This is a genomic window from Pseudoalteromonas sp. DL2-H2.2 (assembly GCF_021532535.1).
GTDB classification, from domain to species: Bacteria; Pseudomonadota; Gammaproteobacteria; order Enterobacterales; family Alteromonadaceae; genus Pseudoalteromonas; species Pseudoalteromonas rubra_A.
The window spans coordinates 1-57,671 of sequence record NZ_JAKGBD010000020.1; the positions used below are offsets into that span (position 1 = coordinate 1).

Annotated in this window: 45 protein-coding genes and 3 tRNA genes (1 of these 48 running past the window's edge); 23 read left to right on the forward strand and 25 right to left on the reverse strand. The window is 52.5% G+C overall.

The features are described from left to right. Positions 1-225: 225 nt before the first annotated feature. From L1285_RS21745 to L1285_RS21755, 3 genes are read right to left on the reverse strand one after another with little or no spacing between them, the layout of a single operon-like run. On the reverse strand, positions 226-792 hold the full coding sequence (locus L1285_RS21745; protein ID WP_235414314.1) for a hypothetical protein: 567 nt from the start codon (positions 790-792) through the stop codon (positions 226-228). 3 nt (positions 793-795) lie between these two features. Further along, the gene (locus L1285_RS21750; RefSeq protein WP_235414315.1) at positions 796-1,956 is read right to left on the reverse strand and encodes a M48 family metallopeptidase; all 1,161 of its coding nucleotides are present in this window, start codon (positions 1,954-1,956) and stop codon (positions 796-798) included. A 3-nt stretch (positions 1,957-1,959) separates the two neighbouring features. Further along, on the reverse strand, positions 1,960-2,667 hold the full coding sequence (locus tag L1285_RS21755; protein WP_235414316.1) for a hypothetical protein: 708 nt from the start codon (positions 2,665-2,667) through the stop codon (positions 1,960-1,962). A 145-nt stretch (positions 2,668-2,812) separates the two neighbouring features. On the opposite strand from L1285_RS21755, the gene L1285_RS21760 reads away from it, so the two are divergent. Continuing rightward, positions 2,813-3,616: a VOC family protein gene (locus L1285_RS21760; protein WP_235414317.1), complete on the forward strand. Its 804-nt coding sequence runs from the start codon at positions 2,813-2,815 to the stop codon at positions 3,614-3,616. Positions 3,617-3,637: 21 nt separating this feature from the next. Here the strand turns inward: L1285_RS21760 and L1285_RS21765 are convergent, their stop codons facing one another. Beyond that, entirely contained in the window at positions 3,638-4,363 is a 726-nt protein-coding gene (locus L1285_RS21765) for a transporter substrate-binding domain-containing protein (protein ID WP_235414318.1), read from the reverse strand. A gap of 126 nt (positions 4,364-4,489) precedes the next feature. Between L1285_RS21765 and L1285_RS21770 the strand changes: the two genes are divergently transcribed. The 3 genes from L1285_RS21770 to L1285_RS21780 all read left to right on the forward strand — a co-directional run bounded on the left by L1285_RS21770 (position 4,490) and on the right by L1285_RS21780 (position 7,940). After that, complete coding sequence (locus L1285_RS21770; protein WP_235414319.1) at positions 4,490-5,155, forward strand: SDR family oxidoreductase; 666 nt, start codon at positions 4,490-4,492, stop codon at positions 5,153-5,155. Between the two features lie 77 nt (positions 5,156-5,232). Next, positions 5,233-5,604 carry a hypothetical protein gene (locus tag L1285_RS21775; protein ID WP_235414320.1) on the forward strand — a complete coding sequence of 124 codons (372 nt, stop codon included), beginning with the start codon at positions 5,233-5,235 and terminating at the stop codon, positions 5,602-5,604. Next, a complete protein-coding gene (locus L1285_RS21780; RefSeq protein ID WP_235414321.1) occupies positions 5,604-7,940 on the forward strand; it encodes a fatty acid cis/trans isomerase in 2,337 nt (778 codons plus the stop codon). Before L1285_RS21775 ends, L1285_RS21780 begins: the two co-directional genes overlap by 1 nt. Positions 7,941-7,973: 33 nt before the next feature. On the opposite strand, the gene L1285_RS21785 is transcribed toward L1285_RS21780, so the two are convergent. Beyond that, complete coding sequence (locus L1285_RS21785) at positions 7,974-8,615, reverse strand: peroxiredoxin-like family protein (protein ID WP_235414322.1); 642 nt, start codon at positions 8,613-8,615, stop codon at positions 7,974-7,976. Between the two features lie 141 nt (positions 8,616-8,756). On the opposite strand from L1285_RS21785, the gene L1285_RS21790 reads away from it, so the two are divergent. Then, complete coding sequence (locus L1285_RS21790; RefSeq protein ID WP_046007285.1) at positions 8,757-9,377, forward strand: dUTP diphosphatase; 621 nt, start codon at positions 8,757-8,759, stop codon at positions 9,375-9,377. Here the strand turns inward: L1285_RS21790 and yrfG are convergent, their stop codons facing one another. Continuing rightward, on the reverse strand, positions 9,378-10,034 hold the full coding sequence (gene yrfG / locus L1285_RS21795) for a GMP/IMP nucleotidase (protein ID WP_235414323.1): 657 nt from the start codon (positions 10,032-10,034) through the stop codon (positions 9,378-9,380). A gap of 60 nt (positions 10,035-10,094) precedes the next feature. Here yrfG and nudE point away from each other — a divergent pair, with 60 nt between their 5' ends. The 5 genes from nudE (at position 10,095) to L1285_RS21820 (ending at position 12,363) form a co-directional block, all read left to right on the forward strand. Further along, entirely contained in the window at positions 10,095-10,658 is a 564-nt protein-coding gene (nudE, locus tag L1285_RS21800) for an ADP compounds hydrolase NudE (protein WP_046007283.1), read from the forward strand. After that, positions 10,658-11,455: a 3'(2'),5'-bisphosphate nucleotidase CysQ gene (gene cysQ, locus L1285_RS21805; RefSeq protein ID WP_235414324.1), complete on the forward strand. Its 798-nt coding sequence runs from the start codon at positions 10,658-10,660 to the stop codon at positions 11,453-11,455. Before nudE ends, cysQ begins: the two co-directional genes overlap by 1 nt. 350 nt (positions 11,456-11,805) lie before the next feature. Next, positions 11,806-11,882: transfer RNA gene (locus L1285_RS21810), tRNA-Met, on the forward strand. Positions 11,883-11,967: 85 nt separating this feature from the next. Then, a tRNA-Met gene (locus L1285_RS21815) sits at positions 11,968-12,044 on the forward strand. 242 nt (positions 12,045-12,286) lie between these two features. Beyond that, a tRNA-Met gene (locus L1285_RS21820) sits at positions 12,287-12,363 on the forward strand. A gap of 500 nt (positions 12,364-12,863) precedes the next feature. Here the strand turns inward: L1285_RS21820 and L1285_RS21825 are convergent. The 7 genes from L1285_RS21825 to L1285_RS21855 form a co-directional block, all read right to left on the reverse strand. Then, positions 12,864-13,097: a hypothetical protein gene (locus L1285_RS21825; protein ID WP_235414325.1), complete on the reverse strand. Its 234-nt coding sequence runs from the start codon at positions 13,095-13,097 to the stop codon at positions 12,864-12,866. Between the two features lie 174 nt (positions 13,098-13,271). Then, positions 13,272-14,456, reverse strand: a complete 1,185-nt coding sequence (locus tag L1285_RS21830) for a dipeptidase (protein ID WP_235414326.1) — start codon at positions 14,454-14,456, stop codon at positions 13,272-13,274. Positions 14,457-14,554: 98 nt separating this feature from the next. Beyond that, entirely contained in the window at positions 14,555-14,800 is a 246-nt protein-coding gene (locus L1285_RS21835) for a YheU family protein (RefSeq protein ID WP_235414327.1), read from the reverse strand. Then, complete coding sequence (locus L1285_RS21840) at positions 14,797-15,798, reverse strand: hydrolase (RefSeq protein ID WP_235414328.1); 1,002 nt, start codon at positions 15,796-15,798, stop codon at positions 14,797-14,799. Before L1285_RS21840 ends, L1285_RS21835 begins: the two co-directional genes overlap by 4 nt. Before the next feature lie 309 nt (positions 15,799-16,107). Continuing rightward, on the reverse strand, positions 16,108-16,248 hold the full coding sequence (locus tag L1285_RS21845) for a DUF3149 domain-containing protein (protein ID WP_010386996.1): 141 nt from the start codon (positions 16,246-16,248) through the stop codon (positions 16,108-16,110). 118 nt (positions 16,249-16,366) lie between these two features. Then, entirely contained in the window at positions 16,367-16,810 is a 444-nt protein-coding gene (locus tag L1285_RS21850) for a TIGR02444 family protein (RefSeq protein WP_235414329.1), read from the reverse strand. Then, the gene (locus L1285_RS21855; RefSeq protein ID WP_046006935.1) at positions 16,804-18,726 is read right to left on the reverse strand and encodes an ATP-binding cassette domain-containing protein; all 1,923 of its coding nucleotides are present in this window, start codon (positions 18,724-18,726) and stop codon (positions 16,804-16,806) included. The genes L1285_RS21850 and L1285_RS21855 overlap by 7 nt, the downstream gene beginning before the upstream one ends. A gap of 172 nt (positions 18,727-18,898) precedes the next feature. On the opposite strand from L1285_RS21855, the gene L1285_RS21860 reads away from it, so the two are divergent. Further along, on the forward strand, positions 18,899-19,099 hold the full coding sequence (locus L1285_RS21860; protein WP_010386993.1) for a YheV family putative zinc ribbon protein: 201 nt from the start codon (positions 18,899-18,901) through the stop codon (positions 19,097-19,099). A 57-nt stretch (positions 19,100-19,156) separates the two neighbouring features. Here the strand turns inward: L1285_RS21860 and L1285_RS21865 are convergent, their stop codons facing one another. Beyond that, the gene (locus L1285_RS21865; protein ID WP_046006934.1) at positions 19,157-19,369 is read right to left on the reverse strand and encodes a SlyX family protein; all 213 of its coding nucleotides are present in this window, start codon (positions 19,367-19,369) and stop codon (positions 19,157-19,159) included. Between the two features lie 2 nt (positions 19,370-19,371). Next, positions 19,372-20,364, reverse strand: coding sequence for a WD40 repeat domain-containing protein (locus tag L1285_RS21870; protein WP_235414330.1), 993 nt, complete (start codon positions 20,362-20,364; stop codon positions 19,372-19,374). Positions 20,365-20,632: 268 nt separating this feature from the next. On the opposite strand from L1285_RS21870, the gene fkpA reads away from it, so the two are divergent. Next, on the forward strand, positions 20,633-21,409 hold the full coding sequence (gene fkpA, locus L1285_RS21875) for an FKBP-type peptidyl-prolyl cis-trans isomerase (RefSeq protein ID WP_235414331.1): 777 nt from the start codon (positions 20,633-20,635) through the stop codon (positions 21,407-21,409). A gap of 111 nt (positions 21,410-21,520) precedes the next feature. Here fkpA and rsd read toward each other — a convergent pair whose 3' ends face one another. Next, a complete protein-coding gene (gene rsd / locus L1285_RS21880; RefSeq protein ID WP_235414332.1) occupies positions 21,521-21,994 on the reverse strand; it encodes a sigma D regulator in 474 nt (157 codons plus the stop codon). 641 nt (positions 21,995-22,635) lie between these two features. Here rsd and hemE point away from each other — a divergent pair. Then, complete coding sequence (gene hemE, locus L1285_RS21885; RefSeq protein WP_046006930.1) at positions 22,636-23,703, forward strand: uroporphyrinogen decarboxylase; 1,068 nt, start codon at positions 22,636-22,638, stop codon at positions 23,701-23,703. A gap of 71 nt (positions 23,704-23,774) precedes the next feature. On the opposite strand, the gene speE is transcribed toward hemE, so the two are convergent. Beyond that, positions 23,775-24,641, reverse strand: a complete 867-nt coding sequence (gene speE / locus L1285_RS21890; protein ID WP_235414333.1) for a polyamine aminopropyltransferase — start codon at positions 24,639-24,641, stop codon at positions 23,775-23,777. A 240-nt stretch (positions 24,642-24,881) separates the two neighbouring features. On the opposite strand from speE, the gene speA reads away from it, so the two are divergent. From speA to L1285_RS21915, 5 genes are all read left to right on the forward strand, one after another. After that, on the forward strand, positions 24,882-26,762 hold the full coding sequence (speA, locus tag L1285_RS21895) for a biosynthetic arginine decarboxylase (protein ID WP_235414334.1): 1,881 nt from the start codon (positions 24,882-24,884) through the stop codon (positions 26,760-26,762). Between the two features lie 154 nt (positions 26,763-26,916). Next, positions 26,917-27,840, forward strand: a complete 924-nt coding sequence (locus L1285_RS21900) for an acyltransferase (protein ID WP_235414335.1) — start codon at positions 26,917-26,919, stop codon at positions 27,838-27,840. A gap of 25 nt (positions 27,841-27,865) precedes the next feature. Further along, complete coding sequence (locus tag L1285_RS21905; RefSeq protein ID WP_235414336.1) at positions 27,866-28,786, forward strand: acetyltransferase; 921 nt, start codon at positions 27,866-27,868, stop codon at positions 28,784-28,786. Continuing rightward, positions 28,783-29,988 carry a mechanosensitive ion channel family protein gene (locus L1285_RS21910; protein ID WP_235414337.1) on the forward strand — a complete coding sequence of 402 codons (1,206 nt, stop codon included), beginning with the start codon at positions 28,783-28,785 and terminating at the stop codon, positions 29,986-29,988. Before L1285_RS21905 ends, L1285_RS21910 begins: the two co-directional genes overlap by 4 nt. A gap of 109 nt (positions 29,989-30,097) precedes the next feature. Beyond that, entirely contained in the window at positions 30,098-30,916 is an 819-nt protein-coding gene (locus L1285_RS21915; protein WP_235414338.1) for a substrate-binding periplasmic protein, read from the forward strand. Here the strand turns inward: L1285_RS21915 and L1285_RS21920 are convergent. Then, positions 30,913-33,501, reverse strand: coding sequence for a serine hydrolase (locus L1285_RS21920; protein ID WP_235414339.1), 2,589 nt, complete (start codon positions 33,499-33,501; stop codon positions 30,913-30,915). The genes L1285_RS21915 and L1285_RS21920 overlap by 4 nt on opposite strands. A 194-nt stretch (positions 33,502-33,695) precedes the next feature. Here L1285_RS21920 and L1285_RS21925 point away from each other — a divergent pair, with 194 nt between their 5' ends. Then, on the forward strand, positions 33,696-34,202 hold the full coding sequence (locus tag L1285_RS21925) for a DUF6653 family protein (protein ID WP_046006923.1): 507 nt from the start codon (positions 33,696-33,698) through the stop codon (positions 34,200-34,202). On the opposite strand, the gene L1285_RS21930 is transcribed toward L1285_RS21925, so the two are convergent. Then, positions 34,187-34,534 (reverse strand): rhodanese-like domain-containing protein, encoded by a 348-nt coding sequence (locus L1285_RS21930; protein WP_046006922.1) that lies wholly within the window; start codon positions 34,532-34,534, stop codon positions 34,187-34,189. The genes L1285_RS21925 and L1285_RS21930 overlap by 16 nt on opposite strands. Before the next feature lie 3 nt (positions 34,535-34,537). Beyond that, positions 34,538-34,726, reverse strand: a complete 189-nt coding sequence (locus L1285_RS21935; protein ID WP_046006921.1) for a YgaP family membrane protein — start codon at positions 34,724-34,726, stop codon at positions 34,538-34,540. 116 nt (positions 34,727-34,842) lie between these two features. On the opposite strand from L1285_RS21935, the gene L1285_RS21940 reads away from it, so the two are divergent. Genes L1285_RS21940 through L1285_RS21950 form a run of 3 tightly spaced genes read left to right on the forward strand, consistent with a single transcriptional unit; the run spans position 34,843 to position 39,567 of the window. Further along, positions 34,843-35,151 carry an ArsR/SmtB family transcription factor gene (locus tag L1285_RS21940; protein WP_046006920.1) on the forward strand — a complete coding sequence of 103 codons (309 nt, stop codon included), beginning with the start codon at positions 34,843-34,845 and terminating at the stop codon, positions 35,149-35,151. Continuing rightward, a complete protein-coding gene (locus L1285_RS21945) occupies positions 35,148-38,474 on the forward strand; it encodes an efflux RND transporter permease subunit (protein WP_235414340.1) in 3,327 nt (1,108 codons plus the stop codon). The genes L1285_RS21940 and L1285_RS21945 overlap by 4 nt, the downstream gene beginning before the upstream one ends. After that, the gene (locus tag L1285_RS21950; protein ID WP_235414341.1) at positions 38,467-39,567 is read left to right on the forward strand and encodes an efflux RND transporter periplasmic adaptor subunit; all 1,101 of its coding nucleotides are present in this window, start codon (positions 38,467-38,469) and stop codon (positions 39,565-39,567) included. Before L1285_RS21945 ends, L1285_RS21950 begins: the two co-directional genes overlap by 8 nt. Here L1285_RS21950 and L1285_RS21955 read toward each other — a convergent pair. Further along, positions 39,530-40,207, reverse strand: coding sequence for a nitroreductase family protein (locus tag L1285_RS21955; RefSeq protein ID WP_235414342.1), 678 nt, complete (start codon positions 40,205-40,207; stop codon positions 39,530-39,532). The two genes, L1285_RS21950 and L1285_RS21955, sit on opposite strands and share 38 nt — an antisense overlap. Positions 40,208-40,459: 252 nt before the next feature. Here L1285_RS21955 and L1285_RS21960 point away from each other — a divergent pair, with 252 nt between their 5' ends. Next, the gene (locus tag L1285_RS21960) at positions 40,460-41,125 is read left to right on the forward strand and encodes a fumarylacetoacetate hydrolase family protein (RefSeq protein WP_235414343.1); all 666 of its coding nucleotides are present in this window, start codon (positions 40,460-40,462) and stop codon (positions 41,123-41,125) included. Here the strand turns inward: L1285_RS21960 and L1285_RS21965 are convergent. The 4 genes in view from L1285_RS21965 to L1285_RS21980 are tightly spaced (at most 11 nt apart) and all read right to left on the reverse strand, a layout consistent with a single transcriptional unit that may run on beyond the window. Next, positions 41,115-42,398, reverse strand: a complete 1,284-nt coding sequence (locus L1285_RS21965; protein ID WP_235414344.1) for an MFS transporter — start codon at positions 42,396-42,398, stop codon at positions 41,115-41,117. The two genes, L1285_RS21960 and L1285_RS21965, sit on opposite strands and share 11 nt — an antisense overlap. After that, complete coding sequence (locus tag L1285_RS21970) at positions 42,395-46,516, reverse strand: non-ribosomal peptide synthetase (RefSeq protein ID WP_235414345.1); 4,122 nt, start codon at positions 46,514-46,516, stop codon at positions 42,395-42,397. The genes L1285_RS21965 and L1285_RS21970 overlap by 4 nt, the downstream gene beginning before the upstream one ends. A gap of 11 nt (positions 46,517-46,527) precedes the next feature. Beyond that, entirely contained in the window at positions 46,528-52,914 is a 6,387-nt protein-coding gene (locus L1285_RS21975; RefSeq protein ID WP_235414346.1) for a non-ribosomal peptide synthetase, read from the reverse strand. A 1-nt stretch (position 52,915) separates the two neighbouring features. Beyond that, positions 52,916-57,671, reverse strand: the 3' portion of a protein-coding gene (locus L1285_RS21980) for a non-ribosomal peptide synthetase (RefSeq protein WP_235414347.1). The gene runs 254 nt beyond the window's last position; 4,756 of the gene's 5,010 nt are visible here — the last part of the coding sequence; its start codon lies beyond the right edge, outside the window; the stop codon is at positions 52,916-52,918.

Below are 57,671 nucleotides of genomic sequence, written 5' to 3' on the forward strand. Positions count from 1 at the left end.
GAGATATTAGTTACTATTTAATGAACTACTACAACTGGCAAAGGCCGCATAGTAACAACGAAATGCTTGCGCCAGCAGTTGCGGAAGAAAAACTTTATTTACTGTCCGGGATTAGTTGACCACAACACATTATCCTTTGCACGATAGTTGCTCTGTGGAAAGGTGGGGATATATAAGTGGGGTATGAGGAGGGCGGGCTACTCTGAGCCCGACCCTAGTTACTTTCTAAATCACAATGCTGTTAAAAATGCTGTTGATCTCTGCTTGGTGCTTTTGTGCATAGTGTAGGCTTGGTGCAACGTACATGATGACATACAGCTTGTCATTTTTTGTGGTTAGTAAGGCATCGACAGATTTCTTCAGACCGTGTTCCAGAAAATACGAAAGTTGTAACCGAAACGCAATGCCGTCGCCCAGTTCAACCGGCGCCATGTTTTCTGTTGTGACGGAGATTTTACCACCATGGCTGTTTTTCAATGAAGTTTTAATAAATTCTTCCAGCTCATTTGGCAGCATCCCTGTCTTAAATGAGGGAAGAGGAAGCTCTTTGTTATGTGACTTAAAGATACTCTCTCCTTCGTTGATATTGCCGATGATGTAAAGTTCATTCAGGCCCAGGCCATCTTTGGTCCATAGCTCCGATTTTTTATGCTGATTGAACCCTGCTTTATTCCAGGTACTGGTGGGTGTCAAGGTAATACCATGTACTGTTGTTTGTTGTGACTTGACGAGTTTGAAAGCTGCACATGCATTAAGCATCAGTAGCATGGAAATAATTAGTAGTTTTTTCATTTTTTATCCCAGAGATTTTAAATAATATTTGATCATGGCTTTGTCTTTTGCTTGGGGAACCCTTTCCAGGTAGTTCATAAAGTGCGCTTTAGCTTGCTTTTTATCTTTCTTCTTTAGATAAAGGTATGCCAAGTGCTTGAACGCTTGAGGTGGTGAGTTCGGGCTTTGAATTGACGCCTGGTAATATTCCAGTGCTTTGTCGGTATCACCATCTTGTGCGCGCTTTCGGTAGAGCTCGCCAAAAAAGAAATCGATCTTTTCTTTTGGGTAGCCCAGGCTACTATGTCGTTGCAGGAGTATTTTGGTTTGTTCGTGCTCTTGCAGATCAACATGGTTTTTCATGAGCTTAAAGTAATTGGTTGATAGCAACTTAAACAACGGCTCAGATTGTGACTCGGGCTTAGGCAGGGCCTTAAGTTTGTCGGCATGAGCAAGCAAATATTCACTTCTTTCCTTTGAGGGCGGGTGGCTTGCCCAGAAAGACCAGCTGGAATCTTTGCTCTGATCTTGTTCTCTTTCTTCAAGAACACGTTGCCAAAGCTCACTCGCCGCTTTGGGGTTGTATCCAGCTTTGTGCATTAGCTCAGCACCCATAATGTCAGCTTCTTTTTCATGAGTGCGGCTGAAGGCGGCACCGCTACCTGACATCGCCAGTGTCGCAACACCGTACACGCCTGTTATTGCTGCAATTCCTGTGTCTAATAATACGGCTGCCCAGGCTGAGTTTTGTGCACTGCGCCATTGCGCTATTTGGTGCGCACGAAGAAAGTGCGCAATTTCATGCCCAAGTACAGCTGCCAATTGAGCTTCATTCTCTACCCTTAATAACAGACCGGTCCAAACATGCATCATACCATTGGGGTACATTGAGGCATTAAAGTGTGGGTTATCAATTATATAGACCCTGATCGAAGCACAGTATTCTCCTGCGATTTTGCAAATCATACTGTTTACATAGTCGTTGAGTGCAGCATCTCTGACTAAATAGGGAGAGCTTTTAATATCTGCTTCAATCTGATTGACTTTGTACCAGAACCCTCCCTCGTCACTAGACCAGTCCGGTTCATACTTGGTGTCTATGGTAGGAGCAAATGTTAGCTCAGAGGCTTTTACACTGTGCATACCTGCAGCCGTCAGCAGTATGATAAAGGCGAGACGTAGCATGATTTAGCCTGCTGTAGGGAAGCTGTCTAGCAAGTTTGTAACTGACTTTTGCGCAGCTTTTGGTGTACGTAGATCACCCGTAGTGCTTACCAGTCGATTGAACCAAACAATATCGCCACTGTTCAGATCCACAAGCGAAGCAAAGCCTACCTGCGTGCCACCTGCGACACCCACACCCGCGAAAGCAGCTAAAAACTGCATTGCCTTTCGTCCAGCACTAGCGTAACTGTCCCGAACAAAAACGAAGAGCGCATAGTCGGCACCGGTTTCTTTTGCCAGTGCTTGTGCATCTTTACCCAGACTCCAGTCAAACTCTTGCTTTTTAGTCGGCAGTGGTTGGTGCCCTAAGTGATGTACAAGCACAGAATAGCCGACCGCCTCATGCAACTTCGCTAACTGATAGCTTGTCGCATTTGGATCAGTATTAGTTGTTTCGTACTTTGAACTGTTAGCATTTTTGCTGGCCATAATGTCGGCAATCGAGTTGGTCATATGCTCTTTTGCATTTTCAGTCCAGTTTGCCTTGGTTTCCAGAAAGCCCAGTGCAGATAGCTCTGATAGCTCAACATCAAGCGGCATCAGTAATATTTTAGAATTTGCATTAGTTTGCGTTTTTAGTTCAGTTGTTCCAGCATATTTCTTAGTGTTTGCACAACCCTGTGCCAACAAGAAAACACTAACAAGTACAATCGTGAGTAGTTTTTTTATCATTTTTGGTACCTTTAATTAAAACTGTCACAAAATATAATATTCATTAATAATTTGCAATAAAATGTAAGATTCTGTTGAGCTGGCTTTTTGGTGTTTATTTGCTAGTTTTAATTGCTGAATAAACAGTTATTTCAAGGGTTATGACATGGCGCGAATAAACACCCCTAAAGCGCTGGCTTTTTGCTGGTCAGAGCTTTGCACCAGTAATTGGCAGGAGGCGAAAGCCTTTTATACACAGCTATTTGACTGGGGCTTTGATGATCAGCCAATCGGTGAAGGCGCGTATTACACTATGCTGCAAAAGCACAGTGATGACATTGCCGCTATGTATCAGATGATGCCGCAACAAAAAGAGGCTGGAGCGCAGAGTCAATGGTTGAACTACATTGCAGTCGAAAATGTGGATGAAATGGCAGAGCGAGCCGTCGCACTCGGCGCAGAGATTATTGCCGGTCCACATGATGTGCCGTCAGCGGGCAGGATGGTGATGTTGCGAGAGCCGGCTGAGGGCGCACATTTTGCACTGTGGCAGGCAAAAGAGCATCCCGGGTGCAAGCGTGAGCTCGAAGCCAATGTGCCCTACTGGTTTGAGTTAGCGACCCGTAATAGTCAAAAAAGCCGGGCGTTTTATAGTGCCTTGCTTGGTTGGCAGGCGCAGGGTAAGCCTATGGAAGGTATGGATTATGTGTTGTTCAGCGCACGTGACACGGTTGTCGCGGGCATGTTACAGATGAGTGAAGAATGGGGAGATGAGATCCCCGCACATTGGATGACCTATTTTGCGGTGCTGGATTGCGATGCCATGGCTGAGAAGGCCCGAGCGCTGGGTGGGCAAGTGTGCGTGCCACCCACGGACATTCCTCAGGTCGGCCGTTTTGCGGTGATCACTGACCCTCAGGGAGCCGTTTTTTCAGTTATTCAGTCTGTTATGCATGACATTGAGCCATAAATCGGCCAGGTGATCTGCGCTTCAGTCCAGCGAGATTAGCTGTCCCTGACACTGTGAAAAGGCATTGTGCAGCCGCTCTGCATATTGCTTTAGCTGCCCGCTTTGGCTTATCGCTTTAATTTGGGCGCTGAGCTTGGGTACCAGGGCCTGATGCTTTTTGTGGACGTAGTGATAAATGGTAAAAGTACGCGCTGACGCCGCTTTACTGTAGAGGGTAGAAAGCCCAGATTCACACAAGGAGCCCAGGGCGTATTTATCGGTGGCCAAGATGCGACTGACGCGTCCGCGGCTCAGGGCCTGATAGGCCGAAATGTCATTCTGAACCCGATTGCAATTGAGCTGGCGCTGCTGGCAAAACCACACCGTGATGAGATTGCCTGCAATGATCGCCAGATCGGTTTCATGGGCCAGATCACAGTACTGTGGATCGGTGCACAGTAACATTAACCTGAGTTCACTGAGTGGCACGGGCACGGCAATTAAGTTGTCATAGCGTGCGCCAATTAAGTCAACGCGCCCGGCTTCCGCATCCAGCTCTGCGTCATTGACCAGTTGCAGACCCCGCTCGCTTGGTAAAAACTCAAATTCTGGCTGGATCCCCAGTGGCGCATAAATGGCGCTGAACATAGCGATGATTTGCTGCTGCCCGAGGCTGTAAGACAAGGCTTCACTGACGTTAATGCGATAGGTGCTGGCATCAACAACCGGCAACCATAGCAGCGCGAGCAGGATCAGGGTTCGTGGCAAGAGTCTATTCCCTTTGTGTGACCTTCTTTAAAGGTAGCAGAACCTGGCGAGGCTGAAAGAAATCACCACAATCTATACAATGGGTGCTCTGCTACGAGCGTAAACAAAGCAATAAAGGAGAAAGGTATGTCAAAGCATGTGGTGATAACAGGGGCCAATCGTGGCATTGGCCTGGAATTATGCCGACACTATTTAGCGGCCGGAGATCGGGTCACAGCAGTGGTACGCAGCGCATCCGATGAGTTACAGTCGCTCGATGTTACTGTGATTGCGGGTATCGATGTCAGCATTGAACAGGATATTCGCGCCTTGCCAGCCGCACTTGGCGAGCAGAGCATTGATATTCTGGTCAATAACGCGGGTATTTTTCACAATGAAACCCTGCAACAGATGGATTTTGCGACGCTGGAGCAGCAACTTATGGTTAATGCTGTTGCGCCGGTTCGGGTGACGCATGCATTGCAGCACAATCTGGCAACAGGTGCTAAAGTGGCGATGATCACCAGCCGAATGGGCTCTATTGCAGACAATGGTTCCGGTGCGTACCTTGGTTATCGTATGTCGAAAGCGGCGTTGAATGCAGCAGGCGTTAGCCTGGCGCATGAGCTCAAACCTCGCGGTGTGGCCGTCGCATTGTTGCATCCCGGATTTGTACAGACTGAAATGGTCAATTATGCCGGTGATATATCGCCCGCAGAAGCGGCACAGCGCTTGGTAAATCGTATCGATGAGTTGACGCTGGAAACCAGTGGCGGGTTCTGGCATTCAAATGGCGATCGCCTGCCCTGGTAAGCATGAAGCGGGGCATCTGTGATGAGCAAAGTTGTGCTAAACTTCCCTCAGGTATTTGCATAAATGAGCTATTTTTCATGGAACTTCAAGAAAACACCCCGCTTAACCTGCCGTTATTTAAACTGGATGACAATCTGGCCGAGCGTGATATTGAGCAACCGGATCTGACCTTAGAAGTCATTCTGGATGCCAACCTGCTGGCCAATCTGTGCCAGAACCCGGCGCCTGAGCAAAGTGTTAGTATTCCACTTGAGGGTTATCAGATCAGTAATATTGAGCAGCAGGTGGCTGAGATCCTGAGCCAGGGACATCAGGCGCAGTTGCTGCTTAACCACGGTCCAGTACTGAGCGCCGTGTTGAGCTGCGAGAGCCAGACCGTCTTTGTTTCGCCACCAATGGAAATGATGCCCACGTTTGATCTGGGGCTTGACGACGAAGAGAACGCATAATGCGCAGGCTCGGCTGGATACTGGTTGGCATTGTCGTTTTCTTGAGTGGCTGTGCGGCACTGGGCGTCAACCATTACGATGATTTGTTTGGGCCGCAGCAGCCACAGCAGCGGATACAAGACCCATCGGCACACCAGAGCGCTACTTATCTAAGCGACATTAAACCTATCCTGGATACCCGATGTGTGGTGTGTCACGGTTGTTACGATGCGCCTTGCCAGCTTAAACTGAGCTCGCCCGAGGGCATTGATCGGGGGGGGAGTAAAACCCGTGTGTATGATGGCACCCGCTTGCTGGCCGAATCGCCAACCCGCTTGTTGTTTGATGCGCAAACCACGGCCGAGTGGCGCGACAAGGGCTTTACCCCCATTCTCAATGAACGTGTGCAAACTGAATATGCCAACCTCAATGGCAGCGTGCTGTATAACAGTCTGCTGCTCAAACAGACGCAGCCGTTTGCCCAGCAAGGGCTGCTGCCGGATCACTACGACTTTTCATTAGACCGGGCACAGACCTGCCCAACCATGGATGAATATCCGGACTATGCCAAGGAGCAGCCCCATGCCGGTATGCCTTATGGCTTGCCCGCGCTGACCAATAGCGAATTTGCCCAGCTGACTGAGTGGATCAAACAAGGCTCGCCCATGAGCCAGATTGCGCCACCGAGTGAGGCAGAGTTACAGAGTGTGGCGAAGTGGGAAAGCTTTTTAAATCAGGACGACAATAAAACGCGGCTTGCTGCACGGTATATTTATGAGCACTGGTATCTGGCGCACATCTATTTTAATCGCCTGGATAAACAGTCATTTTTCACCCTGGTACGCTCCAAAACGCCGCCGGGTGAACCCATTGAGCTGGTAGCAACGGTCAGACCATTTGAAGACCCTAAGGTCGCACGGGTTTATTATCGCCTGATGCAGGTGCGCAGCGCCATTTTATCTAAAACCCATATGCCACTGGCACTGAATGACGACAAACTGACGCGTTTACAGGCGCAGTTTATTCACAGTGAATATGAGGTGGCACAGTTACCGGGTTATACCCCTAAACTGGCTGCTAACCCCTTTAAAGTGTTTGCGGCGATCCCGGTTAAATCGCGCTATCAGTTTATGCTCGATGAGGCTGAGCTGATCGTTAAAGGCTTTATTAAAGGCCCTGTGTGTCGCGGTCAGATAGCGCTGAACGTGATCAATGACCATTTCTGGGTGGCCTTTGTCGACCCCGAGAAAAATGCTTCGCCCGCTGTGGAGCAGTTACTGACCCGGCATGACGACGACCTGCTTCTGCCCGCGGCTGAGCAAAGCAATGTATTGCCACTGTCGAGCTGGGCGAAATATGCCAAGCGTCAGCACGATTATCTGGAAGCGAAAACGGCCTTGTCGGATAAGTTGTTTGCCGATGGCAAGCGCCTGAACCTGGAGCTGATCTGGCAAGGAGACGGGCACAATCAAAATGCAGCGCTGACCATTTTCCGCCATTTTGACAGTGCCACTGTGGTGAAGGGCTTTATAGGGCAAGCACCTAAAACCACCTGGGTACTGGATTACGCCTTGTTTGAACGGATCCATTATCTGCTGGTTGCGGGCTTTGATGTCTATGGCAACATAGGTCATCAATTGGTGACCCGGTTGTATATGGACTTTTTGCGCCTTGAAGGCGAGCAGAACTTCCTCAATTTGCTGCCGCTGAGCCATCGCCAGGCTATCAAGCAGCACTGGTATCGTAAGTCGCACTTGAGCCTCAGTGAGTTTATTAACCGTAAGTCATTATTGGGTGCGCCCTCTGGGATCCACTACCACAGTGACGACCCGCAGGCAGAGCTGTACGACATGCTCAAAACGCATCTCAAACCTGTGCTGAATGAAGCCTACGACTACACCGCTGTACCCACGGCGTTGCAGCCCCTGAATGCCTTGCCGGTTGAGGCAATTAATCAGTTGCCTCAGGTGTCGTTTATTCTGGCTGTCGATGCCAGTGGCGCGCATCAGCCTTACACCCTGATCCACCACAATGCGCACTTTAATATTTCCAGTTTGCTGAACGAGGAAGGTCAGCGGGCCTATCAGGAAGATACCGCGACTTTGGTCCCTGGGTTTATTGGCGATTATCCTGAGGCCATCTGGCATTTGCCAAATCAGGCGCACATCGATGCCTTTGTGCAACAGCTGAGGGAGGTCCGCACTGAGTCGGATTACCGCACGCTGAAAGCGACCTTCGGGATCCGCAGAACCCATCCGCAGTTCTGGCAATACAGTGATTTATTGCATCGTATTGCTCGTGAAACTCGGGGTGTGGAATATGGCCTGTTTGACTATAACCGACTGGAAAACAGGTAACCAATGGCGGGCCCGGCTCGGGCCCGCCGGATATTATTTTAGATTACTGGCGGCACGGACCGCGGCCAGCAGCACGCTTTCTTCCAGACGTACTTTGTAATTGGGGTTAGCATACTGAAACTGCACCAGACCCGCTTTATCAATCACAAAAACCGCGGGCACTGGCAGCGCCACCCGGCTTTTGCCATCCAAATCTACAAACTGCACACCCATCCGGTCGCGATAGGCCTTAGCGGTTTTGTCATCCAGGTAATACGCCAGTCCCAGCGCCTGGGTTAACGCCAGCTGGTCATCGGAAAGCAAGTGATAGTTAGGTGAACTGATATTGCTTTTACTCAGTGCCTGCGGGCTGTCAGGAGAAACAGCCACTATCTGTGCGCCCAGCTCGACTATTTGCTTTTCAATTTTCTGCAGCCCAGCTAATTGGCGTGAGCAATACGGGCACCAGCCCCCGCGATAGACCACCAATACCGTAGTCTTGTCTTGATAAAGCTTTGCTAAATCCACCGCTTTGGCGTTGTTGTCCTGAAGGGTTAAAGTCGGCGCCGTCAGGCCTGGCAGTAAAGGCGCAACCTGCTCCGGATGCTCACTAATGTTAGTGGCTTGCGCAGCAGACGCAGAAAAGGACAGCAACTGGGTAACAGTCAGTGTTAACGCAATAAGTATGGATCGCATGTAAAACCTCAAAAATAGATGTATGAACCCTATTAGAACGGGGCAGCGCAGAAAAGCTTTCATTGTGGCTCATCGTGGTAATTATGCCACTGTGTGGGTATCATAGCGCTTTGACTGAATACACAGAGTGAGAGCGCAAATATGTCTGCGAATAGTGCGAAGCTGGTTGTGATGCTGGAAATGCAAAACGCCATGAATACCAAAGTGCATGAGCAATGGTTCAGCCAGGGGTTTGAATGGTATCGCGCCATCTGGGTTGAGTGTGCAGAAATGCTGGATCATTATGGCTGGAAGTGGTGGAAAAAACAGACTCCGGATACTGAGCAGGTGATCCTGGAGCTGGTTGATATTTTTCACTTTGGTCTGTCTTTGCGCATCGATGGCGAAACAGCCTATGAGGCGCTGGCGGCACAGCTGGAGAACGAGCTGGCACAACCTTTATACGCTGAAGACTTTAAGGCAACACTGGAAGTGCTTGCTGCTTCAGCAGTGGGCGACAAAACCTTCAATGCGGCCGCCTTTGCCGGATGTATGCAGCAAATTGGCATGACCCTGGATGATTTATATCGCGGTTACGTGGGTAAAAATACCCTGAACTTCTTCCGTCAGGACCATGGTTACAAAGATGGCAGCTATATCAAACAGTGGCACGGCAAAGAAGACAACGAGCACCTGGTTGAAGTGGTGAAAAGCCTGGACACTGAACATCCAGACTTTGCTAAGCTTGTTTATCAGGGCTTGCAGGCGCGTTACCCGGGTTGATCAGCTGATCGGTAGTAACGTGCGATAGTCGCATATGGCCGGGTAATCAGTGATCTCTTTATGAGGTTGCTGGCTATCCGGATTCGCGATGGCCAGCAGGTGGCCAATGCCATACTCTTTTGCCGCAGCCAAGACCGCCAGGCTGTCATCGACAAACAAAGTCCGATTTTTATCAAACCCCAGATCCGCCTGAACCTGTTGCCACAGTTGCTGGCTTTCCTTACTGACACCATAGCTATGCGTGGAGATAAGTTTATCCAGATACTGGTCAAACTGGGTGCGCTCAATCTTGAGACTCAAGCTATCTGGGTGCGCATTGGTTAACAGAATAAGCTCTTTGCCCGCATCTTTCAGTGCCTGCAAAAATACTGGCACGTCGTCACGAATAGAGATCAAATGCTGAATTTCGCGTTTAAGCTCCATAATAGGCAGTTGCAGTTGTTGCTGCCAGTAATCCAGACAATACCATTCGATTTGCCCCATAACGGCTTCGTAGCGCGCGAGAATGTCGGCGCGGGCTTGCTCCAGCGTCAGGTCTTGTTTGACGGCATGAGCCTTAGGGATCACGTCCAGCCAAAAGTGATTATCAAAATGCAGGTCGAGTAAGGTGCCATCCATATCCAGCAGCACAGTATCGATCTTTGACCAATTTAACATAGGCATTTACCTGTAAAGGCTTTATGATGAGTTAATGGCCATGATAGCAAAATAATCTCTATGTCACAGAAAAAGCACCCAATTCCCCCTGAGATATTAGCCTCTGAGGTTGTCGCAAAAAGTAAGCTCTTTACGGTAGAATCCCTGTCGCTGTCATTTTCTAATGGCGAGCGCCGCGAATATGAACGAGTTCGTGGCGGCGGCCGTGGGGCTGTGATGATAGTGCCCATATCGGCCGAAAATGAGCTACTCTTAGTAAGAGAATATTGCGCGGGGACGCATGATTATCAGCTTGGTTTTCCAAAAGGGCTGATTGATCCGGGCGAAACCCCGATTGAAGCGGGCAACCGTGAGTTAAAAGAAGAAGTTGGCTTTGGCGCTCGGCAGTTTTGTGATTTAAAAACGTTATCACTGGCACCCAGCTACTTTAACGCCAGAATGCACATACTGGTGGCGCAGGATTTATACCCGGAGCAACTCACGGGTGATGAACCTGAGCCATTGGTAGTGGTTAAATGGCCTTTGGCGCAATGGCAGGCATTACTGAGCCAGAGCGACTTTACCGAAGCCCGCAGTGTCGCCGCGCTGTTATTACTACAACAGTACCTGACAACGGAGGCTTAATGCAGTCATATTTAGAGCCCTGTATCACCCTGGCTGAGCAGGCGGGGCAGGCGATCATGGCCATCTATCAGCAAGACGACATAGGGGCACGGGAAAAGTCCGATCATACGCCGGTGACCGCCGCGGATCTGGCTGCAAATGAAGTGCTGACAGCCGGGCTGCAAGCGCTGGCCCCGGACGTGCCGATTATGTCTGAAGAAACCCCCATTCCGCCGCTGGAAAGCCGACAACACTGGCAGCGTTACTGGCTGCTGGATCCAATGGATGGCACCGGTGAGTTCATTCTGGAAAGCGGCGACTTTGCGGTGAACATTGCCCTGGTCGAAAACAATCAGCCTGTACTTGGGGTGATCCACTGGCCTGCTAAAGGTGTGACCTATTTTGCGACTCACCAGGGCGGGGCATTTAAGCGCACCGAAGGGCATGATGAGCCAATTTCGGTAGCGCCGAAAGGCACACTCACTTTGGCGGTCAGCCGCAGGCAAAAAATTGAGGCGGTGAGCCAGTATCTCAACAGCCAATTTGATACCGTGGCACTGGGCTCGTGTTCGCTCAAGGCCTGTATTGTGGCCGAGGGGAAAGCCGATTGCTTTTTACGTGTTGGGCCAACGGGTGAGTGGGATACCGGAGCCTCTCAGGTGATTGTTGAAGAAGCGGGTGGCTGCATTACCGATGCTGAATTTAACCCGCTGACATACAATCAAAGAGAAAGCACAGAAAACCCTGACTTTATCGTGATGGGCCACCCCGATTGGCAGTTCCAGAAGCTGATCAACCCGCACCAAAGAGAACAATAGTCTGTCGGTTAATTTGGTCGGCAAGACAATAAGTGTCATAAAAGGGCGTTAAAATAGGTGCGTTTGCTTGCTTTTTGAGCGGTTGACGCCCTTTTCTTGATTAAAACCTTGCAATAAAAATCTAATTCTATATTATAGCGACCTCTTAAAGAGTTAGGGCAAATTAAGCCTCATAAAATACTGTTTAAGTGCTTCTCTCAACAGAAGTAAATTGTTGAAAATACAGGCGCGGGATGGAGCAGAATGATAAATCATTCGTCGGGCTCGTTAATTCCAAAATCGCCGAAGGTCGTCGGTTCAAATCTGACTACCAGCTTCTTTCAGTAGAAGTAAAACACTGAAAATACAGGCGCGGGATGGAGCAGCCTGGTAGCTCGTCGGGCTCATAACCCGAAGGTCGTCGGTTCAAATCCGGCTCCCGCAACCACTTTCTGAGTGGTAACGCCGAAGGTCGTCGGTTCAAATCCGGCTATCTGCTTCTTTCAGTAGAAGTAAAACACTGAACATACAGGCGCGGGATGGAGCAGCCTGGTAGCTCGTCGGGCTCATAACCCGAAGGTCGTCGGTTCAAATCCGGCTCCCGCAACCACTTCCTAAGTGGTAACGCCGAAGGTCGTCGGTTCGCTCTTCATAAATCAAGGGCTCCCGCAACCACTTTCCGAGTGGTAACATCTTCTATCAGTAGAAGTAAAACACTGAACATACAGGCGCGGGATGGAGCAGAATGATAAATCATTCGTCGGGCTCGTTAATTCCAAAATCGCCGAAGGTCGTCGGTTCAAATCCGGCTATCTGCTTCTTTCAGTAGAAGTAAAACACTGAACATACAGGCGCGGGATGGAGCAGCCTGGTAGCTCGTCGGGCTCATAACCCGAAGGTCGTCGGTTCAAATCCGGCTCCCGCAACCACTTTCTTATGTGGTAACGACCGAATTCGTCGGTTCACTCTTCATAAACCAAGGTCTCCCAAAAACACTTTCTAAGTGGTAACACCGAAGGTCGTCGGTTCACTCTTCATAAATCAAGGTCTCCCGAAAATACTTCTTTATGTGATAACGATCGAAGGTTGTCGGTACAAAACCTCGATAATACCTAACTTTATACATAAGTCTTCCTGTAACCACCTATCTTATTTCTTTACTGAAATCTATCTGTTTTCGTGTTTCCTCATTACTCCAATCATCAACATGTTTTCTTAGTTTTATTACATTTGCCTCAGCGCTTCTGCGCCTAGTCCCACAGTTACTTTGTACTTTCAATTTAATGTTTTTATTGCTGAGTGTCTTTGATAGTTATCGAATGCGATAGGGGAGAGTAATGATGAACTTGGTTTTTCAACGGCCTTAGCAGGAGGCCTGGTAGGCCTTATGCGTGTGCTTGTACACACGAATAAGGCAATTATCGCTCAATTAGCACAGGCAGCTATGACCAACATTACAACTGGCCTGATCGGTGATATTACAACAGCGTGATAAGTTCTGGCGCGATGCACAGCGCGATGTATCCTGACATGTAGTGCCAGGTCTTGTGGTGCCCGTCATTGTGCCAAAGCCAGCGCCGGCTACCTGAGGGGTTTGCTCAAGTTGAACTTTGTTATCCTGTGTCAGTGATTTCAGCTTTTTCTTATTGATTTTCAGTTTCATGGATATTTCCTTATCTATTTTTTGAAGGCTCTCGCCAATGTGTGAACGTTTTTTGTTCAAATTAAGTCTATTTGATTAATTAAGGATATGGAAGAGCTGTGAGTGTAATTGAGGCAAAGCAACTAAAAGAGTGGGGAAAGAATGAGAAGTGGCGTGACCACTTCTCACAGGGTATTAAAACTGTTTGGCGTATTCTTCAGCCTGGCGCCAGACGCGCAGGGTGTTGCCGCCCAGGATTTTCTTGATCTGCCCTTCGGTGTAGTTGCGATCTAACAGACCCTGTACCAGGTTAGGGTAAGTTGAAACATCTTTTAATCCGATAGGCAGAGAATCACCCACACCGTCATAATCAGAGCCAATGCCCACATGGTCGATACCGATCAGTTTAACCACGTGGTCAATGTGATCCAGTACTTGCTCTAAGGTGGCGTAAGGGAAGGGGTTTTTCGCGCGATACGCCGCTCTGAAATCGGTTTTACTCTTGCCCTGGTTGGTCGCCTGCTCTTCTGCTTCGTTACGTTGATCGTACCAGGTACGAGAACTATTGGTCACAAAGCTGGAGCCAAAGTTGATCTGAATAACACCACCGTTCTTTTTCAGTGCCTTCAGCATTTTGTCATCCATATTGCGCTCAAAGCCCGGCGTGTATTTACGCAATGAAGAGTGCGAGGCTATCACGGGCACTTTAGATAGTTCCATCACCTGATAAAACGCAGCATCTGAAATATGTGAGACGTCGATCAGCATGCCAATCTTATTCATCTCCACGACCAGCTCTTTACCAAACGGGCTCAGGCCTTTCCATTTGCGACGAATGTCATAAGACGAGTCGGAAATATGGTTACTTTGCGAGTGGGCCAGTGTGATATAACGCACACCGCGGTCGAAGAAGTGCTTCAGGTTGGCCATGTCACCTTCAATTGGTGAGCCATTCTCCATGCCCATGGCGACAGAGATCTTCTTTTCGCGGAAATGACGATAGATGTCTTTGGTGTTGTAGGCCATCGCGAACTTATCCGGTGCACGTTGTGCCAGCGCTTCCATCCCGTCAATCAACTGGTTAGCCAGCTGGTAACTCTTACCTTTGCCTTCAAACTCCAGGTTAGCGGGAATATAGATCGACATAAATGGTGCATTCAGGCCGCCTTGCACAGCGCGAGGGTAGTCGAAGTCGCCGCTTTTGGTGGCCTTAGTCACATCTTCCCAGTGCTCCAAAATACGATAGGGCACATCGATGTGGGTATCGATCAGAATGTTTTGCTTAGCGATGTGTCTGGCGCGCTCAGACACCTGAATATCATTGGCATAGGCATTCGACAAGCTTAACGCCAGTGCGCAGAGTGTAGCGGGTAACTTCATGGATTGACCTTGTTATTCTTTGTAGTGTGTGTCGATTGTAGCAAGTTGGTGCTTATCTACAATCCATTATGTCGGGTAGCGCATGGGGCTGACCGCATTTATTCGTAGTTGTATTCCTGTGCCTGCATGGCCTGAAACTGGGCTTTGGAGACAATATTCACCGACTCGTGCAGCTCGGAATACACCAGCAAGGCTTCACCCGACTTGAGCTGAGCGTGCACCTGTTCGACCTTGCGCTCGGTGCTGACTTCGCTGTCGCCGTAGTCGGTGCCTTCTCGCAGCACATAATGTTCAATCAGGTTGCGCAGTGTGGTTGGGTCCAGTTGTTGGTATGGAATGATCATAATTTCTTTGAAACTCGATGGTTGAGTAATGAATGCAAATAAGCTGGCACAATTTGCTCAAGCCAGAAAACCGGCTTAAAAGGATTGCGTCCGGAGATAAAGCCAACATGACCGCCACGCTGAGATACGGCCAGGGTGACCTGATCACTGATCTGATCCGCAGTGGGCACCGCACGGCTCGACAGCATGGGATCGTCGGCTGCGTGGATCAGCAAGGTTGGCGTGGCTATCTGTTTTAGATAGGGCTGAGCGCTGGCCTTGGCGTAGTAGTCTTCAGCGCCTTTAAAACCGTGCAATGGCGCTGTGATCCGCTCATCAAATTGCCACAGATCGCGGATCTGTTGTATCTCGTCGCGACCGATCTGTAAGGCGTGTTCTATTTGATCAAATTTACGGGCGAACGATCGCTTCATGCGATCCAGCAAATACTTTTGATACAGCTTAAAACAGCTTTTACGGATCACCTGGCAGGAAGACGACAAATGGTAGGGCGCTGAGATCACCGCGGCACCATCCAGCAGGCTGTTATTACCTTGCTCTCCCAAATATTTGGCCAGCACATTACCGCCCAGCGAAAATCCCACCGCATATAAGGGGCGGTCGACAAAACGTTGTTTCAGGGTGTCGAGCAAAAATGCCAGGTCACCGGTTTCACCGCTGTGGTAGGCCCGGGGCTGACGATTTACCTGGCGTGAGCAATTACGAAAATGCATCAACACGGCATCCAGCCCGGTGGCGGTCAGGGCACGGAGTATCCCTTTGGCATAGAAACTATTGATATTGCCTTCCAGCCCGTGCAGCACAACAACCAGTGGGGCTTGTTGATCCCCTTGATTGGCCCAGGCTAGTTCTAAAAAGTCATCATCGGGTGTTTCGAGGTGCTCATAGCGCACATCGGCTTTCAGGGTTGGCCTGAACATGCGGGGCAAAATGGTTTGCAGGTGACGGTTGCGCATCCACCAGGCGGGTTGAAAGGATAACTCTGACGGCTTTAACATGTGGTTCGTATTTCCTGTAAATACCTCTGCGACAGTGAGGCTCATGCACGCACTCAGAAGAAAATCGCCTCGTCTGACGTCAATGAATAGACTGGTATGATGAGCCTGAAATGAGATCAGTGTATCAAACTGCGGGAAATAACCCAAAGAATGTTCGAAGCTGGTATTCAGTGAAATTGGTATAATAAAAAGCACCCGACCAGCTGAGCTGATAAGGTGCTTTGTGCGTCGTGCTTAATTCTAGAACGGGAACTAATTGCTTAACGTTTCAACAACATGTTTCGAATAACATAAAAGAGTGTCGACGATTTACTCAGGTACTTCTGCTTCTTGTACTTTCTTGATGAAGTAGTAGACGTAGAAACAACACAGTACGATTACCACGCCCAAGATGCCGAAAGAGAGAAATAACACTGGGTCAGTAAAAAAGTCTCTGAAGAATACGTTCATGTCTGTGCCTCCTGATTTGTCGATGAGGTAATCTTAGTCGAGCATGCACAGACCAGATATGATCAAGATCAAGTTTCACCAGTGCCTCGTCGGGACTTGGTAAATTGCTTGATCCCGATCATGTTTTTGCGGGGATACGGCCCTGTTGAGCGGGTGTCAGGTAGTGAGTTAGATTGTCCGCAGACGGGTTTGGTTGCAGGGGGCGCTGATTGAGATAGTCGATAAGCAGCGACTGTTGTAGCTTCTCCTGGGCCAGCTCCGCTTTAAGCATAAGCTGGCGCAGCTCGGCATATTGCGCATAGTGCTGGTGTTGCTGTTTGAGTGTGGCGCGCACCTGGCGCTGGGGATGCAGCACTGTGTGGTCAAAGGTTTTGCACACAGTGTGCAGTCCTGCAAATTGTTTAGCTGTGAGCGAGATGTTGTGTACGTCGAGATACATTAGCAGCAAGATCAGATTTACGTTTTTATCCTCGCTTTCTTGCAAGCTCAGCAGCGCATCTTGCATACCTGCACGGGCATACTGCGTGCAGGCATAGCGCCAGAAATCTGCTGCGTCTAGCATATCTCGCCACTTTGCTCGAAACGCGCCTGTTTCTCTTCCAGCTCTTCAAGCGCCAGAAGCAGGGCTTCCTCAGTGTCATTCAGCTCAGGCGTCAGCTTAGCCTGCTGAGCCAGCAGCTCACTGAGTTTGCCTTTATTTTGCTCTGAATACAGGTCGTTGTCGGCCAGTGCCGTTTCCACCTCAGCCAGTGCTGCACTGAGTTTATCCAGTTCTTTTTCGAGCTTATCTATGGACTTTTTCAGTGGTTGAACGGCCTTGCGGAACTCGGCTTCCAGGCGTTTCTGTTCTTTACGGTTCACACTTGAGTGGGCTTTGTCTTCACTGCTGTCTTTGCGCACCGCTTCTTTATTGGCGTTGAGCAGCCACTGATAGTAGGCATCCAGATCATAACCAAACGCACTCACCTCGCCCTGATCGACCAGGTAATATTCGTCTGCGGTGTGTTTAAGCATATGACGGTCGTGGGATACGGTGACCATCGCGCCCTCAAAGCCTTGCAGTGCCATGACCAGCGCATGGCGCATTTCCAGATCCAGGTGGTTGGTTGGTTCATCCAGCAGTAACAGATTTGGTTTTTGATACACCAGCATGGCCAGCACCAGGCGGGCCTTTTCACCACCGGAAAACGGTTTTACCGGCTCCAGCGCTTTGTCGCCGTTAAAGGCAAAGCCACCCAGAAAATCGCGCAGTGATTGCTCACTGGCCTGCGGGTCGAGACGTTGCAGGTGCGTCACAGCACTGGCGCTGAGATCCAGCGATTCCAACTGGTGCTGGGCGAAATAGCCAATCTTCAGCCCCTGATGCTGAAAGACTTCTCCTGCCTGTGGCGATAGCTCACCAGCGAGCAGTTTGATAAGCGTTGACTTACCGGCGCCGTTACGGCCCAGCAGGGCGATACGACTGCCCGGTACCAGGTTGAGTTTGATCTTGTGTAATATGGTTACGTCACCATATCCGGCCTGAGCCTGGTCCAGTGTCATCAGCGGGTTGGGCATGTTGTCCGGATTGCTGAACTCAAAACTGAACGGCGAATCGGCATGGGCAGGTGCCAGCTTTTCCATTCGTTCCAGTGCCTTAACTCGGCTTTGTGCTTGTTTGGCTTTACTAGCTTTGGCTTTAAAGCGGGTAATAAACTGCTCCAGGTGGGCAATGGTGGCTTGTTGCTTGTCGTATAGCGCCTGTTGCTGCGCCATACGCTCGGCCTTTTGGCGTTCAAACTGTGAGTAGTGGCCTTTATACACGTTGAGCTGTTGCTGGTCGACGTGCCAGATCTGATCGACCACCGCATCAAGGAACTCGCGGTCGTGCGAGATCAACACTAACGTGCCCTGATAGGCTTTTAAGAAACGCTCCAGCCAGTACACGGCATCGAGATCCAGGTGGTTGGTTGGCTCATCCAGCAGCAGCAGATCGGCGTCGCGGATCAATGCCTGCGCCAGGTTCAGACGCATTCGCCAGCCACCGGAAAACGCACTCACGGCATCGCTGAGCTGTGCATTGCTAAACCCTAAACCATGCAATAGCTCTCCTGCTTTGGCTTCAATACCATAGCCGCCAACCACTTCTATTTGCTGATGCAGACGGGCTTGTTCGGCGCCATCGCCGGAAGCTTCGGCACTGTGCAGCGCACTACGCAGGGCATAATATTCCGGATGACCCTGCAGCACGTATTCCAGTGCACTAACGGCCAGCGCCGGGGTTTCCTGCTTCACAGATGCGATGGACCAGTCTTTTGGAATTTGCAGCTCGCCGGCATCCAGGTGTAGCTCTGATTTAAGCAAAGCAAACAAAGAGGATTTACCACAGCCATTGGCCCCGACCAGGCCCACTTTATGTTGTGGAAACAAGGTCGCACTGGCATTTTTAAGCAGTGTTTTACCACCGCGCATAAGTTCAATATTCGAAAGCTGGATCATACCGTTACATCACTGTTTGATTATGCGCGCATCATAACACGGATCCCCGCAGACACTCCAAGCGTATCAACAGTGAGTAATATAGGATAAAATGGCCCCACAGGGCGTGCGGCCCGTGATATGAATCGTCATTTGAACCGTCAAAGGTTCAGCTAACCTGAGGTAACTAAAGGTGAGAAAGAAAAAGCGCTTTATTGCAGGAGCATCCTGCCCTGAGTGTCATGAAGCAGACGTGATGATGCTGTACAAAGAGCATGACGTGGAAAAGGTCGAGTGCGTGAAGTGCGGCCATATTATGACCCAGCCAAAAGAAGCCGTTCAGGCGTCAACGCGTCAGTTTGAACAGGTTATTGGGGTATTCAGACCTGAATAACAGGTGTGGCTTCACAGTTCAATAGTCAGAGCGGGTTTAACCCGCCCGGCTGTGCCATTAATAGTGTGGCGGTGGCGGCTCCTGATGCTGCGGCATCATGCCCGGATCTCTGCCTTCTTTGATCTTTTCTGCCAGTAATTCAATTTGGCGCTGCATTTTGGCAAGGCGTACCTGATGCGCACTCAGCTCATTATTTAAAGTCTCTATGGTTTCGTCCTGAAACGCCACTTTGGCTTCCAGCTCGTTAACGCGATCTTCGAGTTCAGTCATGGTTACTCTCTTGCAAATTGTTCTAACAGGCCGCTGGAACTTTCTGTCAGCAGGGTGTTGTCGTTTCCTGTAAAGGCCACGGCGAACACCACTGCGGACTTAGGTCGGCTGCCCTCACGCGGCTTTACGCGCCAGGTTGCGAGCTTCTCACCACTGTTAACCTGCCACAGGGTGAGTTGCCGGTTTGGCGAGCCCGTCGCAATTAACCGCCCATCCTGATTGAAGCGCACGGCACTGAATATCTTCTGGCGCGCAATATACTGCAATTGTGACTTGATTTCACCTGAAGTGAGCTGCCAGATGCTGGCCTTTTTCATGCTGTCTGCGGTAAATGCGTAGCGCCCCTCGGGATCTAAGGCCACTTTCGTGACCCGGCTGGGGTGGTTAAAGCGGTGGATCACCTGGCCGGTGCGGGTATCCCAGAAATATGCGCTGTAATCATTGGCCCCGGTTAACGCAAAGTGGCCGTTGGGTGACAGCGCAATACTGTTAATTTTTTCCTGATGACCAAGGAACTCTATGCGCCTGCCGCTATCTAAGTCGAGATGCACAACCACATTGTCGCTGCGTCCATACAGCACATAGCGGCCTTCGTTGCTGATTGCAATGTCGCGAATGGTGCCTTGTTCTATCTGATAGTAGCCAATATTCTGGCCATCGGATAAACGCCATATGGCAAAGCGGTCGTTGGCAGCGGTCACGGCGCTGGAATTGTCATGGGCAATGGCCAGTGAATGTACCAGCTCGTCGGCTTGCTGTGACTGGGACCACTGATATTTCAAGCCATGGGTGGTGTTATCCCATAAAACCACCCCATGTTCGATGGATGACACTAAACTGTAACGCCCATCGTGTGAAATAGCTGCGGCAAAGGCGCCGCGCGCGGCATGCTCTACGGTCAACAGCGCATCCGAGCTGTCTGTGGGGCAGCCTGCAAGCAGTGAGGTGATGAGAATAAAGGCAATTTGTGCGTTGCGCCGTAAAATTTTGGGCATAAATTCGGTATTTCCTCTTAACTCCATGATTTGCAGCGAGTAGACTAATGGGTAATTTGCAGAGGCCACAAAACTGATATTAGCCTATCGGTATATGAATGTCGCCGATCCCGAAATGAATTTTGCGTCAAAAAGAGAAATTTGGCTTTATGCGCTACGGATGTTAATGTGGCATCCACCCTTTTTAAGATTAATATAATTTTAACAAAGACACCCAACCAGGATAGTGATTGTCGCACTCTGAGCCTGGGTATGTCGGAGAGAAAACATGAAACAAACAATTAAGTTATCCTTAGTGGCTGCCGCGGTTCTGGCATTGACCGCTTGTAATCAAAAAGCAGAAGAAAAAACAGCGAAAGTTGAAGAAGTGAAGCTGGAAACTGAAGTGCAGCAGCAAGCTTATGGTATCGGTGCATCGGTTGGTAACTTCCTGCAAAAAGATATGGCAGATAAAAAAGAGCTGGGCATTGAGCTGGATCAGGCACTGATCATGCGTGGCTTCAAAGATGCACTAGACGGCAACGCTAAACTGGACGAAGCGAAAATTCGTGAAGTTCTGACGGCACTGGATTCATCTGTACGTGAAAAGCAAACTGCAAAAGCCAAAGCAGATGCGGAAAAGAACAAGGTTGAAGGCGCAGAGTACCTGGCTGAAAACGCGAAGAAAGACGGTGTTAACGTGACTGAGTCTGGTCTGCAGTACGAAGTACTGAGCGAAGGCGAAGGTAAAAAGCCAGTTGCGACTGACATCGTAAAAGTACACTACAAAGGTACATTGCTGGACGGCTCTGAGTTTGACAGCTCTTATGCACGTAACCAGCCTGCTACTTTCCCTCTGAACCAGGTTATCGCTGGCTGGACTGAAGGTCTGCAGCTGATGGCGGTTGGTTCTAAGTACAAATTCACTATCCCTTCAGAGCTTGGCTACGGTGAGCGTAACCTGGGTAAGATCCCGGCTAACTCTACGCTGGTATTTGAAGTAGAACTACTTGAAATCCAGGAAGAGAAAGAGCACGGTCACGACCACGCGCACGACTCAGAGTAATTTAGTCTTAGCCTCATCCGTCGATGGGGCTTTACTAAAGACTCAATAAAAAAGGACCAACGCGGTCCTTTTTTATTGTCTGCTTTTTTACTTTATAAAATCACTCTTTGATCAGTCTTCGCTGTGATTTGCATACAAGTTATCAATCAGCTCGTCTTCGAGTGCAAAGCGCAGCTCCAGGGCTTCACCCAGCTCAGAAAGATCTTTATCAAAGTCAGCCATCGGGTTGTCTGACTGCGCCTCTGCATACTTGTCGTTGAAGTCCAGTGCCAGGTCGGTGGTATCCGTGATCCTGGGATACAGCGATTGCGCCAGCTTGAGGCTTTGTGGGCCCTTTTCTTTACAGGCGGCAACCAGGTTGTCATAAATTTCAAAATGCCCGGCGGACAGGTAATCCATCAGGATCTGACAAAATGTCTGGATCTGTAGCTGATCAGGCAGGGCGTGGTCATCCTGTTCAAACGGAGACAGGCCTGCAACCTTACAATACAGCAGCAAAAGCTCCTGTCGTTCAGCTAACCAGTTGTCGATAACGCTATGGCTACCTCCCCACCTTTGTTGGGCTTGTTCTAAGCGTGACAGCATAGTTATCTCCTTAGCGGGTCATAATCTGCCCGTGGCTTGCCAAAAACATCGGCACAGTGTGACCCAAAACGGGGTCAAAACTTGACAGTGACCACCAAAAAGCGGTGATGCCGATTATGTTTATCTGTCCTCTATAAAAAGGAAATCTGATGCAAAGGTCAACCTCTTTTTTTGTCAAGTGAGTAAATAACGGGCTATGTTTCTGAAGCGGGGGCGGGAATAACTCTTGTTTACGAGCTGCTCAAGGTAACCTGGCCGCTGTGGGGATGAGGTGTTTAAAATTAGTTAAACAAAAAAGCCGCTTCAGGGGGTATTCCTGAGCGGCCATCAATGCAGTTTAGCAATAGAGCTTTATTATTATTGGTTTTAAAGGTGTTTTTATTCTTCTTAGCGCAGCAAATTTATAGCAAGCTTTTACCCTTGTTGCAAACAGTTTAATCAGGTGTTTTTAATCTGGTTTGTAATTAGTTGAACTAAAAGGGGTTTAATTTAACGCGAACTGAATGGAAAACAGTCAGGGTGACATAAAGTGCTTAATCCAGATCATGGTGACGGGAATTTGCATGCTGTTTCAATAGTGGCGTATTGAAGTTAATGATACAATCTGAGCAATTTTTACAGCATTGGAATGAAATTACGCTATGAGCGAGTTGAAAAATGATCGTTACCTGCGCGCGTTGATGAAACAACCCGTAGATGTTACGCCCGTTTGGATGATGCGTCAGGCTGGCCGCTATCTTCCTGAGTACCGAGCGACCCGAGCGCAAGCCGGCGACTTTATGAGTCTGTGTAAAAACGCAGAACTGGCCTGTGAAGTGACCCTTCAGCCGTTGCGTCGTTACCCGCTTGATGCGGCGATCTTATTCAGCGACATCCTGACTATCCCGGATGCGATGGGACTGGGCCTGTATTTTGAAACCGGTGAAGGTCCTAAGTTTGAGCGTCCGATCAGCTCGCTGAGCGATGTACAAAAGCTGCCTAAGTTGGATCCAACCGATGAGCTGGGCTATGTGATGAATGCGGTCAGCACCATTCGCCGCGAGCTTAAAGGCGAAGTGCCGCTGATCGGCTTCTCTGGCTCTCCCTGGACGCTGGCGACTTACATGATTGAAGGCGGCAGCAGCAAGACCTTTGGTAAAATCAAGAAAATGGCCTTTGCTGAGCCGAAGACACTGCACCTGTTGCTTGATAAAGTCGCAGACTCCGTCATTGATTATCTGAATGCGCAGGTTAAAGCTGGTGCGCAGTCGCTGATGATCTTTGACTCATGGGGTGGGGTGCTGAGCCCGCGTGACTACAAAGAGTTCTCTTTGCAGTACATGCATAAGATAGTTGATGGTCTGATCCGTGAAAACGATGGTCGTAAAGTGCCAGTTACCCTGTTCACCAAAAATGGCGGCCAGTGGATTGAAGCAATTGCGGCAACGGGTTGTGATGCGGTTGGCCTGGACTGGACAATCGACATTGCCGATGCCAGACGTCGCGTGGGTGACAAAGTAGCCCTGCAGGGCAATATGGACCCATCTATGCTGCATGGCACGCCTGAGCGTATCCGTGAAGAGGTACAACATATCCTGTCTGGTTACGGTCAGGGTTCGGGTCATGTGTTTAACCTGGGCCATGGTATTACCCCGGATGTTGACCCGGAAAATGCCGGTGTGTTTATCAATGCCGTGCATGAATTCAGCCGTCAGTATCATCAGGAATAACTGACAGATATAAAAAACCCGGCTGATGCCGGGTTTTTTATGCTTGGAAAAACGCTGCCGGTTTGCGGCAATTAATCCTTGCTTTCAAAGGCTCGGCGCATAAACCCTGGGGTTGCTAGCGCACCTTTGTGTATTCCGCTATTGTAATACTCAGTGTCAAAGCCAGCCTGCTCGGCGTCTTGCTCACGAAAGCCATTAAACGGCTCGCCTTTACGCGCCAGCGTCGCTGACCATAAACCGCTTGGGTAGATGGGCTGCGGGAATGGCAGGGTTTGCAGATCAACAAAACCTACATCCAGCATGGCCTGGCGCATTTCTTTCAGCAGGGTCATGTGCATCAGCGGCGATTCACTTTGTTGCACCAGAATACCGCCCGGGCGCAGCGCCTTCAGACAGCTGGTGTAAAACGCGTGGTTGAACAGGCCTTCACCCGGTCCAACCGGATCGGTGCCATCGACGATAACCACATCGACTGACTCCGGTGCGGTGTCGTGCATATATTTGATGCCATCATCAAACATCACAGTGGCGCGCGGGTCGTCGTTAGAGGCGCACAGCTCCGGGAAATATTTTAATGCCATTTGCGTGACGACTTCGTCAATGTCGATTTGGGTCACGGTTTCTACACCAGGGTGCTTGAGCACTTCACGGAGTGTGCCGCAGTCTCCACCACCAATGATCACCACATTTTTAGGTGCCGGATGAGAAAACAAAGCCGGATGGCTCATCATTTCATGATAGAAAAAGTTTTCCCGGGTGCTGACCATAGTACAGCCGTCAATGATCATCAGATTGCCAAAGTCTGTGGTTTCATACATTTCAACATTCTGAAATGGCGACTGGATCTCGTCCAGTTTACGGTTAACGCGCAGTGAGAACGCGCTGCCATCACGGTCGCTGATCTCAGTAAACCAGCGGTTAGCTTCTAAATTTGACATTGTTGCCTTCATGCAGATGTAATTTTCAGAGATTTTGCCAGCGCTTTCGCCCCAGCTCAATCTATTTTAGCGTATAAACGCCGAGTCGGTTAGGGACAAAGTAAGCTTGCCGGCTCACAAAGTGGTGCAGCGTGTATCAAATGGTGGGCATGTTTTGCGCTTAGGGTGGCAAAAGATTGTCACATCTGGGCCATAAGTATTAAAATGTGCAGTCTGTAAAGCAAGTTAATAGAGATTGCCATGACCTGGGGTTTGCAAACCGCACGTGCCACTTATAACGTGACGCACTGGAGTGAAGGATATTTTGACATCAACGATCAGGGGGAGCTGGTTGCCTATCCCGATGGTGATCGCGCAAAACCGGCGATTTCGCTGGTTGAGTTAACCGAGCGCTTCAAAGAGCAGGGCCTCACCTTGCCGGTGCTGGTGCGTTTTACTGACATTCTTAACAGCCGTGTTGAGACCATGACACAGGCCTTTTCACAGGCAACCGCTGCCAAATCTTATCAGGGGCAATACACCTGTGTTTACCCTATCAAAGTAAACCAGCAGCGCTCCGTGGTGAGCAAGTTACTGGCGCACCCGAGCGGCCTGGTTGGTCTTGAAGCGGGCTCTAAGCCGGAGTTGATGGCGATTCTGGGGATTGCCAAAGATCCCATCACCATTGTCTGTAACGGCTATAAAGACAGCGAGTTTTTGCGTCTGGCGATGATAGGTCAGGCGATGGGCCACAAGGTGCAAATCGTGATTGAAAAACTCTCTGAGCTGGATACTTTGCTTAAAGAGATCGCGACTTTAGGCATTGAGCCGGCCATAGGTATTCGCATTCGTCTTAATTCCATTGGTAAAGGCAAGTGGCAAAACACAGGCGGAGAAAAAGGCAAATTTGGCCTCACGGCCAGCCAGGTGCTCAGTGCGGTTGATAAGCTCAAAGCGCAAGGCAAACTGCACTTAATGCAGCTGGTGCACTTTCATATTGGCTCGCAAATCGCCAATATCCGCGACATTCAGCGTGCACTGCGCGAGTGTGCCCGCCACTATGCCGAGTTGTCTCAGCTGGGCGTGCCATTAAAAACGGTCGATGTGGGTGGTGGCCTGGGCGTGGACTATGAAGGATCCGGCTCTCGCAGCGCCTGTTCAATGAACTACACGGTGGCGGAATATGCCCGTAACGTGGTCGGTGCCTTTGCCGAGGTGGCGGAGCAGCACGGGTTGCGTCATCCGGATATTATCACTGAATCTGGCCGGGCATTGACGGCACACCACGCGGTGCTGATCACCGACGTGATAGACGTTGAAAAAGCGCCGTATCAGACAGTTCCGAGTATGCCGGCCCAATCTGCCCATCATATCCAGCAGGAGCTGTGGTCATCATTGCAAAGGTTGACTCCCAGACTGGCCATAGAAACCTACCACGATGCCATGCACCTGTTCGGTGATGGTCATGACCAGTATGTGCACGGCCTGATAGGCATGCAGCAATGGGCGCAAATTGAGCAACTGTACTTTACTATCTTGCAAAGGGTCAGAGAGTGTCTGAATATTCATTCGCGCTCTCACCGTGAGGTGCTCGATGAGCTTAATGAAAAGCTCGCGGATAAGTTGTTCGTGAACTTCTCTTTGTTCCAGTCTTTACCTGATGTTTGGGGGATCCAGCAGCTGTTTCCGGTGATGCCCATTGCGGCGTTGGATCAGCCGCTCACTCAGCGCGCGGTGATCCAGGATATTACCTGTGACTCGGATGGTCAGATCCGGGAATACGTAGAAGGTGCGGGGATCGAATCGAGCCTGCCCATTCCGCCTTATCAGCCCGGTGAGCAATATCATATTGCGATGTTTATGGTCGGGGCATACCAGGAAATTCTCGGCGATTTACATAATCTGTTCGGAGATACCGACTCAGTGCATGTGGAGCTTACCGAGACAGGGTACGAGCTGAGCAATGCCATCAAAGGTGACAGTGTGGAAGATGTGCTGAGATTTGTACACTATGATAAAGCCGCGCTGGCAGAGAACTTTACCACGCAAATCTCTGCGCTGGCGGTTGATGAGGCGACCAAAGCCGACTATTTGGCACAATTACATGCCGGGCTCAGCGGCTATACCTATTTTGAAGACTAATTGCCTGGTCATGCACCAGCCAGTGCCGGCTGCCTAAGGAGTCTTGGCAGCCAAGGGCCCGGTATGGTGTAATAGGGCCAGTTCGTTATTCTTATCCTGTGGTCTGTTTGCTCAGTCAGGCAGGCCATTGTCAGTCGTAGTAAAGGAACATTGCATGTCGTTAATCCGTCAGGTTCTGGGGTTACTGTTATACGCTATTAATACACTGTTCTGGTTTCTTCCCATTTTTTTATTGGGTGTGATCAAACTCTTACCAATCCCACCTTTGCAAAAGGTGGCCAGTCGCATCGCCAAAGGATGTGCCAGTTTATGGGTGGCAGGCAACAATCTTAATCAATCGATTGTGTCGCCATTTCGGCTTACGGTCTCCATGCCAGAGACGATGAAAGCCCAGGACTGGTATCTGGTTATTGCCAATCATCAGAGCTGGGTAGACATATTGATCTTGCAGCGGGTGTTGCACCGTAAAATCCCCTTTCTGAACTTTTTTCTGAAAAAAGAGCTGCTGTACGTGCCGGTACTAGGCCTTGCCTGGTGGGCGCTGGATTTTCCGTTTATGAAACGAACCAGCAAAAGCCAGCTCAAGAAAAACCCTAAGCTGCGTGGCAAAGACGTTGAAACCACACGTAAGGCGTGTGAAAAGTTCAAAACCATGCCGGTGAGTATCGTGAACTTTGTAGAAGGGACACGCTTTACCACGCAAAAGCATCAGCGTCAGAGCAGCCCGTTTAAGCATTTGCTCAAACCAAAAGCCGGCGGCATCGCGTTTGTGATGCAAGCTATGGGTGAGCAGATCAACCAGGTGGTCAATGTCACCATTCATTATCCGGGTGGTATTCCCAGCTTTATGGACTTTGTGGCCGGGCGCGTTGATGAAATAACTGTTCAGGTTGAACTGATGCCAGTCAGTGCTGAGCTAATTGGCGATTACAGCAATGATAGCGAATTCAGAGTACGCTTCCAAAGCGAGCTGAACCGGCTGTGGACGCAAAAGGATCAGCAGTTAGCGGACCTGGTGGCTAACCATAGCAGTCCCGAGGCGCCTGCTGAGCAGCAGCAAAAGTCGCAGCAGTCCTGAGCATCATTCAGCTAAAGGAGGTGGTATGTTGAGAAGGTTTTTACCAGCCTGGTTAGTCGGTATGCTGGCCACTGTGATACTACTGGCCAATACCCTGTTATGGGGCGTCGTGGTGTTTGCACTGGGCCTGGTTAAGTGCATTTTACCCCTGCGTGGTGTGTCTGAACTATTGCACTGGGCGTATAAAGGCTGGTGCCGGGGCAATCGCCTGGCGCTGTGGCTTGGTTGTGCTGAAATATCGCTGGATTTACCTGAGCAAATGAGTGAGCAGGCCTGGTATATGCTGGTGGCCAATCATATCAGCTGGTTAGATATTGTGGTGCTAAGCGCACTCGAGCGCTTACCGGCTCCTAAGTTTTTTCTTAAAGACGAACTCAAGTATGTGCCACTGATCGGCACTGGTGCCTGGGCACTGGGCATGCCCTTTATGAAGCGGGCAAGTAAGGCTAAGATCGCCAAAAACCCTAAGCTCAAGGGCATGGACGTAGAACGCACCCGACACAGTTGTCGTCACTTTCGACAGCACCCGACCACCGTGATTAATTTCGTTGAAGGTACCCGATTTACCGCACAAAAACATCAGCGTCAGGGGGGGGAGTTTCAATATCTGCTGAAGCCTAAAGCGGGCGGAGTCGCCTTTGCGTTAGAGGTTTTGGCCCAGCAACTGGACGGCATGCTCGATGCTACCGTGATTTATCAGAGCCCGGATCAACACATCTGCCGCAGTTTTATGTGTGGCAAGTTGCAGCGCATTGACGTGCGGATCCGCCTGCTGTCGATGGACATAGTGCCGCTTGGCAACTACCAGACAGACAAGCAATACCGGGTGGCCTTTCAGGGGTATCTGAATCAGTTATGGCTCGACAAAGATGCCCAGCTCGCGGCTTATTGGGAGCAACAACATGCGACCGAGACATTGTGCGTTGATGAGGTAAAACAAGCATGAAGGTAACCCATCTCAGCGAAGTGCTGGCCCCCTGGGTGGGCGCAACGCCCTATTCAGGCTTACTGATCGTAGGCACTAACGTACTTGCGCTGGTGATCTTACTGCTGGTCTTTTGGCTGATCCGCCAGTGGTTATTACCCCGTATTCAGCATTTTTTAAGCGAGAACTCTACATCCAAAATTGGCTTTCTGGCCCCCTATCTGAGCAAGTTCAGCGGGCGCTTCTCCCTGGTGATGTGTACGCTGCTGTTCATTGCGTTTAAAGAGGCTCTGTTTATTGCCCCAGTGTGGTTATTCAAGGTTTTTGGGGTGGTCTCTCAGGTGTTGCTGGTGATCAGCATTGGCTTCTTATTAAGCAGCCTGGTCAATATAGTGAATGCAATTTATAACCAGCAGCCATTTGCCAAGAGTGTGCCCATTCAGAGTTTAGTGCAGGTCAGCAAATTGCTGATTTTTATTGTCTGTGCCATTTTGGTGATCAGCCTGGCCTTAGATAAATCGCCAACCTACATCTTATCCGGATTTGGTGCCATCGCCGCCGTGACCTTGTTGGTGTTTAAGGACACCATTTTGGGCCTGGTGGCTAGCATTCAGATAGCTGCAAACCGACTGCTGGCAACCGGAGACTGGATCCAGGTGGATGCATTTGGTGCCGACGGAGAGGTCATCGAAGTGGGGCTCAATACCGTGCGGGTGCGGAACTGGGACAATACAGTCACGACCATTCCGACCTACAAAATCATTTCCGACTCGTTTAAAAACTGGCGCGCCATGCAAGAGTCCAATGGCCGACGTATTAAGCGTGCTATCTATATCGACTTTGATTCAATTCAGCTGTTGAGTGAGGCGCAACTGACAACGCTAAGCCAAACACTGCCCGAGGTTGCACAGATAATCCAAGACACACCAGAGCAGCAGTGGAATAATGTGTCTTTGTTTCGTCGTTATGCCGAAGCCTATCTGAAAGCCCATCCGCAGGTGAATCCGGAATGTTTGTGCATGGTGCGGGAGCTGGCGCCGACGCAGTATGGATTGCCGTTAGAATTGTACTGTTTTAGCCGCGATAAGCGCTGGGTGCCCTATGAGCATTTGCAGGCCGACTTACTGGATCACGTGCTGACGGTGATGCCGTCTTTTGCGCTGCGCCCCTACCAGGTGATCTCAAGTCATCAAAGTGAAATAAATCACAAAAAACCAGAGTAAGCGCTGGATCCTTGTGTTATCTTATCGATTCAGATTTTATCTTTTTATGACATATTTGTGACATGGAGACGAATGAGGTTGCTGAATTGCCCAAGAGGTAGGTAGTGCAATGAAGTATTTTTTAGCAATCATGCTCGTATTGAGCTTGTGTTCAACCAAGCAGGCTGTGGCGGATCACCAGCAAATTTTGGTCGCCATCGACCACGCCCCTCCCTATAGCGCCCTGGATGAAAAGGGCAATGCCAAAGGCCTGATCCTCGATATTCTCAACTACATTAAACACCACAGTGACGAAGACATCGCTGTCAAAGCCGTGCCCTGTCCATTTTCTCGTTGTATTCGCATGCTGGCGCAGGGTGAGGTGGATGTGATGGGGGGACTGGTCAGAACGGCGGACCGTGAGCGTCAGATGGCGTTTGTAACACCTCCCTATATGGCCTTGTCTTCCTCTTATGTTTTTTATGGCCATCAGCATAGCGGCGTAACTGTAAAGCGCTACGAGGACCTGATTGGAAAACGGATCGCCATCATGCGTGGCGCTGCATTTTTCCCTCGCTTCGATGAGGACACACGGCTGGACAAGGTTGAGGTACCCTCAGAGCGGGTGGCCGTCGACCTGGTTTTGAAAGGGCGAGTCGATCTGGTGATTGCGGTGGAGGACACCGCCGATCTGGCTATGAATGTGCTGGCTCAGCCTGCGCATCAGCTGAGGAAGATGGACTATCGGCATACTCAGGTGATTTACGGCCATATGGCGATGAGCCGTACGTTTGCACAAAGCCATGTGGGGCAGGCATTCAGCGAGCACATGCGACGGATGGCAAAAAACAAAGTACTTGATAAGCTGGTGGCACCCTATCAACTCCCGGCTATCCCGCCCCAACTGCTGTCAGAAGAGGCGCTCAGCACACAAACCCGCACCTTTTAAGGCTGGCTGGTTTTTGCCTGAGTGAAGCCGTAGCTGAAGGTCAGCACCAGCTGCGCTATCTCGTCATAAGCCTGAGCGCTGCTGTCATTGCCCGAATCCCCATTGGTCAGCAAAACAAAACCGCGTTGCTGACGTAAGTCACCATAAATCTGGGTGAGCACGCCCGGATCATCGCCGCTGTGATAGATTTTATCGCCATCAACACCCCAGAAAAAGCCTCGCTCTACCGAGATACTCGGGATAGTTGTTTGCGGGCTCAGCATTGCTGCCACCACACTGGCTTTGAGCCCTTGCGCACCGTTAAGCTTGCCCTGCTGCATGGTGGCTATCAGAAAATGCCCCAGGTCATGGGCGGTAGAAACGGCACTGCCTTCGCTGTAGGTGATGTTGCCGTAGTCAGGTAAAGGGATCAGAGTGTGCGTTTGTGGGTGGTGAATATAGCGCTGCACTACCGGTCTCTCTGGCTGGGTAATGGCCCATTCACTGCGGTGCATTGCCAGTGGTGTAAAAACACTGTCCTGGGTTAATTGCGTGAGCGACTGCCCGCTTGCCTGCTCGGTGACATACCCTGCCAGTGCGGCGCCGATATTGGTATACACCGCGGCTTCATTATTAACCAGGCCAAAACGACTGACAAAGTGACTGGGCTGATAGCTCGCGCCGGACTGTGACAGATAAGCCGCAAAAAAATGGCCTAACTCTGTGTTTTCTGGCTCGCCACAGGCTGTGCTCTGAGTGAGTCGGTTATACAAACTGCTGCCGTCGGCATGCACAAAGTAATTACAGCGGTACACCTGCTCTGTGTCCATGATACCGCTGGTGTGGGTGATCAACTGACGCAAGGTAATGGCCTGAGATAAGGGAGCCGGAAAGTCGATGGCGAAATTCAGATAATCCATGACCGGCGCATCGAGATCAACGAGTTGCCGTTCAACCGCATCGGCAAGCGTAGCGCCCAACAGGGTTTTGCTCACAGACCCCAGATAGAAGCGGCTGTGTGCATCGACTGCCGTGCCCAATTCATCCGAGCGGCCAAAGCCTTGTTGATAGACCGACTGGCCATCGTGAATAATATTGACGGCCACGGCCGGAATATTGCCCTGCTGCTGCAGCGTGTTCAGCTGGCGCTCAAACTCCTTCACTGTCAGCTGTGGTGTGGGGTCTTTACCGAGTAACGCCAGGGCGTGATCGTAACTTTCAAAGCGGCCACTTTCGAGTGCATGCATGGTAAATGCAGGCACGGCAATATCTGGCTGAATGCCACTGTGTTCATACAAAGTGCCGTGTGCATCCCGGTAGACTTCATTGGAGAGTGAAATTTCCCAGCCATTGGGTAGGGTGAAAAAACGCATGTCCGATAAGGCACCCGCGGTTTCCTCGCCGAGTAAAGTGACCTGCGGCAGGTGCATCATGGCCAGGGTAAAGACCTCACCTGCGCTGATGGTTAGCTGGCTGGTCAGCAAATACACGGGTTGGGTGTATGCCTCGGGGTGAGCCTGAAGAGACTGGCTGAGCAACCCCCCCTGGCCCGCCCGATTCAATGCTTGTTTGTTGAATGCCAGGCGCTTAGAGGTATTGAATCGGGAGGCGATGGCCAGAGCAATGGCATCATCGCCGCCAATGTTGTTGCGAATATCGAGGATTAAACCATCGGTACCGGCCAGTTCCGCGATGATGCTGTCTATCAGCGCTGTGGCTGCACTGAGGTGTTCGGTCTCGTCTGCATCCGAATCACTGCTGTACTGGGAGAAGTTATTGATCACCAGCACGCCAATGTTGTCCTCAGTCTTGCCCCACAGCAAGGTTTTCTCCTGCTGCTGAACTGGAAAGCTGCCGATGCTGTCACGGCTCAGGTATTGCTGACTCACATTCAACGAGTCCAGCACCAGCTCAGAGAACACCTGTTCGTCGCTCAGCTGCATGTCGTAGCGCAGGTAATAGCTGGCGGTGCCCCGAGCCGCGCGCAAAATGGGGGCATCTTTCATCACAAAATACGGACGCCCCGGCGTTCTGGTGACTGACACATGGCCATCGGCAAGCGGCGTAATCATCTCGGTCAGTATCTCAAACAGCGCGTCATCGGACATCTCATCGTGGATCTTTGCACGGTAATGGGCGTATTGTGCCTGCCAATCCATGTCGCGCAGGGCAAAGAAAGCATAGTAATCGTTAAAGGCGTGCCAGAAGTATTCGAAAACCTGAGTTGGGCTGGCTGTGGCATCGACGGATAACGGCGAGCGGCAAACATCCGGAAGCGTCGTCTTACGCTCATAAATGTGTGGGTAGACTTCACCGGCATAGGTCAGTTGCAGTTGCGCTTTGCTGCGTTGCTGCGCCTGGGTTATCTGCGGCTCAGTACTGCCCTGTGGCAGCCCAATTTGTGCAACTTTAATACAAGCGTGTGTATTAAATTCATAGCGTTGCACACGCTGTGGTGTGATATCAAGCACTTCACCATAAGCGGTTTTTTGCCACACGCCGGGATGCTTTTGTACTGCGGAGCGATGATCTGTGGTGTCGCCGCAGCCACCGAGCAGTGCACTGATAATGAGTCCCGAGACGAGAAGAGAAAAGCCTTTAACCATAGTGATATCCCTTACTGAGTGAGCCAAATGTTTTACTGGTGTGTGCTCAGTTTAAGGTTCGGGGACTACCTGCGCTGTTAGCGAGTTGCGCCAAAGGGTCAGAAAATGTACCCGGCCGTTGACATTTTTAAACAGAGGGTAACGCGAACTCTGGCTACACTGCCTGATAAGTAAACTGATCCCGTGAGGTCGATATGATGCAACGAACTGCTGCCAAGTATTTCGCCATGAGCGAAGAAGTATGGGCGCGCCATGCCAACCCCTGGAGTGTCTGGAGTCGCTATTCCTGTTTGCCTTTGCTGATTGCCTGCCTGTGGTGGCGTGACTGGCTGGGGATGGCTTTTTGGCCTGTGCTGGTGGTGTTGTTGCTCTGGGTTTGGCTCAATCCCAGATGCTTTAGTAAGCCCAGAGACACCCATAACTGGGCGTCACAAGCGGTGCTGGGCGAGCAGATCCTGATCTATCAGTTGGAGCGGGTGCCACTGGTGCATTATCGGGTGATTAAAGTAATCACCACGGTACTGAGCGTGAGCACGCTGGTATGCGCTGCAGGCTTGTGGTTTCAAGAAGCCATCAGCACCAGTGTTGGCGCATTGGGTGTGATCCTGAGTAAAACCTGGTTTTTGGATCGCATGGTCTGGCTCTATCAGAGTGTGACTCCATCAAACACCGAGATGGCAGCGCGTCAGGCAAAAACCTGACACACTTCCTCCGCTTTACAGGTGATCACGCTAACATTCTGGTAGCCAATGCGAGTCAGCTGTTCAGCGGCAAATACCGCCCGGCCACCGGCGGCACAGTGCAAATAAAGCGGTCGGCTTGGGTCTTTTTCCAGGTTGGGTAATTGAAATTCCAACACGCCGCGTGGAATATTCATCGCACCCGGGGCCGCTTTTTCCTGATGTTCCTGAGGTTCACGCACGTCAATCAGCAGGCCCTGGTTGGTGGCGATTTCTGCTTTGGCTTGCTGCGCGCTGATACAACGCTGGTTAGGTCGGACGGTTTTTAAAATGTCCTGCGGGGATGTCAGCATAAATTAATTCTCCATTCCAAGTTTTTTGAGCAAGGTCATCATAGGACACCAGCCGGTGAAGGCGGATTGCATCAGGTTTAATGCGATAAATACACTGAACCACACCCAGCGCGGATCCATAAACCAGGTGAGTAAAAATGACAGTATCAGCATACTGCCGGCTACCAGCCGGATAGCGGCTTCAAGTCTCATAACAATTACCTCCTGCATTCAAGTATATTGCAAGATTAAATATTAGCAAGATCTAATATTAGTAATTTCTAATATTCTATTCTATACTCCCTGCGTAACCAATGTTGGGGGGAAGTATGGATTTACACGCAATGGCCGACAGCGCCGCACAAGCAGAGGCATTACTGAAGATGTTGGCAAACCGCAATCGGTTGATGATTTTATGTAGTCTACAAAGCACGGAGCTCAGTGTCGGTGAGCTAAATGCTCAGGTGCCGCTGGCTCAGTCTGCGTTATCTCAGCATCTGGCTGCTATGAGAAAAGCCGGGCTGGTTGCGTCGCGACGTGAAGGTGCAACGGTGTACTACCGCATTGCCGATGACAAAGTGCTGGTGATCCTGCAACAGCTCTATCAGCTGTTCTGTGCCGACCAGGAGGGATCATGAGCGGGTCCGGGGAGTTCACTGAGCGAGTCATTGGCCAAAGCCTGACGGGCCGTTTACCGGCGCTGTTGTTCTTCTTTTCCATGGTCCTGGGTGTGCTGGCCTTGCAGTTCACACCAAGAGAGGAAGAGCCGCAGATTGTGGTGCCTATGCTCGATATTCATGTCACCGTGCCCAACATTGCTGCGCCGGAAGTGGTGCGTCTGGTGACCACGCCGCTTGAAAAGCTGCTGTTGCAAATTCCGGGGGTAGAGCATGTGTATTCAACCACCCACAGTGGCCGCGCGGTGGTCACCTTGCGGTTTCAGGTTGGTGAGAGCCGCGAGCAGGCTATCCTGAATACCTATACCAAACTCTATGCCAATGAGCATCAGATGGCCGCGGTGGTTAGTGACTGGCAGATCCGGCCGGTGGAAGTCGACGATGTGCCCATTGTGATGCTGGGCTTGTATAGCGAAAATCCAGCCTTATACGATGATTATGATTTAACCCGCTTTGCCCAGGAAATTTCAACGCAACTACAGCGCCTGCCCGACACCAGTGAAGTCAATGTGGTTGCCGGGAGACAGCGCCAGCTGAACGTATGGCTGGATGCAACCGCGCTGGCGGCGCATCAGAGCACGCCGCTGGATGTATTACAGGCCATTCAAAACAGCAATCAGTTGCTCCAGGTAGGTAAGCGCAGTGCGGGCAGCAAACAGATTGTGCTGGAGTCGGGCGATGTGCTGCGCACCAGTGCGGCGTTACGCGACTTAGTGATCACTGTGGTGAACGGGCGCGCTGTTAAGCTCAGGGATGTTGCGCGCATTGCCGAGGGGCCGGGCGAGCCTGAGCATTATCAATGGCTGGCACTCAGCGACCAGCAACAAGGCCTGCCGCTGGTCACCATCAGTGTGGCTAAGCAAAAAGGCAGTAATGCCGTCGCGGTGGCCGAACAAGTGCATCAGCTGATGAGCCGTCTGCAAATGCAGTTATTACCGCCGGAAGTGGCTGTACGGGTATTGCGGGATTACGGTCAGACCGCTGATGAAAAGGTTAACGACCTGATGGCCAGTCTGGCGTTTGCGGTGCTGACCGTGGTGATCTTTGTGGGGGTTTTCCTTGGCTGGCGACCGGCCATCGTGGTCGGCTTGGCCATTCCAGTGTGCTATGGGATCACGCTGGCACTGGACTGGGCGTTTGGTTATACCATTAACCGGGTCACCCTGTTTGCCCTGATCCTGTCGCTGGGATTGCTGGTGGATGACCCCATTACCGGGATAGATAACATCAGCCGTATGCTGGTGCCCGGCAAGCCCCGTCGCCAGCAGATTGTCGCCGCTATGCTGGAGATCCGCACCGCTTTGTTGATGTCAACGCTGACGATTATGATGGCGTTTTTGCCGCTGGCCTATATCACCGGCATGATGGGGCCGTATATGGCCCCTATGGCGTTTAATGTGCCTGTCAGTGTGATGATCTCAACCGTCGTGGCCTTTTTTATCACCCCCTGGCTGGCCAGTCGTTTACTGCGGACTCAACCGTCGGCGGCATCAACGCAGGATAGCGCCTGGTATGGGGCTCTGCTCACCCCGTTGTTGCGCTCGCCATGGCGTGCCAAAGGGCTGTTATGGGCAGTGCTGGTGTTGTTTGTGCTCAGCGCCAGCTTACCTGTGCTGCGGGCGGTGCCGCTCAAGTTGTTGCCCTACGACAATAAAAACGAAGTTCAGATACTGATCGACTTACCCGAGGGAAGCACGCTGGAAGCCACTGCGCGTCTGACCCGTAACGTGCAGCAACGGGTCTGGCAATTCAGCGAGGTCAGCGCCATTGCTGCCTATGTGGGTCAACCTTCGAGTATGGATTTTAACGGTATGGTGCGCGGTTATTATCGTCGCCACAGTGATAATCTGGCCGAGCTGCGGGTGTTATTGCTGGATAAACGCGAGCGGGCACACCAGTCTCATGCTGTGGTGCTGCGACTGCGCCAGGCTCTGTCTGAGTTCAATCGAGACGGCGTGGTGATTAAAGTGGCTGAGGTCCCGCCGGGGCCGCCGGTGTTAAGTACGCTGACGGCGGAAGTTTATGCGGAGCCCTTTATTTCTGCCGACACCCACCATGATGCGGCGCTCAGGCTGGCGGCACGCTTGCGTCAGGAGGCTCATGTGGTTGAAGTCGACACGTCTTTGTCGGCGCCGGTTACCTTGCAGCGTTTTGTCACCGATAAACACAAAGCGGCGTTGTCCGGGGTAAGCAGTGTGGAAATTAACCAAACCCTGGCCATGGCCAGCGGAGGCATGCAGGCCGGACTGCTGTATCAGCCAAGAGAAGCGCAGCCCGTGCCTATCACCTTACAACTCGCTTATGCGGATCGCCAGCGATGGGCGGATCTGCTCGCCACCCAGATCCGTGGCAGCAGTGATGTTACGCAGCAGCAGGACAATTTTGGCCTCAGCCGGGCAGCCCGTCCTATGGTGGCCCTGTCTGAGTTAGGAGAAGTACATACGCTGACGGTTGAGCCGGCGATTTATCGTAAAGATCTGGCACCTCTGGTGTATGTCTATGCTGAATTAAATGGCCGCACCCCGGCCGAGGTGATTGCCGATGTGGTGGCCGATGAGCAACCAGTTGGCGCAGTTATAACGGATCAAACACAGGCAAGTCCCTGGCAGCAGCGTACTTTTCTCAGTAGCGGTGGCGGTGTGCCCTGGCAGCTCCCCGAGGGAACCGAGTATCGCTTCAGCGGCGAAGGGGAGTGGCGGATCACCGTCAGGGTGTTTCGGGATATGGGGATTGCGTTTGCCTTTGCGCTGGCGGCGATTTTCGTGATCCTGCGTTGGCAGACCGCATCCAGTGCCTTGGCGCTGATCATCATGTCTGCTATTCCCCTGACTATGATAGGCATTATGCCGGGCTTCTGGGCATTGAATCAGTTTGGTGAGCGCACCATTGCAGGCGCGCCAGAGCCGGTGTTGTTTACCGCTACGGCTATGATAGGCATGATCGCACTGGCCGGGATTGTGGTCAGAAACTCACTCATTCTGGTGGAATTTATTACTCAGGCCAGACAGGCCGGTATGCCACTGCAGGCAGCCCTGATCCGTGCCGGGAGCGTGCGTATGCGGCCGGTGCTGCTGACCGCTGGCACCACTTTACTGGGCAATCTGGTGATCATTCTCGACCCCGTATTCAGTGGTCTGGCGCTGGCAATCATGTTTGGCATTATCGCTTCAACCCTGTTTTCTTTACTGGTTGTGCCTGTGGTCTATTACTTGGTGTTCAAAACGCCCGACGACACGGCTATAGCCGACCCCAATTCTGTTGCTCCGGAGACTCGTTATGTTTGATATTCGATTTTTGCGCCCCATGCTGGCGATTGCCTTGTTACTGGTGGCGGTGGGCTGGATGGCCGGGATGTTTAACAGCAAAGTGTCGCCCGGGGATAAGCCGCACAGCACTATACCAAAGCTGAACTTGCACCAAGTTGAGCAGCGGCTGGTCAAAGACGTAGAACAGATCCCGGGCAGTGTGATTGCCAAACACAACACGGTAGTCGCCAGCCGGGTGCTGGCACAGCTGAAAACCCTGACGGTGCGCTCTGGCGATCCGATCCAGGCAGGTCAGCTAATTGCCACGCTGGATGATGCCGACTTGCGCGCACAGCTGGAGGCGGTGAAAGCCGAGCAGCAGGCTAATCTGGCACAGCTGACTCAGGCAAAAAAACAGCTCGCGCGTGCACAGGCGCTACAGCAAAAAGGCCTGGTTGCCCATAATCAGGTGGATGAATGGCAGACTCAGGTGAATGAACTGACCGCCAGAGAAGCGGCCCTGGCACAACAATATGCCGGCGCTGAAGTGGCTTTAAGTTATACCCAGGTGCGGGCACCCATCTCCGGCACTTTGGTCGCGCGCTTGCAAGAGCCGGGTGCCATGCTCAATCCCGGCACGCCGCTGGTCTCTATTTATAACCCGGCGCAGTTGCAGGTTGAGGTCTCAGTGCGTGAGCGTTTGCTCAGCGAGCTGACAATCGGGGCGCGTCATCAGGTAAGTATACCGGCGGCTGAGGCGACGCAATATGCCACCATCAGTGAACTGGTTCCGGTGGCCGATCGCGGCGCACGCAGCTTTACGGTGAAACTGGATATGCAGTGGGCGCAGGGCGTGATCCCGGGCATGTACGCCATCTTAAAGTTGCCTGGCAGCGAGCGCCCGGCGGTGCTGATCCCCGCGGCTTTAGTGCAATATTATGGTCAGCTTAGTAAAGTGGCGGTGCTGGATAACGGCCAGGTGCAAAGCCGCTTTATTCGCCTTGGCAGGGAATATGGCGATCAGGTTGAGGTGATAAGTGGCCTGCAAGTCGGTGAACTGCTGGTTGCAGGCTCACCGACAAGCGTGACTGCTGCTACAGAAAAGTCGCGATCTCCTCAAGTGGCTTTTTAACCAGCGCGTGTTCTGGCACGGTGGCATCCTCGGCCGGATAACCGGCGATCAACAGCATATAAGGGCGTTCGTTTTCCTTATCGCGCTGGCAGATCTCCATCAGGAAACTCATGGGTTTCGGCGTGTGGGTCAACGTGGCCAGCCCGGCATGGTGTAAAGCCTGGATCAGAAAGCCGGTAGCAATACCAACGGATTCATGGACATAGTAGTTGGTATGCTTGTCCTCGCTGTGAATACCGCCTTTTTTCTGGCTAAAGATGGCAATCAGCCAGGGGGCATGCTCGAGATAAGGTTTGTCGGCGTCTGTGCCAAGCGGTTTTAAGGCATCGAGCCACTCTTCACCGGCACGACCTTCATAAAAGGCCTGTTCCTGTTGCTCTGCGGCAGCGCGGATCTGTTGTTTCACGTCCTGGCTGTGGATGGCCACAAAATGCCAGGGCTGATGATTGGCCCCACTGGGGGCAGAGCCTGCCGTTTTAATACAGGCTTCAATGATTTCTACGGGTACTGGCCGATCACTGAAGCTGCGGATGGTGTGGCGGCGCTTTGCTTCATCCAAAAATTCAGTGGCCCGGCTTAGCATTTCTTCCTGTGGGTACTCAACGAAATCGTTGAGTGGCACGTTCGCATGTTGTTTCATGATTTACCTTTGTCTTTCTTGTTTATATTTTGTTATATCCTGACTGCAGAACCCTTGCAACTGGCGCGCATATCGGCCGCATTGACAATGTAAAGCAAACGCAGAAGCTGCGGCAATTTAACTTTACCTTTGTCCGCTAGAGCAAAAAGACGACTGTTATTCATATTGGTTATATCCAACATCAGGGCACCGGGCTCTGAGTTAATACGCTGATCCGTTATACTGCTCACCCATTTCTGAACGGAGATCTTTATGTATCAGCATCTATGGGAATCGGGCGACGCCGTTGCTCTGGGGGTCGGTAAGGCCGTGTGTGTGGGTCGCAACTATGTGGCACATGCCAAAGAGCTAAACAATCCGATACCGGACAGCCCGCTGCTTTTTATTAAACCAGCTTCGGCATTTTGCGATTTTCAGTCGCCACTGGCGCTTAATACCGCACTGGGCGAGCACCATTATGAAGCTGAACTGGTGCTGCTGGTGGGGGAAACCATAGACAGCAATACCCGCGCGCCGCTGCAACACATTTGCGGTATTGCAACCGGGCTGGATCTGACACTCAGGGACTTACAAACTAAACTGAAGCAACAGGGTCATCCCTGGGAATGTGCGAAGGCGTTTGATCAAAGCTGTGCACTGACTCCTTTCACACCCGTTCAGGGTCTCGATGAAAGCACCGAGTTGCACTATCGATTCTGGCAAAATGACGTCCTTAAACAGCACGGCGACAGCAGCCTGATGATTTTTTCGCTGGCCACTTTGCTGAGCGAGATCAGCCGTTATTTCACCCTGCATCCGGGCGACATCGTTATGACGGGGACCCCGCAGGGCGTTGGTGCACTCAATGAGGGCGACACCCTGACGCTACAGCTCCAGGATGCCCCCCGTTATACTACAAGCGTGACCGTCAGACGCTGACGTCTGTCGGCGCCGCCTCGGCCGTGGTTTCTTTGTCTTCTGGCTGCTCTGGCTGGTTGAGCGATGGGCTGAACAACAGCACTATGCCCAGCAGCGACAGGGCACCAAGCAGCAACCAGCTGACCGGCAGAGACACCAGATTGAGTAAAGCGCCTGTCAGCGCGGCACCCAGCATCCCTCCCATCCGGGTAGTCAAGGATCCAAGGGATTCTATGGTGGCCCGCACACTGTTGTCGCATAGCTGATGCTGCAACTGTAACTGTGCAGGCTGGGTCAGGCCAAAGCACAGGAAGAACAGCAGTAACGCTGCCACAAACCAGCTCAGGCCCGGTGCCAGCGCCATCGCCACTAAGGCAACCAGCTTAAGCAGGTGGGCAACGGCCATGGCTTGTCCAAGCTTTTGATTGAGCAGTGTACACAGCTTCGCGCTGAGGACCGCCGCCACCCCGTTGAGGGCAAAGGTCGCCGCCATCACCGCCGGGAATAACCAGGCCACCGCATCCATGTCCACCTGCTCCAGCTGGTGCACAAAGATAGGCCAGAACTTTTCGATACTGGCGCTGACTGGAATGACTATCACCAATGCAATCAGCAGCTTCGCCAGCGCGGGCTGACGCACTGTTTTGATGGTGGTGCCAACATGATGATTCAGTGCCTGTTTAAAGCTGTGCTCAGAAGGGGTCTTCACTTCTTTTACCCAATGAAATGTCAGCGGCAGCAGCAAAACAAACCCGATACTGGAAACGATAAAGATCAGCTGATACATCTGTAAGGTCGAAAGCCCCAACTGATTGCCAAAGGCCAGAAACAAAGCAGAGAGCACCGCAGAAGATGCGCCAATACCATAGGCCAGTCCGTAGGCCGATGCAAACCCCTGATTCAGGGTTTGCTCACCCTCGGCTTCTTTAAAGCGCTCCACAAACCAGGCGTTGAGCGTGCCACTCAGGGTGGCCTGATTCAGTCCCCAGCAGCTGACCGCGATCAGCAAAGTGATAAAATCGGTGGCTACCAGCAGCAGCAAGTTGGTCAGCAGGGCAAAGATCAGCGAGCAGCAAAACAACCGGCGACGACCGAAATGGTCGGCAAGGGCCCCGCTTGGCACTTCACTGACAATGATCACGGCGCTCATGATCACCATGGCAATGGCAATCTGGCTGACCACAAATCCCTGGGCAAGCAGATAAGGGGTCAGAATAGGCAGCAGCAGCATAGCCGCAAACATGGTCAGGCCAAGGTGTATGCCGTAGCGCTTACACAGTTGTTGTTTGTTCATGCGCGTCGCTCCTGAACAAGGTGGGGATGGGCCGAGGCCAAAACCTGATTGATGCGCGTGGCAATGCAATGCAGGTCCTGTTCATCGGTCATAATTTCATCATGGGCGCTGTGCAGCCGGATATACTCGGCCTGTGGCAGCAATGACGCAAAGCCGTTATCGGGCAGTGCAAAGGTGGCCTTATACACAGTAGGTACATCAAACACCGGCTCGAACAGCCCCAGCACCTGGGTGGGCATGGCGTCATCATTCACCCTGTCGGCTGTAAAAAAGCTCACCGAATAAGGGTAAGGATCGGCGGTGTGGAAGTGACGCACAAAGTCGACAAAGGCGCGTCCCACCGGCCAGGTTTCCAGACCTGGATCGCTGTTCTGAACACATTGCTCTGCCTCGGCCAGCTGGGTTGCGCTCAGTTGCGGAATGATGGGGTCAATCAGGAAGCTATGCGCCACTTCATGGCCCAGAGATTCCAGGTGCCTGGCCACTTCCAGACTCAGAGCTGCGCCTTCACAGAAGCCACCCAGATAGTAAGGCCCTTCGCTTTGGTGCGCGATGATCCGCTCGGCATAATACCGTATCAGGCTCAGCTGGTTGAGGTGACGACCGGTGAAGATTTTCACATTCTCCAGCGCGTGCACTGCGAAGTGCTCATTTAATCTGGCAATCAATGGATTAAAGCTGTCGGCACTGGCGGCGGCCGGGAACAGGTGGAGCACCGCGGCATCGGATACCGTGGCCGGACGGATCAAGCCGGGCTCAAAGTGTGACAGCTGTAGTACAGCCTGCAGTGCTTCATCATCATTCATACCGTTAAACAGATCGCGGTTTTGTTGATCCAGCAGCAGGGCCTGGGCACGTATGGTGTTGTGCTCTATCACCAGTTTGGGGGTCAGCTGCCAGCCTTCTTTACTGGCCGCGCTGCAAAAGTGCAGCAGCCGGATGGAGTCGGCACCATAGTGCATCACTGGCTGAGTCACACACATGCTGTCTAAGCCCAGCAGGGATTGCCAAAGGAGCAGCAGTTTCTTCTCTGTCGCCGTACCGGGCGCAATCACTGTGTCTGCAACTTGCTGTGGCGCCGGCAGGCGACGCTTATCCAGCTTGCCATTGGCGGTCAGTGGCAGTTGTTCAATGGCACTGAGGGTATGCGGCTGCATATAGCCCGGCAGACGCTGGTTTAGTGTGTCCCGGATCACAGCAAGCTGCGCCGCGGTATCCTGCTGCTGGGCAAGCACCACATAGGCATCGAGCTGACTGTGGCCCTGATGCTGGCGCACCACCACGGCGCAGTTACTGATCTGAGGCAGCACATTGAGTTGCTGCTCGATTTCGCCCAGCTCCACGCGGTGGCCACGGATCTTGACCTGCTCATCATTGCGGCCCAGGTAGGCCAGCGTGCCGTCTGCTTGCCAGTACACCAGATCGCCACTGAGATAGTAACGCTGGGCCTTATCAAACAGGCTCAGGGTAACAAACTTTTCTTCACTCAGTGCCTCGCGGTTGAGATAGCCCTGGGCCAGACCGGCTCCGGTGATGTATAGCTCGCCGGGGCAGCCAGGCGGCAGCAGTTGGCCCTGTTGGCCCAGCACCACCGTAGCGCGCCCGGCGATGGGTGCCCCAATTGGGATCTGAGCATGTGCTTCGCTGAGCTCATAACAGGTCGTAAAGGTGGTGCACTCGGTTGGGCCATAGCCGTTGATAAAATGTGCCGGTGCATAAGCCGAGCTGAGCAGCTGATTGACCAGCTCACAGGTCAGGGCTTCACCGCCCACCAGGAGATGTTCCAGCGAGGCAAACAGCGTGGGGTCTTGCTGATACAGCGTGTCGAATAATGCCCGGGTCAGCCACAGCGTGGTGATGCCTTGCTCATTCAGCAGCGCTTTAAACTCGGCTACCTGGCTTAGCAGGTCGTTATAACCACAGTAGAGGCTTGCACCATTAAGCAGCGGCATCCATACCTCAAAGGTGGTGGCATCAAACGCCGGGTTTGCCAGTTGCATAAAGCGCGACTGAGGCGAGACGCTAATATAAGTGTTATCTAGGGTTAAAGAAGTACAGCCATAGTGACTGACCATCACGCCTTTGGGCTGCCCCGTGGTGCCCGAGGTATAAATGATATTCGCCAGGCTGTGAGGCGTGATTTCACTGTGCACCGGTTGCGTGCTGAGTGAGGTATTGCCAATGATGTCGTCGACATTCAGTAACGGCAGCTGGGCTGCGTCGGCCAACAGCTCTGCCTCTTCAACCTGGGTGCCCTGGGTGAGCAGCAGTTCGGCCTGGCTGTCTTCCAGCTGATAGGCGCGCCGTGGCAACGGGTCCTTACAGGGCAAGGTGGTGTAAGCAGCCCCGGCCTTGAGCGTGGCCAGCATGGCGATGACCAAAGCGGCATCGCCCGGCATATGCAGGGCGACGACCCGAGCCTGGGGTGCAAAGGCCTGGATCTGCGCAGCCAGACGATTGGCTTCCTGATCCAGCTGCTGATAGGTCCACTGTCGTTCAGCCGTGACCAGCGCAGGGCGCTGCGCAAAGCGCGATGCCATGTCAGCAAAGCGCTCGGTGATGGTGTACGGTGCCGGAAAAGCCTGTGACAGGCCGCTCAGCTGCTGTTGCTCCGCGAGGTCGGCCTCACTGAGAAGCGGCAGGTTAAACAGTGGCGTCTGCTGGCTTGTCTGGCTGTCTGCGTAAGCCACTAATATCCGGGTATATAAGGTGGCGATACGCTGGGCATGTGCCTCACTGTACAGCGCGCTGGCGTAGTTGAGGTTCACTTGCGCCTGTCCGGGAGCCAATTCCAGGTGCATGGTCAGGTCAAACTTAGCGGTCACATCGGCATCCGTTGTTGTGTGGTGTTGTTGCCACAGCGTTTGCGCACTGCCTTGTTGAAACTGACTGGAGGTGAACATGGTCTGGAATATCGGGTGGCGGCTGGTGTCCATGGTCACCGCCAGCGCCGATTTGATTTCTTCAAAAGGCAAGTCCTGATGGGCTTTGGCTTCATTGACCTGACCCTGCACCAGCGCCAGCCAGTCGCTCACACACAGGTTCAGCTCAGCCTGTAATCGGATCGGCAGTGAATTGACAAAATAGCCAAGGATCTGCTGACAGGCCTGGTTGGGACGGTTATCGCTGGGTAGACCGATGATCAGGTCCTGCTGGCCACTGTATAAACACAAAGTGTGAAACCAGGCCGCCAGACCGAGCGTGTTGGTGCTGATCTTGTGGCGTTTTGCCAGTGCCTGGAGTTGCCCGTCACTGCCCTCAGGCAGAGTCAGTGTGATATTTTTCCCACTGTGGTCAAAGACTTTGGGTCTTGCGTTGGCACAGGGCAGATGCAGGGCGCTGTGGCTGTCCAGTTGTGTTTGCCAATAGTCTTTTAGCGTGGCAATGCGCTGCGCACTGAGGCGCTGTGCCTGCCAGTGTGCGTAGTCATTAAACTGCAAGGTGTCTGCCAGCGGCGTTTGCTGGTAACTGGCTTGCAGCTGCGCTAAAAAGACCCCCAGCGACCAGCCGTCAAAGGCAATGTGATGCCACACCAGATAAAGGTACTGGTGCGACTGCGTGCTTATCCAGGTGGCACGAAACGGGCGCGCTTCATGCAGTGCAAAAGGCTGGGTAAACAGCTGCTGGCATGTTGGCGCCAGTTCTGCCTCATCGCAATGCAGGTGCGTCAGCGTAAAGGGCGTTGTGCAACGCTGCTGTTGCATCTGACCTTGTGCGTTGCTGGTAAAGCAGGTGTCCAGCGCACTGTGCCGCTGACACAAGCGCTGCAACGCCTGCTCCATTTTAGCCATGTCGCACTCAGCACTGAGCTTGAGCAGACAGGGAATGTGATAAGTATGGGTCTGCCTGCTGACCTGCTGAGAAAACAGCATTTGTGTCTGGCCCAGTGTCAGCGGTGCGGCATCACTTTCGCTGGCAAAAATCTGAGTTTGTTCAAAGCACAGGCGGCTGTTGATGTGATGGCGCTGCAAATAATCCAGCAGCTGGGTTTTATGTGCCCGGATCGTTGCCACTATGTCTGACTGGCTAACATCGCTCTGGCTGGCAAGCTTCAGCTTGCCCTGATCATGCCAGACACTGATCTGCTGGGCTTTTAGGGTATACATTAACTGGTGCATGGAGAACCTCATTATAATTCCATTTCAAATTCGGCGTCGGGGATGGCTTGTTCCGCCAGCAGCCGATCAACGGCGGCGGCAAACTCGGCCAGCACCGGATGAGTCAGTAAGGTGGCCAGTTCAATATTGACCACAAAGGCTTTTTCACACTCGGCGATTAGCCGCGCAGCCTGTACGGAAGAACCGCCCAGCTCGAAAAAGTCATGATTGATATTCAGCTCAGACACGCCCAGCAGGCGCTGGCAAAGTTCGAGCACGGTTTGTTCGGTTTGCGTTTGCGGGGCGCGCTGCTCAACTTTAAGCTGATCCAGCTCGGGCTGCGGCAACTGCTTAAGATCCAGCTTGCCGTTTAAGGTCAGCGGGAAATGAGACACAAACAACAAATGTTTTGGTCGCATATAAGGTGGCAGCTGGGCGTTCAGCCAGTTGAGCAGGGCACGAGAATGCGAGTCTGCCACAGGGGCGGTGGCGCTTTGGTTTAACACACAGTAGGCGATAAGCTGCTGCGCATGCCCCTGAACCTGACAGACCACGGTCTGGCCGACGTCCGGATGGGTCAATAATTTTGCCTCGATCTCACCCGGCTCAATGCGGTAGCCATTGATCTCCAGCTGCTGATCGGTTCGAGCCACAAACTGCAGGGTGTCCGCATCAACCCGGCGCACTAAATCGCCGGTGCGGTAGACCTGCTCATGCAATTGTTGCGCACCATGGTGCATTGTCAGGGTGATAAAATGGGCCGCCGTTTTGTCGGCATTTTGCCAGTATCCCAGCCCGGTACTGCAGCCTGCGCTGTGTAGTTCACCACAGCCGCCCGGTGGCACAGGTCGCTGATATTTATCCAGCACATACAGACGGGTATTGCGAATGGCGCGCCCTATGGTGACTGCCTGCTGGGGCGTAACCTCAGCCTGAGTCACACACACGCTGGTTTCACTCAGTCCATATTCGTTGTAAAAGGTGTTTGCCAGGCGCTGATGTACCGGATTGAGCGGCGCGCCACCGACAAACAACACATCCAGCTGGCACTCTGCCAGCAGGTCCGCAAACTGATTGACCAGCACGGTAGGCACAAAGGCCACATCTACGTGCTGGCGACGCAAGAACTCACACAGCCTGGGTACATCGCGACGTATGGGCTCAGGAATGATCTCCAGTCGCGCACCCGCAGCCAGTGCCGGGAAAATCTCGATGATGGAGGCATCGAAGACATATTCGGCATACTGGCTGGCAACCACCTGACGTGACTGACCAATTAAGCGGTGGCTGTGCATCATGTGTGCTGAGAGGTTGATAAGGCCGCGGTGGCTGAGCATGGCCCCTTTGGGGGTGCCTGTAGTGCCGGAGGTATAGATCAGATAGGCGAGGCGGTCTGGGCTGTGGTTAAAGTTAATATCATTAAGTTCGGTCTGTGTCTCTGGCCAGTCTCGCCAGTGATACAGCAAGGTGGGCACCGTTGACCAGCTTAACGCATCATCACTGAGCAGTAGTGCACACTGCGCCTGTTGCAACAGGGTTTCACGGCGTGCCTGCGGGTGGTTGGGCGACAGCGCAACGAAGGCGGCACCGGCTTTGAGCGTGGCCAGCATGGCAACGATCATGTCACAGCCTTTGTGAAAGTGCAGTGCGACGCGGGCGGGTTCAGCTCCCGGCGCGCCAAGATGCTGATGCAGTGTGGCAGCCAGTTGTGATGATAAGCTATCCAGCTCGCCATAGCTGATTTGCTGATCTTCAAACGACAAGGCAATGTTGTGCGGCGCACGCTCGCAGGCTTGTGCAAAACAGGCTAACCAGTTTGTGTGTGGATCATTACTTTGCTGTGCCTGGTGTGTCACCAGGGTTTGAAATTGCGCGTGGCTGAGCAGCGGGCAGTCGCGTACCGGCTGCTCCGGGGCCGCCATCAGGTTGTTTAGTAGCACCTGATAAAATGCCAGAAACTGCTCACAGCGTGTTGCATCATAACGGGTTGTGGCATAGGTAAACTGGCCTTGCAGCTGGCTGCCGTCGTCCTTAAACACCATATTCCACTCAAATTTGGCCGGCGTATAGGCGTAATCTTGCGGGTTCTCCGGGATCACCTCAAAACCGTTAAATGCCTGAGTCAGCGGGTTAAACTGATCCAGTGTGAAAAACAGCTGAAACAGCGGCGACAGGCCACTTTGCCGCTCAACGTTGAGCGCATCTGCCAGCACATCCACAGAGGTGCCCTGATGGCTTTTTGCATCGTGAACCTGAGTCTGCACCTGTTTCATTAATGCCGTAAAACTGAGTGTGCTGTCCAGGCGCAGCGGCAGTGCCAGGGTATTGACAAAATATCCCATCAGTTCGTGACTGTCCGGATGGGCGCGGTTGTCGCTCGGTGTGCCAATGACAATGTCATCCCGATCGGCCCAGAAACAGGCGGCGAGCACAAAGCTGCTGAGCAGGGTTGCATAAAGGCTGACTCCCTGTTGCTGTGCCAGCGCACGCAACGAGCGGGTCAGTGCGTCGGGCAGGGTAAAGCTCAGTGCCTTGCCCTGGGGATCATAACTGGCGCTGCGGCTAAAGTCGCTCTCCCATGGGGTCAAGTCAATACCGGCAAACGCCTGTTGCCAGTAATCCAGCTCTGCCTGCTCGTCCAGGGTGCTGCGCCAGTGGGCATAGTCCCGGTAAGTCAGTGCGGGCGGGGTAAGTACCTGACCGGCCATTTGTTGATCCAATTCACGAATAAAGCGCTCGACCGACCAGCCGTCAAAGGCCACATGGTGAAACACCAGTAACAATCTGTAGCTGGGCAGCGGGCCTACACGCAATTGCGCCACTCGCACCGGCGCTGACGTGTCTAATGTAAATGGCGCATTGACAAATTCCTGCAAGGCACTGTCATTATGGCTCTGTAACGCCAACACCTGACAGGGTACCGGGTAGCGCGTCTGACTGATAAACCAGTGTCCCTGCTCATCCTGATCGTAGCCCTGTTGTAATATCTGGTGACGGCTGATCACTTGCTGCACCCCTTCCATCAGCGCCTGCTGCTGTGCCAGCGACTCGCAGCTCAGCATCAGAGGAATATGATAGGCTCCCGCAGTGGTGGCAAGGCGTTCACTCAGTAACATAGCTTGCTGCTGCGGAGTGACTGCCACAGGTTGAGTAGGATCGGCGAGCACGGGAATGGGCTCGATGCGGTGCTGGGTATCCAGATTAGCCAGAATAGCAGCCGGTGTCTTGTGGCTCAGCAACGCTTTGAGCGTGACAGGCAGCGCCAGAGTACGCTGCATTTTAGCCACCAGGGTCATGGCGCTTAGCGAGTTTCCGCCCAGCGCAAAAAAGCTGTCCTGCATACCCACCTGCTCAACCCCGAGGTGTTCGGCCCACAGGGCGCAGAGATCTTTTTCCAGTGCGCTTTGCGGGGCGACATAGGTAGTGCTGACGCTGATATCCAGCGGCGCGAGTGCACGGGCGTCAACCTTACCCGAAGGCAGTAAGGGCAAAGTCGCGCTGCATTGCAGTGCTGCCGGATGCATGTAATCCGGCAGTCGTTCGTTCAGCCAGGGCAGTAACTCATCGAGCGTTAGCATGCTGGTGGTGCCGAGGTAAGCAACCAGCGCAGGCCCTTGTGCCAGGGTTTGCACTTTCACACAGGCCTGCTCAATATCCGGGTGCTTAAGCAGCACCACTTCGATTTCATTGAGCTCAATACGATAGCCACGAAGTTTAACCTGCGCATCATTGCGGCCCATAAATTCCAGGTTACCGCAGGGCAGTCGACGGGCCATATCGCCGGTGCGATAGGCGCGCCCGCGCGCTGTGGTAATAAAACGAGCTTCAGTTTGCTCTGGCAGATTGAGATAGCCACGGGCAACACTGTGGCCTGAGATCAGGATCTCACCGGGGCAACCGACCGGCAGAGAAGCGAGTGCGTCGTCGACGATGTCGATGGTGACATGGCGCAAAGGTTGACCAATGGCCTTGAGGTTTTGCTGCTGAGCAAACTGCCTGTGCACTGTGGCCGTGACCGTAGCTTCGGTAGGGCCATATTCACTGAACAGGCGCTGTTGCCAGGTATCGACCAGGCTTTGGCTACAGGATTCACCACCGAACACCACCCGCCGGATGGCGCTGGCTTTGCCGCAGTGTCCAATCGCTTGTAAATGCGATGGTGAGGCCACCAGGTGGGTGACGGCCCTGTCGAGAATTTCCTCTCGCATGGCCAGCGGGTCGTTGCAAGTTCGCTCGCAGGGAATGACCAGGCAGGCACCATTGAGTAAAGTCATAAACAGCGGCTCGACTGAGGCATCAAAAAAGTAGGGCGTTAACCAGTAGGTCCGCTCATCGCTGGCAAATTGATAGACCTCGCTGGTGCTGCGTACCAGCGCATCAACATGACCATGCTCGACCATCACGCCCTTAGGCTGGCCGGTACTGCCCGAGGTATAAATAACGTAGGCAAGTTGCCCGGCATCGCCCTGCGTTAATTCATATTCCGCAGGATCTGACAGCAAGGCCTCGGTTGTCAGTACCGGGGTGGCATCACACTGGGCCAGTTGTTGCGCCTGTGCCGTCAGCTGAGATTGGGTCAGTAGCAGTGCCGCCCCCGAATCATTAAGAATAAACTGGTTACGGCTGCTGGCCTGAGTTGGGCTCAGAGGCACATAAGCCGCGCCTGCGGCTAAGGTGGCCAGAATCGCGGTGACCATCTGTGGTCCACGAACAAACATCAAAGCGACCTTAGGGTCGTCATGCTGTGCTATCTGTGCGCGTATATGGCTTGCAAGCGTTTTCACTTCCCGGGCCAGGGTGCGATAACTTACCTCCTGCTCCTGGTAGATCAGGGCACTGGCCTGAGGGGTTTGCTTGGCCTGGGCAACAAAGCGTGCATAGAGGTTGTCATAGGCAGGTTTGTCTTGTGTCTGCGGTTCGCTCAGACATTGACCCGGCGGCACATACGTGTGCGATTGCAGCGGCTGGTGGGGCGCGGCAACACTGCACTCAAGCAGGTGGATAAAGGTCTGACGAAATGCCTCAATATAAGCCTGGCTGAAGCGGTTTGGGTTGTAATCAATCTGACCTGAGATAGTCGCTTCACTGTCATCCAGTGCCAGCAACAGGTCTACTTTAATGGGCTGATACAGCTCATCATCACTGAGCAATGGGCTGACTGAAAAGGGCAGTGACAACGCCGGGTCCAGCTGGCTGGCCAGTTTTTGCACACTGAACATGATCTGCAGTGCGCTTTGCTCACGGTCGCCCTGTGTAAAGTATTGAACCACCTCATCAAATGGCAGATCCTGATGGCGTTTGGCCTGATGCAGGGTGTCTTTCACCTGAGTGACCAGTTGCGCAAAGCTGGCTTGTTTATCAAGCTCTGCCCGCAGTGCCAGGGTATTGACAAAAAAGCCCATAATGTCCTGGGTTTGCGGGTGATCCCGGTTGTCTGATGGCACTCCCAGCAGGATATCGTTCTGATTGGTAAAGAGCATCAGCGTATAATAGTAGGCACTGAGCAGGACACTGAATGGCGTGGCACTGAGGGAGCTTGCCAGCTGACGAAGCTGGGTGCTGAGTGTGTCGGGCAGAGTAAAATACAGATTACTGCCACGGGTGAGCGGCTCATTTAAAGGCGCGTCCAGCGTTTTGGGTAGCCGGGTTGGCAGCGCATCTTTTAATTGTGTCTGCCAGTAATCATGCGCCTGTTGCTGATCCAGTGTCAGGTGCCAGCTTGCGTAGTCAAAGTAGGACAAAGGCGATGGCTGTTGCTGCGCCCATGAAGGGTCGGCCATTAGCTGACTGAGCTCTTTGAAAAACAACTGCATAGACCAGCCATCAAAGGCAATGTGATGCCATAAAAACAGCGTGTAAGTGCTCGAGGCACAGTGATAATGCACCACTCGCAGCGGCGCATCCTGGCTTAAATCAAACGGTGTCAGCACTTGCGTTTGAACCTGTGCTTTCAGTTGCTCAAGGTCGCCGCACCGTGTTTGTACTGAAATCAGTGCGCTACTGCGGGGCTGACAAAAGAGCTGATCGTCGTGCTCCACAATCTGGCTGTTTAAGATCGGGTGGCGCACCGTCAGTGCCTGAATGGCCTTGTCCAGTTTGGCAACTATGTCCGCTTGCTGGTGCTCGACCAGCATCGGAATATGATAGGCACAGCGCTGTGGCTGTAAGCGGTCGACAAACAACAGTCGTGCCTGAGCATTAGACAATAAAGAAAGCTGCAACACAGACCAGTTTAAAAAGGCCTGCTCTGAGTGTATCTGATGCTCTTTAAGCAAAGCCAGCAAGGCAGGCTTGTTGGCTTTTAGCTCGGCAATCAATTCGGCTGCGACGGTTTCCTCATATCCCAGTGCCAGCGAATTGTTGTCACCCAGCCAGACCCGCAGGCCCTGTGTGTGTAGTTTTTGAACAAAAGATAACATATTAAAGCTCCATGACCTGCTTCGCGCTGGTCTGTGTTGCATGCTGTGAACGAACTATGGTGTTTACCTGAGTGCTGCTCAGGTGCTCTGCCAGAGTGGCAATATTGGGGTAACTCAGCAGGGCCGATAACGGGATGGCCAGCTGCAAGGACTCCTGTGCTTCGCGTACCAGCTTAACGGCCAGAATGGAGTTGCCGCCAAGCTGGAAAAAGTCATCCGCAATGCCAACCTGGCTGACGCCGAGCACCTGCTGCCAGAGCGTGCAGAGTTGCTGTTGTAATGGGGTTTCGGGTGCCATATAGCCGCCCTGAGGTGTCAGGCTGGGGGCTGGCAGCGCTTTTTTATCCAGCTTGCCATTGACCGTCAGTGGCAGAGCATCCAGTGCAATCAACTGATCCGGGATCATATAGCTGGGCAGGCGTGTGCCCAGTCGCTGACGTAGCGCTTCGCACTCATGCGCATTGCCGGTGGTGACGATATATCCCACCAGGGCCGTTTGCCCCTGATTGTCATAGGTCAGTACGCAGGCCTTAGAGATTTCGCTGAAGGTCAGCAGCTGTGCTTCTATCTCGCCCAGCTCTATGCGGTGGCCGCGGATCTTCACCTGATCGTCCAGTCTGCCCAGATATTCCAGATGCCCGGTTGGCAGTAGCCGTGCCTTGTCACCGGTGCGATACACTCGACACTGACGCCCGCCGGTGGTGAGTGTAAAGAAGCGCTCGGCACTCAGTGCCTCGCGATTGAGATAGCCGCTTGCCAGGCCCGCTCCGGTAATATACAGCTCGCCCGGGCAGCCCAGCGGCACAGGTCGATGCTGTTCATCCAGCACCAGCGCCTGCATGTCAGACAATGGCTTGCCGATGTCGGCTATATGACGTGGCATGGCTGCGCTCAGGGTCAGGGCGGTAACATGCACTGTGGTCTCGGTGATGCCATACATATTGACCAGCGTGATACGGTCACCATAGTGTTGCCACCAGGGTGCCAGCTTACTGTAATTGAGCTGCTCGCCACCAAAGATCACATAGCGCAGGGTGCTGAGTGGCACCTGAGCTGTGCTGGCGATATCGGCAAAGGTATAGAATGCGCTGGGCGTCTGGTTCAGTACGGTGACGCCATATTGCTGACATTGCCCGACAAACTGCATGCTGTCACGGATCTCCAGATAGTCGGGAATAAACAGCTTGCCGCCATAGGCCAGCGCGCCCCAGATCTCCCAGACACTGAAATCAAAGATATAGTCATGGTACAGCACCCAGGTGTCTTGCTCTGAAAAACTAAAATGCTGTTCGGCAGCACTGAGCAGGCGCGCGACATTGCCATGGGTTTGCACAACACCTTTAGGCTTGCCCGTGGTGCCAGAGGTATAAATAACATAGGCCGGATCGGCGCCTTTGATGTTGCATGCGGGCGGCGTGTCCGGATAGTCATGCAGTGTTGCCTCGTCGTCGAGCAGCAGATAAGTTAGCTGCGGGGCGCCCAGTTCGTCGCTCAGTTCACCATAACTTATCACCACCTGCACTTCGGCATCATCGAGAATAAACCCATTGCGGCTGGCCGGTGCCCGGGTCGATAAAGGCACATAGGCAGCACCGGCCTTTAAGACCCCGAGAACGGCGACCAGCGTATCCGGGCCCGGTGGTAAATATAAGCCGACAAACTGGCCACTCATATTCTGTTCAACCAGCCACTGGGCCAGTTGGTTGGCGCGGCGCGCCAGTTGATCGTAACTCATGGTGCCCGTTGTGGTGAGCAGGGCGGTATTGTCGGGGTGGCGCTGCGCCTGTTGAGCAAATAAGTCTGTCAAACTCTGATCTGAATATAGTGGCGTGGTGAGTGGCTCAGGCAGCGTCGCCGCAGGTGCCAGCGCACTTAGCGGTTGCGTCAGCTCGGATTGCGAGGTGCAGCTCACCAGTTGCGCCAGCAGGTGGGCAAAGTTACTGGCCATGGACTCAACAAACCACAGATCATAGCGGCTGCGGTCATACTCCCACTGCATGATAACCGGACGCGCCGGATCCTGACTGTGGATATCCTGCAGGGCAATGTTTAACTCGAACTTGGTATCCTGAGCCGGTGCACCGTGCTCCAGCGCAATATGCGTAAAAGTATCCAGGTGCTGCGTCGGTAGCGGCGTATCCTGAAAGGTAAAGCACACCTGAAATAGCGGGTTCACACCGGGGATGCGCGGCACATTCAGGGCCTCAACCAGCGCCGGGAAAGGCAGTGCCTGGTTCGCCTGTGCTTCGCTGCATACTTCAAAGCTCTGCTGGATCAGCTCATCAAGGGTCGTCTGAGGCGCGCTTTGCAGGCGGTGCACCACAGTGTTGACCAGCATACCCAGTGTGGTTTCCAGTTGCGGGTGCGCCCGGTTAGCCAGTGCCGAGCCAATACAGATATCCTCATCGCCGCTGAAGCGCGACAGCACCAGGTACAATGTGGCCAAAGTGGCAGAAAACGGCGTGACCTGGTTGCGCTGACAAAACAGTTGTAGCTGTTGCCACAGTGCTCTGGGCAGCTCAATTTGATGAGTACCTGCACTGACAGGCACATCCTGCGCCAGCTGAGAAACGGGTAAGTTAATGCGTGGCGGCGCTGACTCTAACTGGGTTTGCCAGTACATGCGCTGCTGCTGTGCCTGCTCGCCACTGAGCCACTGCGCCTGGTGACAGGCGTAATCGGCATACTGGATCTGGTTTGGCTGGGCGGCAGGGGCTTCGCCATTTTCCAGCTGGGCATACAGGGCCAGTAACTGGCTTGCAAACTGATTGGCCGACCAGCCATCGTGGATCAGATGGTGCTCGACTTGAAGCAGCACATGTTTTTGATCACTTAGCTTCACCAGCGCCCAGCGTGCCAGTGGCAGGCTGTCGAGCTTAAACGGGGCATTCAGCTGATTTAGCTGCTGCGTTAGCTGCGATTCGGCTTCGGCTTCGCTCAGTTCACTGTAATCCAGCAGCGGAAGTTCTGGCACATAGTCCGGGTGGATATGCTGAAGCGGTTCGTGCAAATCAAACGAGGTACGATAAATTTCATGACGCTGAACCAGCGTGTTGAGCGCCGCATGCAATCTGGATGGCTCCAGCGCACCGTTTAGCGTCAGTCGGCTGACCGAGTGATAGGCAAGGTTGTCCGGTGCCTGGCGCGCTAAAAACCATAACCCGCTTTGTTGCGCCGACAGAGGCGCCGTGTGCTGGTGGTGCGCCGGGCGATGTGCAATGGCTGCAGGCGGGCGGACGTTGTGCGTCAACAGGGCCTGCCAAATCTGCGCCGGGGTGCGCAGTCGGTAAATCAGCTGAGTGTCCAGGTGCAGCTTAAGTTGCTGCTGAACCTCATTGGCGATACGGATAGCAGAAATCGAGTCGCCACCTTGCTCAAAGTAGTCGCTGTGCCAGTGCAGCTCAGCCGGGCAATAACCTTGCATCAGGCTTAAAAATACCTGCTGAGTATGAGATAACTGGGCATCCACGTGAGTGTGTTCGACCTCAACAGGCAGGGCTGCCAGTGCACGCTTATCGGTTTTGCCATTTTCCGTCATCGGTAACTTGTCGAGCAGTACTATCAGATCGGGCTGCATATAATCTGGCAGGGTACGGCTCAGGTGAGTGGCGATAGGCTGAGTCTGCTCAGCGTCGCTGTCCTGTGCCACGACATAAGCGGCGAGTAAGCGACGATTCCCCTGTTGTTTGATCACGCAGCTGACCAGCCTGACGCTATCCAAAGTCGCAATGGTTTGTTCGATTTCCTCAAGCTCAATGCGAAAGCCACGTAACTTAACCTGGCCATCATCACGACCGGCAAAGTGGTATTCCTGACCGTCAAAAGAAGCCAGATCGCCCGTCTTATATAAGCGGCTGAAACCCGCCGGATCGCACTGTGGGTCGTAAAAAGGGTTGGCGATAAAGCGGCTCTGGGTCAGGTCATCCCGGTTCAGATAGCCCAGCGCCAGGCGTGGGCCACTAATATACAGCTCTCCCACTTCGCCCTGTGGGCAGGGAGTTAGCTGCGGGTCCAGCACATATAGCCGGGTATCGTTCAGTGGCTGGCCAATATTCAATTCGCTGTCTTGTGGCGCAAAGCGATGCAAACTGGTGGCAACCGTGTTTTCTGTCGGGCCATAACCATTATAAATTGCAGTGATCTGGCTGTAGGCTTCGAGCATAGCCACATTCGGCGTCTCACCTGCGACTATCAAACACTTCAGTGCACTGAGTTGCTGCGGCGGAATCAAGGCCAGCAGCGCAGGCGGGATGGAAGCAAACTCGATGTCATTTTGCTGTACCAGGGTGCTCAGCGCCTGCGCATCGGTGCGCTCGTGTTCGCTGGCGATATACACGCTCTGGCCCAGTAATAAATGGACAAACAGTTCGAACACACTGGCATCAAAGATATACGAGGCAAACAACAAGGCGCGCTGATATTGCCCTGTGTTGAACCAGTCGATATGCGCATCGGCCAGGTGTAAAATATTCTGTGCGGGGATCTGAACGCCTTTCGGCTGTCCGGTTGTCCCTGAGGTATAAATCACGTACCCTACCGCATCTTGCGTTTGAGCGGGGGCAGTATCGAGTCCATCTTGCGTGCTGAGCTTGTCAACGCAGAGCACAGCGCGGCCCGCAATGGCGTCTGCTTTACTAAGGTCGCTGTGGGTCAGGATAAGCTTTGGCTGGCTGTCCTGCAAAATAAATTGCGTCCGCTGCGCCGGGGCATCGGTGGAAATAGGAATATAGCCAAATCCGCAGTGCAGAACGGCCAGC

Coding starts and splice junctions, on each gene's coding strand:
- L1285_RS21745 (WP_235414314.1), bottom strand. CDS start 792: ATGAAAAAACTACTAATTATTTCCATGCTACTGATGCTTAATGCATGT.
- L1285_RS21750 (WP_235414315.1), bottom strand. CDS start 1,956: ATGCTACGTCTCGCCTTTATCATACTGCTGACGGCTGCAGGTATGCAC.
- L1285_RS21755 (WP_235414316.1), bottom strand. CDS start 2,667: ATGATAAAAAAACTACTCACGATTGTACTTGTTAGTGTTTTCTTGTTG.
- L1285_RS21760 (WP_235414317.1), top strand. CDS start 2,813: ATGGCGCGAATAAACACCCCTAAAGCGCTGGCTTTTTGCTGGTCAGAG.
- L1285_RS21770 (WP_235414319.1), top strand. CDS start 4,490: ATGTCAAAGCATGTGGTGATAACAGGGGCCAATCGTGGCATTGGCCTG.
- L1285_RS21775 (WP_235414320.1), top strand. CDS start 5,233: ATGGAACTTCAAGAAAACACCCCGCTTAACCTGCCGTTATTTAAACTG.
- L1285_RS21780 (WP_235414321.1), top strand. CDS start 5,604: ATGCGCAGGCTCGGCTGGATACTGGTTGGCATTGTCGTTTTCTTGAGT.
- L1285_RS21785 (WP_235414322.1), bottom strand. CDS start 8,615: ATGCGATCCATACTTATTGCGTTAACACTGACTGTTACCCAGTTGCTG.
- L1285_RS21790 (WP_046007285.1), top strand. CDS start 8,757: ATGTCTGCGAATAGTGCGAAGCTGGTTGTGATGCTGGAAATGCAAAAC.
- yrfG (WP_235414323.1), bottom strand. CDS start 10,034: ATGTTAAATTGGTCAAAGATCGATACTGTGCTGCTGGATATGGATGGC.
- nudE (WP_046007283.1), top strand. CDS start 10,095: ATGTCACAGAAAAAGCACCCAATTCCCCCTGAGATATTAGCCTCTGAG.
- cysQ (WP_235414324.1), top strand. CDS start 10,658: ATGCAGTCATATTTAGAGCCCTGTATCACCCTGGCTGAGCAGGCGGGG.
- L1285_RS21825 (WP_235414325.1), bottom strand. CDS start 13,097: ATGAAACTGAAAATCAATAAGAAAAAGCTGAAATCACTGACACAGGAT.
- L1285_RS21830 (WP_235414326.1), bottom strand. CDS start 14,456: ATGAAGTTACCCGCTACACTCTGCGCACTGGCGTTAAGCTTGTCGAAT.
- L1285_RS21835 (WP_235414327.1), bottom strand. CDS start 14,800: ATGATCATTCCATACCAACAACTGGACCCAACCACACTGCGCAACCTG.
- L1285_RS21840 (WP_235414328.1), bottom strand. CDS start 15,798: ATGTTAAAGCCGTCAGAGTTATCCTTTCAACCCGCCTGGTGGATGCGC.
- L1285_RS21845 (WP_010386996.1), bottom strand. CDS start 16,248: ATGAACGTATTCTTCAGAGACTTTTTTACTGACCCAGTGTTATTTCTC.
- L1285_RS21850 (WP_235414329.1), bottom strand. CDS start 16,810: ATGCTAGACGCAGCAGATTTCTGGCGCTATGCCTGCACGCAGTATGCC.
- L1285_RS21855 (WP_046006935.1), bottom strand. CDS start 18,726: ATGATCCAGCTTTCGAATATTGAACTTATGCGCGGTGGTAAAACACTG.
- L1285_RS21865 (WP_046006934.1), bottom strand. CDS start 19,369: ATGACTGAACTCGAAGATCGCGTTAACGAGCTGGAAGCCAAAGTGGCG.
- L1285_RS21870 (WP_235414330.1), bottom strand. CDS start 20,364: ATGCCCAAAATTTTACGGCGCAACGCACAAATTGCCTTTATTCTCATC.
- fkpA (WP_235414331.1), top strand. CDS start 20,633: ATGAAACAAACAATTAAGTTATCCTTAGTGGCTGCCGCGGTTCTGGCA.
- rsd (WP_235414332.1), bottom strand. CDS start 21,994: ATGCTGTCACGCTTAGAACAAGCCCAACAAAGGTGGGGAGGTAGCCAT.
- hemE (WP_046006930.1), top strand. CDS start 22,636: ATGAGCGAGTTGAAAAATGATCGTTACCTGCGCGCGTTGATGAAACAA.
- speE (WP_235414333.1), bottom strand. CDS start 24,641: ATGTCAAATTTAGAAGCTAACCGCTGGTTTACTGAGATCAGCGACCGT.
- speA (WP_235414334.1), top strand. CDS start 24,882: ATGACCTGGGGTTTGCAAACCGCACGTGCCACTTATAACGTGACGCAC.
- L1285_RS21900 (WP_235414335.1), top strand. CDS start 26,917: ATGTCGTTAATCCGTCAGGTTCTGGGGTTACTGTTATACGCTATTAAT.
- L1285_RS21905 (WP_235414336.1), top strand. CDS start 27,866: ATGTTGAGAAGGTTTTTACCAGCCTGGTTAGTCGGTATGCTGGCCACT.
- L1285_RS21910 (WP_235414337.1), top strand. CDS start 28,783: ATGAAGGTAACCCATCTCAGCGAAGTGCTGGCCCCCTGGGTGGGCGCA.
- L1285_RS21915 (WP_235414338.1), top strand. CDS start 30,098: ATGAAGTATTTTTTAGCAATCATGCTCGTATTGAGCTTGTGTTCAACC.
- L1285_RS21920 (WP_235414339.1), bottom strand. CDS start 33,501: ATGGTTAAAGGCTTTTCTCTTCTCGTCTCGGGACTCATTATCAGTGCA.
- L1285_RS21925 (WP_046006923.1), top strand. CDS start 33,696: ATGATGCAACGAACTGCTGCCAAGTATTTCGCCATGAGCGAAGAAGTA.
- L1285_RS21930 (WP_046006922.1), bottom strand. CDS start 34,534: ATGCTGACATCCCCGCAGGACATTTTAAAAACCGTCCGACCTAACCAG.
- L1285_RS21935 (WP_046006921.1), bottom strand. CDS start 34,726: ATGAGACTTGAAGCCGCTATCCGGCTGGTAGCCGGCAGTATGCTGATA.
- L1285_RS21940 (WP_046006920.1), top strand. CDS start 34,843: ATGGATTTACACGCAATGGCCGACAGCGCCGCACAAGCAGAGGCATTA.
- L1285_RS21945 (WP_235414340.1), top strand. CDS start 35,148: ATGAGCGGGTCCGGGGAGTTCACTGAGCGAGTCATTGGCCAAAGCCTG.
- L1285_RS21950 (WP_235414341.1), top strand. CDS start 38,467: ATGTTTGATATTCGATTTTTGCGCCCCATGCTGGCGATTGCCTTGTTA.
- L1285_RS21955 (WP_235414342.1), bottom strand. CDS start 40,207: ATGAAACAACATGCGAACGTGCCACTCAACGATTTCGTTGAGTACCCA.
- L1285_RS21960 (WP_235414343.1), top strand. CDS start 40,460: ATGTATCAGCATCTATGGGAATCGGGCGACGCCGTTGCTCTGGGGGTC.
- L1285_RS21965 (WP_235414344.1), bottom strand. CDS start 42,398: ATGAACAAACAACAACTGTGTAAGCGCTACGGCATACACCTTGGCCTG.
- L1285_RS21970 (WP_235414345.1), bottom strand. CDS start 46,516: ATGCACCAGTTAATGTATACCCTAAAAGCCCAGCAGATCAGTGTCTGG.
- L1285_RS21975 (WP_235414346.1), bottom strand. CDS start 52,914: ATGTTATCTTTTGTTCAAAAACTACACACACAGGGCCTGCGGGTCTGG.